Genomic DNA, 57,671 nt, shown 5'->3' on the forward strand with positions numbered 1-57,671 from the left:
AATAAGAAAATACATAAAAAGAATATATACAAGAATAATGACAAAAATGACAATCTCTATATTTAAATGAAATGGTTTTCGATACTTTACAATCTTTTTTGTTTCAGCCACAATCGTTCCGCCTTTATAAAGAATAAATAGAAATTGATGTATAATGTTATCCACTTTGCACCATACTACATAGTAAAGGAGGACTTTGGCTATGAGTTCAAAAGGATTAGATTATACATTACTAACACTTGTAATCATTGGAGCCATCAACTGGGGACTCATCGGATTCTTCCGATTTGACCTGGTGGCATTTCTGTTTGGTAATATGAGCTGGCTTTCCCGCATTATCTATGCACTTGTCGGAATCAGCGGTCTTTATCTGCTTTCTGCCTACGGACGAATCCGCTCTATCGAACAGGCTTAGTAAAAAAGGTGTCTTAAGCATTTTAAGGACTTAAGACACCGCTTTTACTGCCAATTCAGGCATTTTTAAAGTGCTACAACTACTTTTGCTTTTGCACATTCTGGAAGTTTTGAAGCATCCATAGAAATACTTAAAATAAATTTAACTTTATACTTCTCACTGATGACATCAAGTTTTTCAATAGCATGGGTAAATTCTTCGTCCTTCATACCGGAAATCGTAAGAAAACTATCCAGATACATCTCATGTAAATCATGATCAGATGAAACAATACCACATATAAAACCTAAAAACTCATCACAATTGGATATTGGAAAATCTGCAACATTGACAAGTCTGACTTTATTGTCCAGCTCATACATATGTTTCTGGCTCTTATCCAGATATACAATGCTGCCACCGACTGTTTTTACAGCTTCGTTTACCTTATCCAGTAATACTTTTGTCTTTCCTTTACCCTTTTCTCCTGCAATTATTTCAATCATCGCATTTCCTCCCAGACATTATTTTCTTCAATGAAGAACTATATAAGTTCATTATATAATATGTTGCTGCTTTATACAATGCCTAGTTACCACATCCGGCAAGTATTTCATTCATCATAAGATACAGATTGGATTTACAGTCTGCCTTTAATACAATGGATATCACCGGTTGTCCACCGGCATTATCCGTAAGTAACACAAGACAGAATCCTGCGTCCCCGGTGGTTCCTGTCTTACCGCCCACCAGTGTAAATCCATCCGGTAATTTGGATTCACCGGTTTTATACTGATTGGTACTGCTCCAGTCCTGGGTCTTAGCACTGCCATCTGCCGCTGTATAATTGGTGGTATAGGAACTGGTAGAAATCAGCTGGTAAAAGGTCTCGTCCTGTAATGCCTTTTGGAAAATCAGATACAAATCATAAACGGTTGTATAATGATTCTCATCCGGCAGTCCATTTGGATTCATAAAATGAGAACCGGTTGCACCAAGTTGCTGTGCTTCCTGATTCATCAAATCCACAAAAGCTTCTACGGAACCGGAAATATGTTCTGCAATTGCAATGGCTGCATCATTTCCGCTTCGCAGCATCAGACCATAAAGTAAATCCTGTAAAGTCATCTGGTCTCCCGCCTGCAATCCACATTTAGAAGAATCAGATGCCAGATTTACGGCATTGTCACTGATTGTTACCACATCACTGAGATTTCCATATTTGATAGCAAGATAAGCGGTCAGTATCTTTGTTGTACTAGCCGGATACATCCGCTCATATATATTCTGGGCATATGTAATTGTATTAGTTGCCGTGTTAAATACTCCGGCGGCCTCTGCCACACTGTTATGTTCTACGGATTCCTGCCCGATATTTTCAGTTCCGCCAACACATAAATTGGCACCAAAATAAGAGCTGACCGTATCCTCTGCACCGGATAGCACATTTACGCTGCTGCTTTCTCCATATACCGGATAGCCATTCTCTACAACGCTTTTGGCTTTCCCACAACCCGTTACAGATACGAACACACATACAACAAGCAGACCTGCCAGTACACGTTTATTTATACATTTCACGCCACTCAAGGTCTCCTCTGTCTAATGATTTAATCAAAAGCTCTGCAGTAGCAAGATTTGTTGCCAGCGGAATATTGTGTATATCGCATAAACGAACAACACTGTTTACATCCGGCTCATGTGACTTCTGTGATAATGGATCACGCAGGAAAATCACAAGGTCAATCTCGTTATGCTCAATCTGTGCACCAAGCTGCTGTGCACCGCCTAAATGACCTGCGAGATATTTGTGGACATTCAGATTTGCTACTTCCTCAATTAGTCTTCCGGTAGTTCCCGTTGCAAAAAGTTCATTTTTACAAAGAATTCCCCGGTATGCAATACAAAAATTCTGCATAAGCTTTTTCTTCGCGTCGTGTGCAATCAAACCGATATTCATTCGTTTAGTCCCCCTGTCCATATTTTCTAGGCTGAAGCCCTACATTCATTACCAGACCAATTCCCGCAAACAGCGTGACTAACGATGTTAATCCATAGCTTACAAAAGGAAGTGGAAGTCCAGTATTTGGCATCAAGCCTGTGACAACGCATATATTTACAAAACTCTGGAAACCAATCAATGCAGCAATTCCGCTGGCAATCAACCGGCCTGCCATGTCTTTTGCACGTCTTGCAACCAACAGACATTCTATGGTAATAAGAAACAGTAATACGATAATAATAACACTGCCGATAAAGCCCATCTCTTCACCTACTATAGAAAAAATAAAGTCTGTCTGTGGTTCTGATATAAAGTTACCGTTTTTAACAGAAACAATATTCGTATTATTAAGTCCCTTGCCCCAGAGTTGTCCGGAGCCCACTGCCATAATCGAGTTCTGCTGCTGATATGCAATGTTAGGATATTTATCGGGTTCCAGCCAGCCTAAAATACGAAGTGCCTGATTTCCTGTCAAAAGTTTCTGTCCCGGCTGTAATACCAGCGTTAAGACCACAACCAGTGACGGAACTGCCACTGCCAGCACACCCATTACTATTTTATAACTTAATCCGGCAATAAACAAGAGGGATGCAAAAATTAATGCTGTAACAATTGTGGTAGAAAGATCCGGCTCCTTAAAAATCAGAAGAAGCGGTACTGCTGCCAATACCAGCGTACAAAACAGCGTCCGGATATTATTCAGTTTATCTTTATTTTTGCTTAGATAATAGGCAAAAAACAAAACTAACAGGATTTTGCCTAATTCGGAAGGCTGAAAGCGGATTCCAAGCTTCAGCCAGCGGCGCGCGCCTTTTGTCTTTTCTCCAATGACAAAGATAGCTGCCAATAAAGCCACATTAACAAAATAGAATATCCAACTGAATTTCAATATAAAATTGTAATCAATCAGCGATATACCAACCATTACAATCAGACCTAAGATTAATCCTGCAATCTGCTTATTCTGTACGGAAGGCTTTGCACTGCCAACTACCATAATTCCAATGATGGTCAGTGCCACCACATAAAATACCAGTCGGAAACGGTAGTCTCTTAAGCGGTATTGTTTTAACATAAATCACTACTTCCAATCTGAAGTCTATTATTTTCCGGAATGCTTCAAATCCTTAATCGGAATATTTGCAAACAATGCCGGAACAGCTCCGTTATTACCATCTGATTCGGTCTGGGTAATCTGAATATCAAGCCCTTCCGCATCAATTTCCATATACTTTGATATTACCTGGATAATATCGTTTTTGATATTTTCCATTACATCCGGTGAGCAGTCAGCACGGTCTGAAATCAACAATAATTTCAGACGGTCTTTCGCTACATTACCGGAATTCTTTTTCTTAAAAAAATCCATGAATCCCATAATTATTATCCCCCTAGTTTTTCTTAAATAAACTTACGAATTTAGACCATACGCCATTTTTAGACTCTAAGTCAAGAAGCGGTACTTCTTCTCCCATGATACGTTTACAGATATTTAAATATGCCTGTCCTGCAAGGCTGTCAGAGCCTACTAACGGCTCACCCTGGTTGGTTGAGATTACAATCTGTTCGTCATCCGGAACTGCACCGATTAAATCGATAGCAAGAATCTCATGAACATCTTCAATGGACATCATATCGCCACGTTTTACCATATCCATACGCAGTCGATTTACGATTAACTCGATTTTCTTAATCTCATTTGCCTCTAAAAGACCAATGATACGGTCTGCATCACGGATTGCAGATACCTCCGGTGTGGTAACAACCAGTGCACGGTCTGCTCCTGCAATTGCATTTTTAAATCCCTGCTCGATTCCAGCCGGGCAGTCTAATAATATGTAATCAAATTCTTCTCTTAATTCTTCTACTAATTTCTGCATCTGCTCCGGTGTAACAGAGGTTTTATCCCTGGTCTGGGCAGACGGCAATAAGAAAAGGTTCGGATATTTCTTATCTTTGATTAATGCCTGTTTGATTCTGCAGTTGCCTTCTACAACATCTACCAGATTGTATACAATACGGTTCTCAAGACCCATAACTACATCAAGGTTACGTAATCCGATATCGGTATCAATCAATACTACTTTTTTATTTAACTGTGCAAGACCGGTTCCTACATTTGCAGTAGTTGTTGTCTTACCAACACCGCCTTTTCCTGATGTAATAACAATTACTTCGCTCATGATTTATTCTTCCTCCTAAATCTTATATATTCATTAATAATCCACTTGTAATCGGTTCGATTAGTATGGAATCATCCATAACAACAGCTACCTGCGGTTCTAAAGTCTTCCGCCGGTTCTTAATGGCACTCAGTGGTCCGCGGTCAGAGCTTCTTCCAATTACATTACCTATTTTAATCTGTACCGGGTCCATATCAAGGGCAGCTACAAAGGTATGCTCATCTCCTGCCGCTCCAGCATAGGCATTGCCACGAAGCGAGCCTAATACCACAATATTTCCTTTTGCAATAATTTTTGCACCTGGGTTCACATCGCCAAGTACAACAATGCTTGTCTTACATTCAATGACCTGTCCACTTCGCAGTGTTCCCTTATAGAATTCACCGGTTCTTCCAGACTGGCTTTCATCAAATTCCTGAATCTTTCGGGCACAGATTTCATCCCGCAGGGAATTATTATTTAAAATACATACCACATCAATGCTGGTATTTCGACTGATCAAATCAACGATTGCAAGTTCTTCTTCCTGACTTAATTCCCTGCCCTCAAAAGACAAGGCAATTCTGGCATTTTTAAAGAATTTGTCGGATTCTTTAAATTTATGAAGTATCTCGTCTAATAGCTCCTGAAATGGAATTCTATCATCTAAAATCAGATTGATTCCATGGGGATTACTCTTTAAAACAACTGGTTGCGACATATACTTCCCTCCTGACATTTAATCATTAAAGGCATTGGCAGCAGCTCCAACATCTTCTGCCTGACCATCTAACAAGGTAGATGTATCCTCCAAATGGAAATAATATTTATATACTGATGCAGCAAGTTCTGCAGTATTGGCTGATGTATATCCGTATGCAATACGGGTTGCAATGGAAATCTCAGGATTATTATATGGTGCATATCCTACATATAACGCATGGTTTGGTCTGGTTGGTACCTGCTGTGCCGTACCTGTCTTACCGGCCGAATCCACACCAAGCCCCTCAAACTGTTCATGCGTTTCTACCACCATTTTCATACCGGAATGAATGGTATCCCAGGTACTCTCTGAAATATTGTCCATCGTGTTCTTTACGGTCGGTTCATAGGTTTCTAATACGTTACCATCGGAATCTGTAACCTGTTTTAACAGGGTATAATTATATACGGTTCCACTGTTTGCAACTGCGGTTACATAACGGGATAACTGTACCGTAGTAAAACTGTTGTTACTCTGTCCGATTGCAGAAGTAATCGGGAACTCTGTGGTCTGCTTCGGTTTACTTTCTGCAATTTCAATTCCGGTTTTAGAATCAAGACCATACATGGATGAGTATTTATTAATCATTTCCACACCATGGTCTTCATTATAAGTTCCATTTACCATACTTAAATCGTAACCAACTTTATAAAAGAAATAGTTACAGGAATCTCTTAATGCCTCTGAAACATTGATGGAACCGTGACTGCTTGGATAAATCCAACATTTTGGTCCATTTGCCACTTCTTCAAACTGTCCTTTATCCAAAATAGTTGTACCAGGTGAAATAATACCCTCAGTAAGTCCTGCTGTTGCAGTAACCATCTTAAAGGTAGAACCAGGTGCCGTCGTCTGCTGTGTTGCATTATTATAGAACGGATTTGATAAATCCTGATACAGCAAATTATAATAATTACTGTCTACTGTATTTGCCAGACGGTTGGTATCATAGCCCGGATAAGTAACACAGGCCAACAGTTCGCCGGTCTTTACATCTGTAATGACACAGGAGCCGGAACAAGGATCCAATGCAAGCTGTGCCGGTGTAATCTCAAGATTCTTCACCTTTTCTTTTATAAAATTAAAGGCACTGATGCTGCCGGACTGTAACCCACTTACTGCCGTGTCATCATAGTTTAACACTTTTTGGTCAAAAAGTGCAAGACAAAGCTGCGTTCCATTAATCAGGTCATCGTGAATCATGTACTTATACATAATTTTTGAAAATCCCTTATCTGATGCCAGTTCTTCTACAATATAGCTGACCAGTGCATCATAGATTTCGGAAGAATCAGAATACTTCTCGTCTACGGAAAACTTCGTGATATCAATCCATTTCTGGCTGATAGCATAATTTAAATATTCATTTACACTGATTTTATTACCTGCATAATTTTTATAAGTTTCATCCGATTTGTCAATGGAATCTGTAAGCAAAATTTTATTATTGACCAGCATTTTCGGAATATAGGTCATATAATCCTGCATTTCCTCAGGCAACTCATCCACTGGAGTTGCTGCTGAACTGCTAAGGCTGCTTTCCACCTGGGCTAATACTGTTTGCTGTTTACTTCCAAAGGCACTGAAAATCTGTTTTTCCACATCGGAAGCATCTTCAGTACTAAAGTGGTTTAAATCCAATACATTATTATTAATCAATGCAAAATACACATCATCAATTGGAATCAGAATATCGGACGCTGTTCCGGCTGCGGTATTATATTCTTTGATATTCACAATTTTAGAATATAAAATTCCGGCAATTTCCTGTTCCAAAAGATTATAAACCGCTTCCTGCAAATCTTTATCAATAGAAAGATAAACATCATTTCCAGCCTGTGGCTCAATCCGCTCGGTTGTCTCCATTACTTTTCCAAGGCTGTCTACATAAACGGTTTCACTGCCCTTTTTACCCTGCAGTGTTTCGTCCATAACCTGCTCAATTCCGGATTTTCCAATGACATCATTTAAAGAATACTCATCATTATCAGCAGATAATTCATCATATTCTTCCTGGGAAATCTTTCCGGTATATCCGATAATATGGGAAAAATACTCGCTGTCTACATATTTTCGGATGGTATCTTCCGAGATATCCACACCCTGCAATGCATTCATATTTTCTGTAATATATGCTACGGTTTCATCACTAACATTTTGGGCAATGGTTGTGGAAATATATTTCTGATAGCTGTTTTCTGCAATGGCACAACGCAATACCACAATCCGGTATAAGTCTTCTCTGGCATAATCATCTTCCGATAAATCATAGCCATTTTTGTCACTGGATCTGCAAAGATAATCCATTACCTGCTTTGGGGTTGCTTCTGCTTCGTTATATTTCAGATTCTTATTATAGACTAAATCATCTGCAGAAGAATGTCCATAAGTGTCAGCAAGGAAACGCTTTAATGTGGTTCCCTCTACCGTATAATAATAGTTCCCGTCATCATCCAGTCCGATTTCAAAATCATTTTCAATGACATCGCCGTTTTTATCCAGCTCTTTGATAATATTGTAAAGTTCTGTATTAAGAGCCTCATTCTTTTCTGAAGTCTTGTCATAAGAACCATTATCCTCAATGGTTACGCTGTTTGCCAGTTCGTTGTAGGCTAAAAGATTACCATTACGGTCATAAATATTGCCACGGGAACCATTTAAGATACGTGGTTTCTGGATTTTTAAACTGTAATTATCCTGATACTCTTCACCTTTGATAATCTGAAGGTAAAATAGTCTGCCTATCAGAGTCGATGACAAAAGAATCATGACAACGCAGAGTACAAATATTCTTGATTTTGCAACTTTATGAAGTATTTCTTTCAGTGTATCAAACAAATTTCGCTGCACTCCTTTTTTCAATACGCTCTAACCGCTGGTTAATTTTCAAAATAATGAAATATAAAACTACAGAAATCAAAAGCGTGTATACAAGTTCCGGTATGATAATGTGTAACATATAATATCCAATTGCAAACTGCTTGCGGAATAAAAACCGGAAAAAGTAGATAAACAGATTATAAGATAAATCACTTCCGGCAATCAAAAGCATTGGAAGCTTAATATCGTCCGGGTAAAACATCTTCTTAAAGCATCCGTTTAAGAAGCCTGCATACATATATAAAAGGGCATAAAATCCAATCATCTCCCCAAAAAAGATATCTATCAGCAGTCCACTGAAGAAACCGATAAATATCCCTTCTTTTCTTCCGCGCATAAATCCAAAAGATGCACAGACCACAATCAAAAGATTCGGAGAAATAGACGCAAAGGATAACGCCTTAAATAATGTGCTTTGCAATAAAAAGCATACAATAATAATTAATGTAACGGTGATTTTTCTTCTCATCAATCAGACCCCGTTTCCTTTTTGTCAAGTATAACCAAAACCTGCTGAAGATGTTCAAAGTCAACTGCCGGAGTAATGGTTCCTGATTTGGTCAGGTGGTTGGAATCTTCCGAAATACTGCTGACATATCCAACCAGAATGCCCTGCAGATATTTGTCACTGACATTGGAAGTTACAATCTGATCTCCTATCTGAACCTTGTTCTCACTGTCGTTTAATCCGGAGAACTCGATTACCTGGTCTTCATTCATACTCTGAAGATTACCATTTATGATACAGTTATCTGACGTATTTAATATCATGCCGTATACCTTGGCAGAATCATCAATCACAGAACGCACCTTTGCATAATGTGGTCCAACATCAATAACAATTCCTACCAGTCCGTTTCCGGCAATGACATTCATATCTACTTCAATTCCATCTTTGGAGCCTTTGTCAATGGTGAAGATGGAAAACCAGTTGCCCGGATCCTTTCCGATAACATTTGCTCCGGTTTTCTTGTAATCCGAATACTGCTGGTCTAAAGCTAACAGTTCCCTTAAATTATCCAGTTCATACTGTTCTAATTTAATGGTGTTTAATTCGTTGGTCAGTTCTTCTACCTGTCCCTTCAACTGTTCGTTTTCTTCCATGACGTCATTCAGATTTTTTAAATTATCTGCCTTGTCAGAAAGCCATGTACCAGCATAATTGATTCCCTTCTGCATTGGTTCAAAAATTGCACCGGCAATCGAATTCAACGGTCCACCACCAAGATTCAATGAAAAACTGACATACATTGCCAGAATACATAATGCGGTCATGGACAATAATATATACTTTGTTGGAATTTGATGTTTTGGTCTACGTCTCATTTTATGCCTCTATTTATATATTTTGGACTTCATACTGAATCCTAAATGTTTATATTTTTCATCTGAAACAATCTTATTCAATCCGCGAACTGCACATTCTTCCGGATTCTCGCAGGAATTTACCTTTATATTGGTAATCTCAGTAAATAATTTATCCAGATTATGTATTTTAGAACCGCCACCAGTAATATAAATACCGGAATGAATAATATCCTTTGCAAGTTCAGGCGGAGTCTTCTCCAAAATCATTTTAATAGAGTTACAGATAGAATTAAGATTATCCTTAATTGCAGCATAAATGACTTCTGCAGTAATCTCCATCTCAATCGGCAGACCACTGACTACGTCACGGCCAACTATAACCATACTCTTTTCCATGCCAGGTGTACCGGAACCAAGTTCTTCTTTTAAAGTCTTAGCAGTTTTGCGCCCGATCACAAGATTAAAGTTCTTTTTGATATAACTGCTGATGGAGTCATCAATGCGATTTCCACCAAAATGCAGTAAGTCACTTAATACAAGTCCACCCAGGGAAATTACTGAAATTTCTGTGGTATCTGCTCCGATATCTACAATCATGGCTCCGGTCGGCTCATTAACATCAAGTCCCAAACCAACAGCATCAGCCAATGGCTTCTCACATAAAAGGACAGACTTCGGTTTCATTTTGCTCTTATAAAAGATATCAAAGAAAGCTTTTTTCTCAACTTCCGTAATATCTGTTGGTACCGCAACGATAAATTCTGCACCACGGGTCTTGCCCTTTGCGTGTTTTTCTAAAAATTCCTGTATCATGGTCTGCATATTATTAAAATCTGCAATAACACCACAGATAATCGGAAAAGAAACCTGAATCTGCTCCGGTGCCTTCTCATACATTGCATACGCTGCATCACCATAAGCATACATCTGATTCTTATTTATGATGGCAATCGTATTTTTTTCATTTAGTATTTTCCCAGTTGCCTTGCAATATACCTTCATATTAGAGGTTCCAAGATCAATTCCATAAATGTTATTCGACATTTCTTTCTCCCTCCGGAAATCATAGCATTTCCTGTTCTTTAAAACTAAAATATTTTTTATCACCAATAATAATATGATCAGCAAGCTCAATTCCAAGAAGCCTGCCGCCTTCTACTATCTTTCTGGTAACTTCAATGTCCTGCCTGCTTGGTAGCGGATTTCCGCTGGGATGATTATGCACTAAAATCACATGTACTGCATGATATTCAAATGCTTTCAAGAAAATCTCCCTCGGGGAAATCAGTGAGGCATTTACTGTGCCAATTGAAAGAATGGAATCTGCAATCAAATGACACTTCGTATCAAACATGCAAAGCATCAGATGTTCTTTTTCTTCATGCCGAAGCTGTTCCATATAATAGTCTGCTACGGAAAAAGCATTCTGCATTACAACTGTCTGCTGGCGTCCGGTCTGTGCAATCCGTTTTGAAAGCTCTGCAATACACTTTAACTGGATTGCTTTTACTTTCCCGATACCCGGAACCTCCTGTAATTCCTTAAGACTCATCTGATAAAGCCCTAAAAGATTTCCGGTGCGTTTGCTCAATACATGCTTTGCTACTTCTGTTGAAGAACTTCCATTTGTGCCACAGCGGATAATTACCGCTAAAAGCTCTGCATCCGATAGGGATGCCGCCCCGGATTTCAAGCACTTTTCATAGGGCTGTTCGGAGACTGGCAGATTTTTTGCCGTCATATTATAACCTCTTTCTACTCTCACCGGTAACCCATTTCTTCCAAAAAGGCATATACTTTATATTAACACATCATATCTTCATTAACAAGTTTCTGTTCATAAAGTTTTTGTAAAGACATCAGGATTCCAAGTTTTGCATGATACCAGGTCAGTCCACCCTGAAAATATACGGCATACGGCTCTCTTAACGGACCATCGGCACTTAATTCAATGGAGGAACCCTGTACAAATGCCCCGGCAGCCATAATGACATCACTGTCATAGCCCGGCATTGCCCATGGCTCCGGTGTTACATAGCTGTCCACCGGCGCTGCAGCCTGAATTCCTTTGCAGAATGCAATCAGACCTTCCGGGCTGTTTAAGGTAACTGCCTGAATAATATCGTGACGGCTCTCTGTGCCATTCGGTACAACGGCAAAGCCCAGTCTTTCGTAGATATTTGCAGCAAAAATTGCACCCTTTAATGCACCTGCTGTAACTACCGGTGCCTGAAACAGTCCCTGATAGAAAGAAGAAATTACATTTAAGGAAGCACCCACTTCTTTGCCGAGTCCCGGAGAAGTAAGGCGGTATGCTGCATTTTCCACACATTCTTTTTTGCCGACAATATAGCCGCCGATTGGTGCCAGTCCGCCCCCCGGATTCTTAATCAAGGAACCTACAATCATGTCTGCTCCTACATCCAGCGGCTCTCTTTCTTCTACAAATTCACCGTAGCAGTTATCTACCATACAGATAACGTCCGGTTTTATGGATTTGATAAAGGAAATCAGTTCTCCAATCCGCTCTACGGATAAGGTAGGTCTTGTCTGGTATCCCTTGGAACGCTGAATGGTCACAAGATGTGTTTTCTCATTGATTGCTTTTTTGATATTCTCATAATCAAAGCTGCCATCGGAAAGTAAATCTACCTGGCGATAAGTAATGCCATATTCTGCCAGTGAGCCTTTGGATGGTCGGATACCGATAACTTCCTCTAAGGTATCGTACGGTTTTCCTACCGGTGATAATAATTCGTCCCCCGGTCTTAAATTTGACATCAATGCCAGGGCCAGTGCATGGGTTCCGCAGGTAATCTGCGGACGGACCAGAGCATCTTCTCCATGGAAACAGCTTGCGTATACTTTTTCCAGTGTATCTCTTCCCAGATCGTTATATCCATATCCATTGGACATGGCAAAGCATTCTGCGGAAACTCTGTTTTTCTGCATGGCATCAATTACTTTCATCTGATTATATTCTGCTGTTGCATCAATTGCTGCAAAACGTTCTTTTAATTCATCCTCTATCTTTTTCCAAAACGGTATACTTCTTTGCTGATACCCATTTCTTCATATTTCTTTTCAATCATTTCGTCTTTCATCATTTTCCTCGTCTTTCCGGCTGCAATTTCTTTCTAAATTACAGCAAGTCTATCATATAATGTTCTCTTTCTTTTTGTATGAATAAAAACTTAAGAAATAATAGCTTTTTCCTTAAGTATCTTTATCATGTATGCAAGAATTGCCTCATTTTTATAATCGAACTCATTTTTGTTAAGCCAGATGACATCCCGTTCCCGTTTAAACCATGTAATCTGCCGTTTGGCGAAATGTCTTGTTTCCCGCTTGATAATATAAACTGCTTCTTCCAAAGAATAACCGCCATCAAGATAGGATAACATTTCTTTATAGCCAATTCCCTGCATTGCCACCATATCTTTGGTGCAGCCCATTTCCTTTAAGCGGCGGACTTCTGCTTCCAGTCCATCTTCTATCATTTTATCTACTCTGGCATCGATTCTTTTGTATAAGTGGCTGCGCTCATCATTTAATACAAAATAGGCAAAATTATAAGGTGAAGTCCGCATCTGCTCTTTTGCATTATGCTCAGAAATCTTTCTACCGGTCTCCTGATAGAATTCCAACGCACGGATGACGCGTTTTCTGTTATTCGGATGGATGGCTTCGGCAGATTCCGGGTCCACTTCCCTTAACCGGTCATGAAGATACTGGTTGCCATGTTCTTCTGCCAGCGCTTCCAACTCTTTCCGGTATGCACTGTCACTTTCCTGTTCCGTAAAATCAATATCATTTAACAGAGCCTGAATATAAAATCCGGTGCCGCCGGCAATAATCGGAATCTTTCCGTGGGCATAAATTTCGTTTAAATATTTTTTCGCATATTCCTGAAATTTTACCACATGGAATTCCTCGAAAGGCTCCAATTCATCCACCAGATAATGACGTACACCATCCATTTCTTCCGGTGTGATTTTTGCAGAGCCCACATCCATATATTTATACACCTGCATGGAATCGGCGGAGATAATCTCTCCGCCAATGGCCTTTGCAAGCTGAATGGATAATTCTGTTTTTCCTACTGCAGTAGGACCTGTCAATACTACAATTGGTTTTTTCATCATATCATCCTACACAATCCGCTTGAACTTTTTCTCAATTTCATATTTTGACATGGCAATAATCGTTGGTCTTCCATGTGGACAGTTATATGGATTATCAAGCTTCATCAAATCCTTCATAAGCTGTTCCATTTCCGGCAGGCTCAGTCTCTGGCTTCCCTTTACTGCAGCTTTGCAGGACATGGATGCAATCTTATCTAAAATAACATCCGCAGTTGCCCGCTCGGATATGCCATCAGTAAGCTCATCTAACATTTCAATCAATACATCCCTGGTATTCAGCCGGTAAAGATTACCCGGCACTCCACAGATACTGTATTCTGCACCACCAAAGTGCTCAATTTCGAAACCAAGCTTCGTAAATTGTTCTTTGAATCGCTCCAGTACTTCTGCCTCACGCATGGATAATGTTATGACAATCGGCGGGCTGATAGCCTGAGAAGTAAACTCTTTCTTCTCAAACTGCTTTTTTAATTTTTCATACATGACTTTTTCATGGGCAGCATGCTGGTCTACAATGAAAAGTCTGTCATTATATTCTACCAGCCAGTAGGTATCAAAAAGCTGTCCGATAATCTTCTGCTTTGCCATCTCCTCTTCTTTTAAGAAAGAACCCTGTTCATAGCTTCCTTCCGGCTTTGCTCCATAGGTTTCTTCCTCACGGATGACATAGGCTTCCTTTGCCAGTTCTTTTTCCGTTTCTTTTTTCGATTGTTCCGGAAGCGGCTCTTTCTGAATCCGTTCTTCCGTCATATCTTCCGGTGGCATTGATTTTATCGTATCAAGAAGCTTTTCCTGTGCCGCAGAGCTGACTGACCCGGTTCCCATTGGTCTGCTGACAGGATATTTTATTTCGTAAGGACTGTCTTTTCGTACTGCCTTCCGGATTTCTTCCAAACGTTTCTGCTCAAATGGCTCCGGCATTACCTTCTCTATCTTAGGAACTTCCATCTCGTTTTTCTTTGGTGTATCCACCGGAACTTCCGGTATAATATCACGGTGCACTAGCGCTGCCGATAAAATACTCTGCACTTCCCGGTACAGCTCCTGCTGGTTGGAAAAGCGAAGTTCCATCTTAGTGGGATGCACATTTACATCCAAAAGACTGCTGTCAATCTCAAAATAAAGTACCGTAAAGGGATACTGATGCTGCATCAGAAACGGTTTAAAGGCATCCTCTATAGCTTTGGATAAAATCTGGCTCCGGATAAATCTGCCATTGACAAAATATAATTCGTAGCCCCGGTTTCCTCTGGAAATCATCGGCTTTCCAATAAATCCACTGACTTTAAAAAGCTCGCTTTCATGTGCAATCGGAAGCAGCGCTTTTGTAATATCCCTTCCGTATAAATGGTAGATAATATCCTTGATATTTCCATTTCCGGATGACTGCAGTTTTACCTGATTATTCATAATAAATTTGAAAGCTACGTCTGGATGGGATAAAATCATCCGCTGCATCAGTTCATGAATATAGGTGCCTTCTGTCTGGGCGGATTTTAAGAATTTCTTTCTTGCCGGTGTATTATAAAAAAGATTCCGTACAATAAAAGTGGTTCCATCCGGCGCACCGATTTCTTCTAAAGAGACTTCCTTTGAGCCTTCAATGAGATAACGGGATCCGGTAAAATCACCGTTCGTCTTTGTAATGAGTTCCACCTGACTTACTGCTGCGATACTTGATAATGCTTCACCTCGGAACCCTAAGGATGTAACGGTAAACAAATCTTCTACGGATTTAATCTTACTGGTGGAATGACGCAAAAATGCCAAAGGAATCTGTTCCCTTTCGATTCCGCAACCATTGTCCGAAATACGGATAAAGGATATTCCACCTTCTTTGATTTCAACCGTTACTGCACTGGAACCTGCATCTATCGCATTTTCCACTAACTCCTTTACCACCGAGCTTGGTCGTTCGATGACTTCTCCTGCCGCAATTTTATCAATTGTTTCCTGACTTAACAGTGCAATCTGTGGCATAACGCCATCCACCTCCTTTACCATCTGTTTTTCACTTTATTCTGTAATTCGTATAACTTATTCATTGCTTCGATTGGTGTCATCTGACCCAAATCCAGTTCTTTTAATTCGTTTAATATCGTATCGTTGTCCATGGTATCAAGCAGTGAAATCTGTTCTAAATCCACCTCGTCCAACTTCGGTTTGCTGCGTTTACTGCTTCCCTCCGCACTGATATTCTGAACGATTTCCGTAATATCATTATTACTTAATTCTTCTACAATTTCTTTGGCACGCTCAATGACATTATCCGGCACTCCCGCAAGCTTTGCTACCTGGATACCGTAACTCTTATCAGCTCCGCCTTTTACAATCTTGCGCAGGAAAACGATATCATCACCCTTTTCTTTTACTGCAATGCAGTAGTTATTTACGCTGTTTAATTTGCCTTCCAGCTCCGTCAGTTCATGATAATGGGTTGCAAATAATGTCTTTGCGCCAAGAAGCCTTGGATTACTGATATGCTCTACCACTGCCCAGGCAATACTCAATCCATCAAAGGTACTGGTTCCACGTCCGATTTCATCTAAAATCAAAAGACTGTTGGAAGTGGCATTCCGTAATATGTTTGCCACTTCTGACATTTCAACCATAAAGGTACTCTGTCCGCTGGCGAGGTCATCAGAAGCCCCTACTCTGGTAAAAATACGGTCTACAATTCCAATTTTGGCTGATTTTGCCGGAACAAAGCTTCCGATTTGAGCCATCAGTACAATCAACGCACTCTGTCGCATATAGGTGGACTTTCCTGCCATATTCGGACCGGTAATAATAGACACACGGTTGCTGCCATTATCAAGATAAGTATCATTTGCCACAAACATTTCATTCTGAATCATCCGTTCTACTACTGGATGTCTGCCATCTTTGATGTCGATAAGACCTTTTTCGTTTAATTTCGGACGGCAGTAATTATTCTGTTCCGCTACCGTTGCAAGAGATGCAAATACATCAATCTGCGCCACTGCTTTGGCGGTCTTCTGGATACGGACCACTTCATCCGCCACCTTCTGGCGGACTTCCCGGAACAGTTCATATTCTAAGACAATCAGCTTGTCTTCTGCACCTAGGATAACATCCTCTAATTCTTTTAATTCCGGTGTGATAAAACGCTCAGCATTTGCCAGAGTCTGCTTTCTGGTGAAATAGTCCGGCACCAGGTCTTTAAAGGAATTGGTTACTTCAAGATAATAGCCAAATACTTTGTTATATTTGATTTTCAGATTCTTGATTCCGGTTTTCTCACGCTCTTTTGCCTCCAAATCAGCAAGCCAGCTCTTTCCATCTGTCTTGGCTTTCCGCAGGCGGTCCACCTCTTCGTTATAGCCCTCTTTTAAGATGCCGCCGTCATGAAGGGTAAGTGGCGGTTCTTCCGCAATGGAGCATTCGATTAATTCGTATAATTCATCCAACGTATCCAGCTGCTCATATAAACGTTTTAAAAGTGGTGACTGAAAATCACTCATCAGTGTCTTAATCGGTGGCAGCATATGTATGGAATTGCGAAATGCAATCAAATCCCTTGGATTTGCGGTCTGATAAGTAACACGGGTAATCAACCGTTCCAGATCATAGACCGGATTTAAATATTCCCGGATTTCTTCTCTTGTGATGGCATTGGTATTAAATTCGTCAATGGCATCATAACGTTCTTCTATTTCCGTACGCTCAATTAATGGCTGTTCCACAAAGCTTCTTAAGGTTCTTGCTCCCATGGCTGTCCTGGTCTTATCCAATACCCAAAGGAGAGAACCACGCTTTTGCTTTTCCCGGAGGGTTTCAACCAGCTCTAAGTTTCGTCTGGTAGAACTGTCAATAATCATGAATTTTCCGGTGGTATACGGATGAATTGCCACCAGATTGGAAAGGGTTGTTTTCTGTGTCTCGTAAAGGTATTTTAATAATGCACCGGCTGCAACGACGCCGCTGTCATAATCTGCAAGACCAAGTCCTTCTAAATCCCTGACTTTAAAATGATCCTTTAAAGTCATCTGTGCTGTCTCATCAGAAAAATACCATGCATCCAGAGAATAAATTACGATTCCCATACGGTTTTTCATATCATCGATATCAATTCCGCTGATATAAAATGCTTCATTACAGATGATTTCTGTCGGCTGGTATTTATTGACTTCGTCCAATAATTTCCGCTCCGAATCCACTTCTGTCACATAGTAATCTCCGGTGGTAATATCTGCAGAAGAAATACCATAATGGTCACCGATATATGCGATACACATGATATAATTATTTTTCGTTTCATCCAGTGCCTGTGCATTTAAGGTAGTTCCCGGCGTTACAACTCTTGTTACTTCACGCTTTACCATTCCCTTGGCAAGCTTCGGGTCTTCCACCTGCTCACAGATAGCAACCTTATAACCTTTTTTCACCAGTCTGGTCAGATAAGTTTCTGCTGCATGATATGGGATTCCGCACATGGGTGCCCGTTCCTCTGCACCACAGCTCTTTCCGGTTAAGGTAAGCTCTAATTCTTTTGATACAACCTTTGCATCATTAAAAAACATTTCATAAAAGTCACCCAGACGGTAAAACAAAATACAGTCCTTGTATTCTTCATGCGTTTTTAAATAATGCTGCATCATTGGTGTATATTCCGTCAATGTTCTGTATCTCCTTTTCTGTTTCAAAACACCTGTTGTTTTAATCTATTTTAAGTCTTGCATATTTTCCTGCAATTGCTTCCGCTACTTTCAATCCGTCCATGGCTGCTGACATAATACCGCCGGCATAACCGGCACCTTCTCCGCAAGGGTAAATGCCTGCAATATTACTTTCAAAGGATTCATCCCTTGTAATCCGCACCGGAGAGGAAGTTCGGCTCTCCACACCGGATAAAATGGCATCCGCCCTGTTATAGTCCGGAATGTATTTCGGAAAGAGCTCCATTCCTGCCTGAAAAGATGCTGCTAATTCTTTTGGAAAAATTTCCCTGAGATTTGCAAATGTATGTGCACCCTTTGTGGTACTTTCAAAAGCCCCATATCCTGTAGATATGCGATTCTCTTTAAAATCTCCGTAAAGCTGCTGCGGAATTGCTCCGTTTCCAATGCGATAGGCATTTTTTTCCAATTTCCGCTGAAACTCAATTCCAGCTAACGGTCCATCCCCTTCAAAATCATCCGGTCGAACCGATATGATAATGGCACTGTTGGCATTCTGCCCGGCTCTTGCATGATAGCTCATGCCATTGACTGCCAGCATACCTTCCTCCGAAGAAGCATTTACGACATAACCACCCGGACACATACAGAAAGAATATACCCCGCGGTGATTCTCAAGATTTGCGGTCAGCTTATAGGATGCAGCAGGCAGCAGGGCATTTTTATGTCCGTTATACTGGCATGCATCAATCATCGCCTGCGGATGCTCTACACGAAATCCCACCGCAAATGCTTTGGCTTCCATCATAAGTCCCGCTTCCTGTAACATTGGGAAAGTATCTCTGGCGGAATGTCCGATTGCCAGCACCAGAACGTCTGTTGCTACTTCCTTTTCTCTGTTAATCCGGATGGCTTCTACTTTATCTTTCTTCCCATTCAGCGTAATGTCTGTAAGCTGGCTGAAAAAGCAGTAAGTTCCACCCATTCTTTCAATTTCCAGCCGGATGTTTTTTACGACTGTTTTTAAAATATCAGTTCCGATATGAGGCTTATTTATATATAAAATTTCTTCCGGAGCGCCCATTTTCACAAAGATTTCTAACACTTCCCGGTTTCTTCCTGCCACATCTTTTACCAGCGTATTTAATTTCCCATCGGAAAAAGTACCTGCTCCGCCTTCGCCAAACTGTACATTCGTCTTTGGATTTAAGATGCCGTCCTTCCAGAACCGTTCTACTTCAGCAGTCCTCTCTTCCACACTGCTTCCACGCTCCAAAATAATTGGACAATAGCCATGCTTTGCCAGTTCATAGGCACAGAACATTCCTGCTGGACCGCTTCCTACAATAACTGGTCTGTGGGACAGCTGTTTCTCTCCGGAATCCGGGAAATGATAATGTATATCCTTTGCTTTACTGATATTGGAATTTTTATTCTTATGTAAAATCATACCTTCCTGCTTCAATTCCACATCCACTGTGTATACAAAGGAAAGTTCATTTTTTCTTCTTGCATCAATGGATTGCTTTCGAATCTGATAACGGATCAGATCCTTTTCATTTTTTAGATGAAGTGTTTTGATAATCTGTCTTCTTAACATCTCTTCCGAATGTTCAATCGGAAGCTTTAACTGATTTACTCGTATCATGATAACTCCCTTGCCACATGTATCCCGGCTACTGCGCCGCTGCTCCATGCCCATTGCAAATTATAACCACCGCAGATTCCGTCAATATCCACCATTTCTCCGGCAAAATAAAGTCCCGGACAAAGCTTTGACTCCATGGTTTCTGCATCTATTTCATCAGTGTCTACGCCACCGGCAGTCACCTGTGCTGTATCAAAGGTATTCCAGTCAGTAATATCCACCCGGAGTCCCTGCACTGTATCTATAAATCTCTCTAATTCTTCTGTCTGCAGCCGGTTCGCATATTTTGCAGCTTTTATATGTGACTCTTCTAATAATACCGGAATTAATTTTTCCGGGAAAAAGCCGATTAAGGCTTCCCCGATGTGCTTTTCATCTGCTTTCTTAAATCTTTCCTTGAAATAGGTTAAGCACTGTTCTTTCTCCCAGAATGGCACAAAATTAAGTGTCGCATAGACTTCTTTCTGTTCTGATAACGCTCTTGCGGCAACTCTTGAAAGCTGAAATACCGGAATGCCGGATATTCCATAATTCGTAAGCTGCAATTCTCCCTGTTCGCTGCATACATGCGTGCTTTCTATGTATAAATCGACCTTTACATCTGCACGAATTCCTGCAATATCAGCAAAAAATGACTGTTTTCCCTTCAATCCGATAAGCCCCGGTACTAAATCTATGATATGATGTCCCAGACTTTCAAGATATAGGAAACCGCTTCCGTCACTGCCACTTTTCTTTAAGGTCTTACCACCGGTTGCCATTATGCATTTTGTTGCATAAAAATCACCGCCCTTGGTACGAAAAGTGAAGCCCTTTGCGGTCTTTTCTATGCCTCTTATGCCACAGCCACAGACCACTCCAACGTTCTGTTTCTTTAATTCCATCAGCAACACATCCCTGATTGCAGTTGCCTGCTCGCTCTGAGGATAATATCCGCCGTTACGCTCCTTTGGATATATGCCAAGTTCTTTAAAGAACTGCAGTGTCTCTTCCAGTCCAAACTGCTCAAATACAGGTGCAACAAAAGCAGGGTTCTGTCCGTAATATTTGTCCACACCCTGCACTTTATTTGTATAATTACATTTACCGTTTCCGGTTGCTAAAATCTTCTTACCAGGTACTTCGTTGTGCTCTAAAATAAGAACTTTTGCACCGTTTCGTGCCGCCATAATGGCTGCCACCAATCCGGCAGCACCTCCACCGACTACAACGACACCTATGCGTTCTGTATGCTTACTCATGCCAGTTATTTACTCTTCTCTCTATTTCTTTTGGACTGCTATGCAATCAGACCTATTCAGCCTTTTAGATTGTATCATAACAGTCTGAAACAATCAACTTTTTAACTGGAATAGCTTTCTAAGAAACGGTATAAATCTTCCAGTGTATCAAAGGTTTTTCCATTGCTGATTTCTTTTTTCAATTCTTCCGGCAGTCCCTGATACGCAATTCCAGTATACATGTATAAGGCATCCTCTTCGCCGAAATAGACATTCAGGTACCCGTCCTCTTCCCGGATAACAAATGCTTTTTTATTCTGAATGTTTGCACTTTCCACGCTATCCTCGAATTGCTCTGTCTCAGCTTCCTGAATCTTTATTATTTTTTCCTGTTCTTTTTCATTCAGTTTCAGATAATACTGTCTTCCACCAATCCATGCAGAGATAGATAATACCAGTGCTCCAAGGAAAAAAGTGCGCATACGTTTTGTGTTTTTCATATTCATCACCACAAACAGTATGCGCAGGTTTTTTCTTTTTATACAATTTTTTCAAGAATTCTATGTTTTGCCCTTTTATTGCATTTTTATAATAAATGTAATTTCTTGGCAATACGGACGAAAAGGTATCCCTTCGGGAATTTCTTTAATTCTTCCTCACTTAAGCCTTTTAATAATAAAAGCATTGCACCATATACAACAGCTCCGATTACAATCGCAAGTATAGCTGCAATGGCATTTACCTTAATAACAGCAAAAATACCTTTGTAAACGCCAAAGACTACGACACCCATAATGGCAGAAGCTGCCACCGGGATTAAGAAAGTTTTCACAACTTCCTGACGATAACCACTGTATTTCCGTAAAGACATTGCGTTAAAGAGGCACATAAAGAATGCAAATAAAGCATTGGAATATACCACTGCATAAATACCAAGATGTAAACCAAACATCATCACTAATAGTGCAATCAGATGCAGTCCCAATGCGATAGCCGCATTTTTAACAGGCTCTCTCATCCTGTTAATTCCCTGTAACAATCCATTAGATAATGTGGAAAGAGAATAGAACAAAATTGCAATAGCTCCCGTTGTCAACATGGTTGCTGCGGTAGTTCCTGTAATGCCATAAAGATGAAGCAGCTTTAATATCGGTCCTGACAGCACTGCAATTCCAATGGTACAAGGGAATGCAATTACCATAATAAAGCGGATTGCAATATTAATCTGGCTTCGTACGGACTCTCTGTCCTTTCTTGCATACGCACCGGTAAGATTTGGTACGCAGGAAGCCGCCATCGCAGAAGCAATGGAAATCGGAATATTGATAATGGTCTTATATTTTCCAGAAAAGATTCCCCACCAGACATCAATGTCATCCGGCTTATAGCCCTGTAGTTCCGCTACGTTCTTATAGATACCCTGATCTAAAATTGCACTGATATTATAAATTGTGGTACTTAAAAGTACCGGAACAATGGTCATAATCAGTACACGAAAGACATTCTGATAGGATTCTGTTTTGCTGCTGGTATCCCGGCGCATCTGTCGTTTAAAAATACGTTTGTATGCCAGAAACAACATTCCAAGGAATAAAAGTGCAAACACTGCTCCCATATTGGTACCCAGTGTTCCACCTGCAGCACCGTAAGCAGAGCCATACTTTTCCTTATTTCCAAGCACTGCTCCGATTCTTGCCCCATATCCATAGAGGATATAGGCAGCTGCAATACTGACAATCGCATTGACAATCTGTTCGATAATCTGTGAAATGGCACTCGGCATCATGGTACCAAGTCCCTGGAAAAATCCACGTAAGACTCCTAATACAGCAACTACCAATATCGTCGGTGCCAGAACCTTCAACGCAAAAATACTAAGGGGCGTATTCAGCATGTTTGTGAAAAATGACGCACCAAAGAAAAGAATCAAACTTGCAGTAAGTCCGGTACCAGTTGCTAAAAGCAGGGCACCTTTTACAATTCGATATGCATTTTTTCTTTGCCCCTTCGAGACACGGGCAGATACCAGCTTGGATACCGCCAATGGCAGGCTGTATGCAGAAATAATCAGCAGGATATTATAAATTTCAAAGGCTGCACTGTAATAACTGTTACCGGTATCTCCAATGATATTGGTCATCGGGATACGATAGAGCAGACCGATTATCCTGCTGACTATAGAGGCAATTGCAAGAATGGAACCCTGTACTAAAAAGTTGGAGTCACTCTTTTTTCCTGAACTCATAAATTTACCTCAAGTAATTTTCGAAATAATTATTTTGCGGAAGGTGGTGTAAACTCATCTTCTGTTGCATAGATATTTAATTTCTTCTCCATATCATTTAACAATACACATACCATGGTTTTACCCTGGTTTAATGTGATTTCATTTCCGGAAGCGTCATAGTATCTGGTTGGCTCGTTTTCGCTTGCTTTCTTCCATGTCACATCTATTACTTTACCGTTAGTAATATATTTTCCGGTTCCTTCACCGGTGCTCTCAACATCCAGATAACCGTGTGCATCATCTAACTTGGTATAATCGCAGTACTGAAGCAGAATGTTCTTAAAAGCAAGCTGTGTGCCTGTATTTTCATCCATATGCTCTTTTTTATACTGGAAACGATAGTATAAACCATCTTCACTGTTATATACAAACCAAGGATTGTTTACATAATATCCCGGCTGAACCACTGCTGCATCTGCTCCGTCTGTAAGTTCAATTTCTTTTTCATCATCTTCATTAAACTGATAATGTCCTTCATAATCGGAAGGCAGCTCGGTATCATAACCTTTTAATTCAATTCCGGCATCAATACCATCTGTGCTTACAAATGCATTGTGTGGAGCCTTTCTTGACTTGTCACGATAGAAAGTAGCAGAATCAATGGCACCCTCTAAACCGTTTAAGTCCTCAACTTTGCCACTCTCTAACAGCTCAGTTGCGTAAATTGCCTGTCCGTAATGAATATAAATTGCATCAAATTCCATTGCATAATATGCGTAGTAGTGACGGCAGCTTCTTACCGAACCAATCTTGTCTAATCCGGAATAATCCTGGAAAATTGGCATCAGACGGGTAATTCCGCCTTCAGCAGGAGCTTCGTAAAGTACGTCTGCCTGTGACAGCCCATACTGTGGCAATGCATCATTGGTATTTCCAATCATGATTGCAACCGGTTTCTTCTTTGCTAAATCTTTATCAATCCATTCACCGGTCAGGTAACTTCTTGCCATACCATCTTTGCCGGTTTCAGTTTCGCTTTCAGGTTCTGCTTCAGAAACGGCTTCTGTTGGTTCCGGAGCTTCCTCTTTTTTCTTACATCCAGCTAAAAGACTGGTTGCCATCAGTGTCATGCATAAAACAATACTTAATCTCTTTTTCATGATGTTCCTCCATTTTTATCTTAAAATATTTAAGCATTCTAAAATCTCGCGCTGCTTTCCTTCCATCACTGCAGCTTCCTGCTCTTCCATGTGGTCGTAACCAAACAGATGCAACATACTATGTACAATCAGAAATGCAAATTCTCTTTGCATACTGTGGCCATATTCCTCTGCCTGTTCCCTGACCTTGTCCACAGAAATAATAATATCCCCCAGCAGAATTTCCCCTGTATCCGGATTAAAGCAATCCTCCGTCTGATTCTCTATCTGGGAAAAATCTCCCGGTACATCATATTCTAACATTGGAAAGGATAAAACGTCCGTCGGGCGGTCTATCTCCCGGAACTCTTTATTAACCTTCCAGATACCTTCGTTATCTGTCAGTGTAAGACTGATTTCTGCTTCAAAAGGAAAATGCTCATGTTCCATTGTAAACGATATTACATCTTTTGCAAGTGTTTCATAATCAAAATCGAAGGTAACCTCCGCTTCTTTTTCTATCGCAAGGCTCAAAATAAATCCGCTCCTTTCGTTAAAAACTCTCTGATTTTAATAAACTGGTTCATGCCAAGATTCGCTTCATCATATAATCCGGCAGCCGATTTTTCGTTTAATGTCTGATAAATAATAATATCATGATTCCAGCTGTTCTTCACGGTTTCCTTGTCCAAAAGTTCAAATTTGGTAACAATACTGTCCACAATATGTACGATTGCGGACTCTATAGAACTAATAGCATTTAATTCACCATTGTATTCGCTTAGAATCTTAACCACGTTTTTCGGGAAACAGTTAATCTCAGCAAGACGAACTCCATTTTCTACAAACGGTTCTCCCTCCAGCTTGCCAATCCGGTAGTAAAATCCTGCCGCAGCTACCGTTTTATCATCTGCCCCAAGCTCCTTTGCACATTCTTCTGCCACACTCGAAACTTTACGGGCATGTGCATAATCAATTTCCGAATAGTTTTTAATCTCCTGTACCAGTGGAAAATTTTCTGCAATAATTTCAGCTAAAGTACGTTCTTTTTCATGCTTCGCATAATAATACAGCCTGTCTGCAAAAAAGTACGAAAAAACTGCAGTCAGTATCATGCTGCATCCTGCGGATAAGTACTGATGATAATTGATTTCAAAGCTGCTGATGTAATAGAAGATACTCGGAACAGCAAACGACAATGCAACAGTCATGATGCATCCATAAATTTTATATTTTTTCTGGCTGATTACCATAAGCAGAATTCCGGAAAGTACCGTCAGCATAGTATATGCCGCATATTCATAAAAACTGCCGCTGGAACACATGCAAAGCAGTGTATTAAAATAAATTCCACCTAAAATACCAATCAGCTCATTTCCGCCACAGGAAAGAATCATGACCGGAATCATGACCGGTGCCATATATGCCGGCATAAAAAGAAACCCACATAACAGGCTGCTGCTGCAAGAAAGCAAAGAAACAGCTGATGAAAATCACTTTTTTCATTCCGGTTCAGATGCCCTCTGATACGTTCCATTTCAATCACTGCAATCAGCAATGGCAGATATAAAGCATTTATAAAAACAAGCACCAGTACACGGTCTATGGTAAACTTGCAGATTATTGCCAGAAAAACAGAATAAATCGCAACGGAAATAAGGATTCCCAGCATACGAATCATTCTTTTGGGTGAAAATCTATCTTCCTTCATTTTTCGTTACTCTTTTCGTTCTTTTATTTGCTTTTGATTCATAATCGTCATAGGCTTTTACAATCTTCTGTACCAAAGGATGTCTTACTACGTCAGCGCTGGTCAATTTACAGACGGATATCTCATCTACATTGCGAAGTACACGTAATGCCACATCCAGTCCCGACTTCGTTCCAGGAGCCAGATCCTTCTGGGTAGCATCTCCGGTCACCACAACCTTGGAACCAAATCCAATACGTGTTAAAAACATCTTCATCTGTGCCGGTGTAGTATTCTGTGCCTCATCCAAGATAATAAATGCATTATCTAAGGTACGGCCTCTCATATAAGCCAATGGTGCGACCTCAATAAGCCCCTTTTCCATATTCCGCTGAAAGCTTTCTGCTCCCATAATCTGATACAGTGCATCATACAGCGGGCGAAGATACGGATCTACCTTGCTCTGTAAATCTCCCGGAAGAAATCCTAATTTCTCACCGGCTTCAATTGCAGGACGGGTTAAAATAATACGATTTACTTCTTCATTCTTAAATGCAGTAATTGCCATTGCCATGGCAAGATAAGTCTTTCCGGTTCCGGCAGGCCCGATTCCAAATACAATCATCTGCTTACGGATGGCATCCACATAAGCCTTCTGACCTAAAGTCTTTGGTTTCACCGGTTTGCCGTTTATCGTATGGCAGATGCAGTCCTTATCGATTTCTACCAACGAGCCTTCCTTATGTTCTCCCAAAAGAGAAAGTGTATATGCAACCTTCTGCTCATCAATCATGTTTCCTCTCTCTGCCAGTTGTAAAAGTTCTGCAAACACCTTGCATGCACCCTCTACATTTGCGGTATCTCCAATGACTTTGATTCCTTCATTGCGGGGCACTACCGTAACATTTAAGGTCCGTTCAATCAATTTTATATTATGGTCAAATTGTCCGAAAATATTGGAAACATGCTCTGCCGGTATATCAATTCTTGTTTCATTCAAGCTCATTTAATACTAGCCCTTCCTCTGTGTCTTCTGTATCAGGTGCTGTAAGCTGTTCCGTTTCGTGCCTTAAAGCAGCTTTTGTGCGCACTTTGATGATTCCTTCCATGATACAGTTTTTATCGTCCATATCTATAATAACATTTTTTTCTAAAATTTGAATATTTTTTTCTGCTAAATGTGACAAATAAATATTAAAATTTTCTGTAGCAACCGCTTCTGCCTGCTCTTTCGTATAAATTGCCTGTTCTGTCCGATACTCTTTTAAAGTACTATAATAGATTCCAAGTGGCAGATAAAAGTCCCCGTGGAGGCAAAGCTGTTTATAATCTGTTGTTTTGTCTGCACATTCAAATTCACCGCTTAATGCCGGAAGTGTTATTACTTTTCCAAAGAAATCAATGGAATACCGTTTCTTTTCTGCACCGGTCATTCTTTTTTCTTCATGGACAAGGGAAAATTTATCATGGTATGGATATTCCGTCAGTAGATATATATCCGCATCCGCATTGCAATATTCATAGGCATACTGTTCCCCGCTGTCATTGGTCAAATCAATCCTGCCACTTACTAATATATCTCCTGCCTTTACTGCATCGCCGTTCTTTACTAGTGGGGTTCCATTTCTTGTAACAATGGATTCCACTGTCGCATCCTCTTCTGCTATCAGGTCTGAAGCTTCATACGGCAATTCTTCCATTGCTTCCTGCTGTACCAGATTTTCCTTGATTAATACCGTCATTTTCGTTCCGTAAATCTGTACCGATGCCCAGATGATTTCCGGAAACTGTGCCCGCAGATCCCGTTCTAACTGTTCGCAGTCAATTGTACGAATCCGGTCTCCGTAACCACAATCCTCCTCATCAAGAAATGTTAAAACGGTTTCTGTCGTAACAGATGAATTACCATCTACCTCCACATTCCAGAGAAATCGTGATAAAAACCACACCAGACCAGCTGCAAGAATTACTCCCATCAGGAGGCATTTTCGTTTCCGGTAACGGTTCATCCAGAACGGAAATCCTATTTTGCGCAGAATCCGAATCCTGCATCCGGTCTTGCTTACGAACGGACGGATACTCCAAAATGCACGAATGCTGATAAAAAAGCGATAAACATCTTCCTCTTTTCGAAGATTCCAGATTAAAATATTGTGATTGCCACACAGATTTAAAAATCGTTCCGGGGCATAACCACTTAAGATTACCTCAAGGTAACCGCCTATATATTTAAACAGGGAAAGTGTTGTCATCGAAAACCTCTATTCATACTCAATACTTTGGATGATTCCTGTTATTTTCATCTCTTCATTCGTATAATAGGAAATGTTGAGATTTTTCCCACGAACAAGAATCCGGCAGCTTTTCGCCTGAATCCTGATATATTCTTTCTCGTATTCTAAGATTCCCTTATAATTTTCCAACAGCAGTTCCCTGTTACCCATAACGGTTACAATTGCTGCCCGGTAGACTAAGTCTTTCGGCAGTTCTAAGGATTCCACCATATGATTTTTAAAATCTTTTTTTAACTCTTTCTTATTGTTTTTCCTCATATATAACTATATGAGTTTTTTTCTTTTCTATGCGGTAATATATTTTAAAACTGTTTCCGGTGCATCCAGTGGCTCTTTACTGAAAAGAAATGCATTTTGAACCAGTTCCTTTGCATCGTTGCATTTTGCTGCATCATTACCATATAATTCGGCCAGACATTCTCCTTTTTTTACGCTGTCTCCTATTTTTTTCTTAAGGCGGATACCGGCAGTTAAATCAATCTGACTCTCCTTTGTCTCTCTGCCGCCGCCAAGGCTCATGCAGGCAGTTCCAATTGCCATAGCATTTAAAGCTTCTACATATCCATCTTCCGGTGCGGTGATGGTTTCTGTAATTGCTGCTTTTGCCAATAACTGCGGATGATAAACCTGTTCCTTTCTGCCACCCTGTGCTTCTACAAAGTCTGCAAATTTATCCAGTGCTTTTCCGCTTGCAATGACTTTCTCCATCATTGTTCTTGCTTCGTTTTCATCTTCTGCTACACCGGCAGCCTTTAACATAAGATACCCTAATGCATAGACAACATCCATCAGATCCTTTGGCCCTTTTCCATTCAATGCTTCAATGGCTTCCTGCACTTCCACAATATTGCCTACTGTATTGCCAAGGGGCTGTGACATATCTGTAATAACCGCATAAGTTTTCTTTCCAGCACCATTTCCGATGGCCACCATAATCCGGGCAAGTTCCTCTGCCTTTTCCACAGTCTGCATGAATGCACCGTTTCCGGTCTTTACGTCAAGGACAATAGCATCCGATCCGCTGGCTAATTTCTTACTCATAATGCTGCTGGCAATTAAGGATTTCTCCGCTACCGTAGCAGTGACATCCCGGAGTGCATACAGCTTCTTATCTGCTGGTGCAAGATTAGCAGTCTGTCCCGCAATTGCAACGCCAACCTCTGATACCTGCTTTAAAAAGGCTCCTTCTGATATGGATGTGCTGAATCCTTCAAAGCATTCTAACTTATCAATGGTTCCGCCGGTATGACCCAATCCTCTTCCGGACATTTTTGCTACCGGAACACCAAGTGCAGCAATAATTGGTGTCAGAATCAGAGAGGTCTTATCTCCTACACCACCGGTGCTGTGTTTATCCACCTTTACGCCTTTAATACCGGATAAATCAAGCACATCTCCGCTATCCCGCATAGCAAGTGTTAATGCCAGTGTCTCATCGTGATTCATTCCCTGAAAACAGATTGCCATCAGCATGGCTGACATCTGATAATCCGGAATTTCACCGGTTGTAAATGCATTTATCATCCACTGGATTTCTTCTTTGCTTAAAGCAGCTCCTTCCTTTTTCTTTAAAATGAGGTCGTACATCCTCATAAAATCTCCTCCTTTTATCCGTTTCTTCTATTTATGATACGGTTGCTTATTTGTGATACGGTTCATGATTGATAATCCGATAGCTCCGGTATAACTGCTCCAATAAAATAACACGCATCAGCTGGTGCGGAAATGTCATCTTCGAAAAGCTTATTTTTTCATCTGCATGTTTTAATACTTCATCCGCAATTCCAAGGGAGCCTCCGATCACAAGAACGATATGGCTGTTGCCCTTTACCATCAAGTCACTGACTTTTTCCGATAAAGCAACAGAATCCAGCATTTTTCCGTTGATTGCAAGGGCAATGACGTAGCAGTTCTTTCCCTCTAAATATTTTAAAAGACGTTCCCCCTCTTTATGACGAATCTGCTGTTCCTCTGCCTCGGATGCTCCATCCGGTGTTTTCTCATCTGCCACTTCCACAATTTCAAGCTTACAGTATCTGCCCAGTCTTTTTTCGTACTCGGCAATGGCATCCCTGAAATATTTTTCTTTGATTTTTCCTACGCATAATATTGTTATCTTCATACTTGCAGTATACCTTATTTCAGAAATACAGACAAGGTTATTGTATCGTCGGATAAAATCACTTATAATAGTATTATTATAACGAAAGGTCAGGTACATAACATGGTATACAAGGAGAAAGATGCCCAGCTGGAAGATAATCGTTCTACCGCTTATACATTCCTTGGAGTTGGAATTGCCGGTCTGATTTTTGTCATTCTTTTTGCTCTGGACATCATCAAATTACCAATGGCTGATTATATGCGTGTTATTATGATTGTTGTAATGTCTGTTCTGTTTGTTATTTTTCTTGGAATCGGAATTACACATTTCCGTAAAATCAACCAGATGTCTGCGGATGCAGATATGGAAAGCAGACGCACCAGCGAAATTATGGAATGGTTCTCTTCAAACTATACTGCGGAAGAAATCGACCATGTCAGTGGTGCTGACAGCGAGCCTTCCATGGAGCAGCGTTACTTTATCCGTTCCGACAAAATTGCCGCACTTCTTCATGCTAAATTTGCCGGTCTGCCGGAGGATTATGAAGAACATATCTTAGAAAAGATTTATGCCGCTTACTATTCAGACAACAATGAATAAACAGCAGATTTCTGCTTAAATATAATACAATCAAAGGAGTAACAAAATGAAATTATTAGAAGACAAAATTCTTGCAGAAGGAATCGCAGAAAGCGAAAACATTTTAAAGGTTGACAGCTTTATTAATCATCAGGTGGATCCTGAATTAATGAAGAAAATGGGCAAAGATATTGCAGAACATTATAAAGGAAAAGGTATCACACGTATTGCTACCATCGAAAGCTCCGGTATTGCTCCGGCTCTTATGGCTGCAGAAGCATTAGGCGTTCCACTTGTTATTTTAAAGAAACAGCCTTCTAAAATTTTAAATCATGATTTATATCAGACTGTTGTAACTTCTTACACCAAAGGAACCAGCTATGAATTAACCATTTCTGCAAAATACATCAGCGAAAATGACCACATTCTTATCGTGGATGATTTCCTTGCCAACGGCGAAGCTGCTACCGGTGCTATCCGCCTAATCCGTAAAGCACATGCCACCATCGCAGGTGTCAGCGTCTTAATCGAAAAAGCATTCCAGCCTGGTCGTGAAAAATTAGAGGAACAGGGCATCGATGTTTATTCTTTAGCAAGAGTATCCAGACTTGACAAGGGTGTCATTGAATTTGTAAAAGAAGACTAATTTTTAAAATCCCCGGAACAAAGGCAGATAAGAAACATTCTTATCTGCCTTTGTTCATCTGCCATAGCTTATTCCGGCAGATAAATGTAATTATATCTTACCACCGGGCTTGCCAGTCCATGGTCATCTACCACAAGAACAGACAACACATTATTGCCCTGTGGCATTTCAAGTGGTTCACTGTATACATCAGAATCCTGTGTTGGTGTTGAACCATCCCAGGTATAGTAAGCGGTGGAACCGGCGGGAACCTGTATACTGATGCTCTGTGCATCATAATATGTTCCGGCAGCAGGTGTCACATTAGCAGAATCCGGAGCTTCAAAAGTAATTTCATAATCTGCTTCTGCAATCTCACTATAAAAGCCTCTTGCGTCCTTTGCTACTGCTTTGATGGTATATTCTTTCTCATCCTCTAAAGAAATCGGTTCTGTATATTCCATTCCCTTTTCAATCGGAGAATCACCATTTAACGTATAATAAATGGTACAGTCTGAGTCTGCCATCAGTTCAATTTCAATCGTATCATTGTATTCCCCGGCTTCTTCCGAAAACTCCGGAGCCTTTACTTCATAATTATCAAACAGAGCTTTTATTTTATCAGAGTCTGATTGTTCATATAAATCCTGTAGTTTATCATATTCCTTTTGCTTATCATATAAGGCAATCAGCATCTGATACGCTTCTTCATTGTTCTTATCAAGGGTAAGTATCTGTAACAAATACGCTTCTTCTGATGTTTCATCTTTTCGGATTCGGTACAAATCAGCCATCCGGAGTAATACATCCACATTATCCGGCTGCAATTTTTCTGCCTGTTCAAAATAGGTCAATGCCTTGGTATAATTTTTCTCTTCCGTGTAACTGATTCCCTTCTGATACTGATAATCAAAAGATTTCTTATGGCTGTTCTGCACCAGCAGAACAATAACCACACCAATGATTGCAATAGTAATCAGAACTGATACTGTAATCAGAAGTCTTTTCTGTTTCTTTTTCTTCTGGCTGTTTTTCAAAGATTTTTTCTTCTTTTCATTGGAAGAGACATTCTTATCCGGCTTATCGTCTTCTTCTAATAATTCCTTTAAAATATCCTCTTCTACATTATAATCCGGAACAATCTGCGCTTCTTTTCCACATACAGAACAGTATACACAGCCTAATTTTATTTCTGCTCCACAATTTGCACACTTCATAGCCTTCTCCTATTCATGTCTCATAGCTTCCACACAATTGTTCATTAACATTGCAATGGTCATTGGTCCGACTCCACCCGGAACCGGTGTAATCGCACTACAAAGCTGCTCTACTTCATCAAATTTTACATCACCGGAAAGTTTATTGTTCTCATCGCGATGAATTCCTACATCAATGACAACTGCACCATCTTTTACATAGGATGCATCAATAAATTCTTTTTTCCCAATTGCAACAATCAGAATATCTGCCTCTTTACAGATTTCCTTTAAATTACGGGTTTTTGAATGCGTTACTGTAACAGTTGCATTCTCACGCAGCATTAAGATTGCCATCGGTTTTCCAACAATATTGCTTCTTCCAACGATAACACAGTGTTTTCCCTCAATATCAATGTCAGAACGCTTCAGAAGCTGGATGATTCCGGCAGGTGTGCAGGAAATATATCCTTTCTGTCCAATCATCAATGCGCCGACATTTTCCGGATGGAAACCATCTACATCCTTCTTCGGAGAAATGGCACGGATTACCGCATCCTCATCAATGTCCTCTGGCAATGGAAGCTGTACCAAAATGCCTTTTACATGTTCTTCTTTATTCAATTTATCGATTAAAGCCAGTAATTCATCCTGGGAAGTCTCTTCCGGAAGCTCATAAGAAAGAGAATCTATCCCAATATATTCGCAGGCACGCTTTTTGTTTCTGACATATACACTGGATGCAGGGTCATTTCCCACCTGGATTACAGCAAGTGCGCCTGTGATTCCCTGTTCCTTTAACTGTGCTACTTCTTCTTTTAATTCATCTTTTATTTCAGCAGAAATTCTTTTTCCATCAATTAATAATGCCATGATACCTCCTAAAATAATCCTGTAATTACGCCATCATTGGTTACATCAATATTATTTGCAGCCGGTACTTTCGGAAGTCCAGGCATGGTCATAATAGAGCCGGTAATAGCTACTACAAAGCCTGCTCCGGCAGATACATATACTTCACGGACATTTACGGTAAAGCCAGTCGGTCTGCCAAGTTTTGATGCATCATCAGAAAGAGAATACTGGGTCTTTGCCATACATACAGGGAAATTGCCCATTCCCATTTCTTCAATATGTTTTAATTCTTTTAATGCAGCCTTACTGTAAGTTACATCATCTGCTCCATAAATCTCAGTTGCAATCGTCTTAATCTTATCCATAAGAGACATCTCATCCTCATACAGAGGTTTGAAATGTGCTTCTTTATGATCTAAAGTATCCAGTACTTTCTTTGCAAGTTCGATTCCGCCTTCGCCACCTTTTTCCCATACTTCAGATAATGCGAATTCACAGTTTCTTTCCTTACAGAAGTTCTCTACAAATGCAATTTCTTCTTTGGTATCGGTTACAAAGGAGTTTAAGGTAACTACTACCGGTACACCAAATTTTTGAAGGTTCTCGATATGTTTCTCTAAGTTTACAATTCCCTTCTTTAAGCTTTCCAAATCTTCTTTTGCAAGGTCTGCCTTTGGAACCCCACCGTTGTATTTTAATGCACGGATGGTTGCTACCAGTACCACTGCGTCCGGTTTAAGTCCAGCCTTACGGCACTTGATATCAAAGAATTTCTCAGCACCAAGGTCAGCACCAAAACCGGCCTCTGTAATTGCAATATCACCTAATTTTAAAGCTGTCTTTGTAGCGCGGACACTGTTGCATCCATGAGCAATATTTGCAAATGGTCCACCATGAACAATGGCCGGATTGTGCTCTAATGTCTGAATCAGATTTGGTTTGATGGCATCTTTTAGGAGTGCTGCCATAGAACCGGTTGCATGTAAATCATCTGCCGTAATCGGATTTCCGTCAAAGGAATAGGCAACTATGATTCTGCCCAGACGGCGTTTCAAATCTTCCATATTGTCCGCCAGACATAAAACAGCCATAATTTCAGATGCCACTGTAATGATGAAATGGTCTTCACGTACCATACCATCCATCTTGCTTCCAAGACCGATTACAATATTTCTAAGTGCACGGTCATTCATATCCATACAACGTTTCCATACTACCTGACGTGGGTCAATTCCAAGCTGGTTGCCCTGCTGGATATGATTATCTAATAATGCTGCCAACAGGTTATTTGCGGATGTGATTGCATGGAAATCTCCGGTAAAATGCAGATTTAAATCTTCCATCGGAACTACCTGCGCATATCCACCACCTGCAGCTCCACCTTTGATTCCAAAGCACGGTCCTAAAGACGGCTCACGAAGTGCAAGTACCGCTTTTTTACCAAGTAAAGCCATCGCCTCACCAAGTCCGATACTTGTTGTGGTCTTTCCTTCGCCGGCAGGTGTCGGGTTAATAGCTGTTACAAGAACCAGTTTGCCATCTTCCCTGTCTTTTACAGACTCCCATAATTCATCGGAAATCTTTGCTTTGTATTTTCCGTAAAATTCCAGCTCATCCTCGTTTATTCCGAGCTTCTCAGCCACTTCCTTAATATGTACCAGTTCTGCTTCCTGTGCAATTTCAATATCTGACTTCATCTTCATTTCCTCCTCATGGATTGTATTCTATAAATCTTTCTTAATTACCCTCTTCAATAAATGCTTCCAGCTGTTCCGGAGACATTAACACCTGTCGCGGCTTGGTCCCTTCATCCGGTCCTACTACACCAGCTTCTTCCAGCTGATCCATAATTCTTGCCGCCCGGTTAAAACCAACTTTAAAATAACGCTGAATCATTCCGATGGAACCTTTATCTTTATCAATCAAAAGCTTTGCAGCATCCAAGAAATAAGCATCTCTGTCATTTCCATCACCAGATGCCGCATCAGCACCAGTGCTTGCGGATACAGAAATATTGTTCATCCGCTCTTCAATATCACTACTGTAGCCTTCTCCCTCATTGTGTTCCTTTAAGAATTCAACCACATCTGATACCTCTTTATCGGATACAAACGCACCCTGTACACGAAGCGGTTTCTGTAAGCCCTGCGGATAATAAAGCATATCGCCTTTTCCTAAAAGCTTTTCCGCACCGTTCATATCAAGAATGGTTCTTGAATCCACACCGGACGTTACAGAAAATGCGATTCGGGATGGCATATTTGCTTTAATCAGTCCGGTAATGACATTTACGGAAGGACGCTGTGTTGCAATGACAAGATGGATTCCTGCGGCTCTTGCAAGCTGCGCCAACCGGCAGATAGCATCTTCCACATCCCCCGGTGCAACCATCATCAAATCCGCCAGCTCGTCCACAATAATTACAATCTGCGGCATCTTCTTTGGCTTATCCGGGTCATCAATATCTTTGATTCCTTCTATTTTCTGGTTATAGCCCTTCAGATCACGGACACCGTATTCTGCAAATTTCTGATAACGGTCTGTCATTTCAGCTACCGCCCAGTGCAATGCACCTGCCGCCTTCTTCGGATCTGTAACAACCGGAATAAACAGATGTGGGATTCCATTGTATACACTTAACTCAACCACCTTCGGGTCAATCATGATAAGCTTTACATCCTCCGGATCTGCCCGGTACAAAATACTCATAATAATTGTATTGATACAGACAGATTTACCGGAACCGGTAGCTCCTGCAATCAATAGATGCGGCATCTTTGCAATGTCCGCAATCATGACTTTTCCGGCAATATCTTTTCCGGCTGCAAAAGCAATCGGTGATTTATTGGCATGAAATTCCTCTGACTCTACCAAATCACGGAACATAACCGGAATACTTTCTTTATTCGGCACCTCGATACCAATGGCTGCTTTACCCGGAATCGGTGCTTCAATCCGGATATCCGCCGCCGCAAGATTCATCTTGATATCATCGGACAAATTTACGATTTTGCTGACCTTTACACCCATTTCCGGTTGGAATTCATATCTCGTTACTGCTGGTCCGCAGTTGATAGCCGTAATTGTAATATTAATTCCAAAATTCTTTAGAGTCTCTTTTAATTTTGCTGCTGTCTGATTCAGATAATCCCTGGTATCACCAGAAGCACCTGTATTTCCTTTTTTCAGCAAATCTACCGGCGGGAATACATATCTGCCACCGGAACTTTCCTGTTTTACGATGGATTCTTCTACTGCCGCTACTTCATCTTCAATTTCCATCTTATCCTGCTTTTTATTCTTCCTTGGCTTTTCTTCGTCCATTGCAGGTTGCACCGGTTCTTTTTGCATATAGCTTTCTGTCTTTTCTGCAACAGGTTCCGGCTCAAACGCAGGTTCAGATGCAGGCTGAATGATCGGTTCTACCGGTTTTACCTCTGCTCTGTGTATCGTTGCCACCGGCTCATTCAGTGTGTGAATTACCGGCTCCCGCCATACCGGCGGTTCCACTCCCTGGCTGCCGTTGGTTGCCGTAAGCTCAACTTTATTTTCTTCCTGTACCACCGGCATATCTTCGATATCACTCAAAGTAATTTCATTAATATCATCTGATTTGACTTTCTTTTTATCCGGGGATGGTAATTTGGTATCCAATGCTACACCACTTACCTTCTTCTCCATCCGTCGTCTTGCCTGCTCTTTTTCTCTTTCTTTCTCCCGCTCCTCCCGGCGTTCCTTTGCTGCATCCATTCGGCGGATTGCATCATCCTTGGCAGAATCGTAAATGACTTTTCCGCCTTTTTGCATGCCTTTCATAATAGAACGTTCCGTAATCAGCACCAGGGAAATTATCAAAACGATAATATCAATGACATAAGTACCCGGCACACCAAAATTCGGACACAGAAGCTGTTCTAATAATCCACCGATTATACCGCCACCGGCTTTATTGTCAAAGCCATATTGGAACGCAGATATTGCTCCTGCTTCCTTGCTGCTGTCTGTTACCATCTGCACAAACAGGCATAAAAAGGATACAAATAATACCGCCGCTACAATTTTGACTGCTGCTACTTTATTTTCCCGGTTAGACACTGCGAACACCACGGCTAAAAAGAAACAGATTGGGAATACATATGCCATTAATCCAAATATTCCAAAGAAAAAGGAACTGACTCCGCTTCCGATTTTTCCACCGATTCCAAAATTGGCAAGCAGCAAAACAATACAGACTGCCAGTGCAATCCAAAGAATCACTTCATTCCGGAAGGATTCCTGCTGTTCCCGCTGTTTTCTTGCCTTTGATGCTGTTGTTCCCGTTGTTTTTTTCTTCTGAGTTGTCTTTTTTCTAGTTCCAGTTGCCATTTCAATCTCCCGTTTACATATAGAAATATCCTCCAATTGATACCAGTCCCATTATGAGACAGTAGATGGAAAATATCGTGAATTTCTTTTTGCGCACTACTACCAGCATGGTCTTAATGCAGATATAACCGACTATCGCTGCCACCAGCGTTCCAACTATGTAATTTAAAATATCTGCAGACTGTAATGCTGCAAATTCAACATCCTTAATCTCTACTACCAATGCTCCAAGTATTGCCGGAATAGACATGATAAAAGAATATTTTACCGCAAATTTGCGGGTCATTCCGGTAGAAAGACATGCTGTGATTGTGGTTCCTGACCGCGATAAGCCCGGCATGGTTGCGATTCCCTGACTGATACCGATTAAAAATGCATTGGTATAAGTTACCTGCTTTGGTGTCTTGCCGCCATCCGGAATTCGGTCTGCAATAAATAAAAGTACTGCCGTAATAATAAGGCAGATTCCAGGAACCAGTAAAATCTGCTCTGCCGCAGACACCAGATCTTTCGCTGCAATTCCAATAATTCCGGTTGGAATCGTGGAAACAATGACAAGCATCACAAATTTCCGGTAACTATTATGCACGATTTTACGGTATGGTAAATCTTCTTTTGTTATCACACGTTTAAAAAAGGTTGCCACATTTACAAAAGAATCACCAATAATGGCAAAGCTTCTTTAATCATGCGGAATATATCCTTATAATATACAATAAATACAGCAATCAGTGTTCCGATGTGAAGCAGAATATCAAAAAACATTCCACCGGTTTCTATTTGAAAAAACTGTTTAAATATTGCCAGATGACCGGAACTGCTTACCGGCAGAAATTCGGTTAATCCCTGTATCAGACCTAATAAAACAGACTGTAATAATGACATAGCTGCCTCCTTGGTATCTCTCACTACAGTTACTTGTATAAAATTATCAACACTGTGCATTAGTATACCATATTTTGATGCGTTTGTCATTACAGGCATTCGTTTTTCTGTTCTCGTATAATCTCATGCAATTTATGAAGTGCCTGGTCGATTCCCCCCACTTCGTCAATCAGTCCTTCTTTTACTGCATCCGCTCCTACAAGAATGGTTCCCAGATCCTTTGCCAGCATAGTGGTATTCATCATGAGCTGCTCTAATCTTTTTTCATCCGCTCTGCTGTGAGATGCTATAAAATGAATAATCCGATTCTGCATCTGCTGGAAATAATCATAAGTTGGCGGTGCTCCGATTACTGTCCCGCTCATACGCACCGGATGGATGACCATGGTTCCCGATGGCACAATAAAAGAATAGTCCGTTGAAACCGCCAGCGGCACACCAATGGAATGACTTCCGCCTAAGACAAGGGACACTGTCGGTTTACTTAAGGAAGATAGCATTTCTGCAATGGCAAGTCCGGATTCCACATCACCGCCTACTGTATTCAAAAGCACAAGAACACCATCCACCTGGTCAGAATCTTCTATTTCTGCAAGCTTCGGCAGTACATGCTCATATTTCGTTGTCTTGGTATTGGAAGAAAGACATTCATGACCTTCAATCTCACCAATCACCGATAATAAATGAATCTTCTGATGCCATCGGCTGTCAGATAAGGAAATCTGCCCGGATTCCCTGATCAGTTCCTGATCGTCTAACTGTTCCTTTTTCGATTCATCTTTTTTCCGTTCTTTGTTTTCTGTTTTTTCTAGTTTTGATTCTGTATTTTGTAATTCTGCATTTTTCAATTCCACATTTGGGACTTTTTTCTTTGGCAGCACTTTGTTTTCTTTCTGCTCCATATCAGATGCTCCCTTCTTTCTGTCTGGATTATTTTTCGCTACTCGCAGAAAAAATAAGACAGGCAGTTTTACACTGTCTGTCTTATTATCTACATGATATTCTTTTTTATACCGGCCAGCCCTTTAAATAATTGTAAAGGTTCTCATAACGGCACTTAGAACTCTTCCAGGAGAAGTCTTTTGCCATGCCACGGTCAATAATCTGGTTCCACTGTTTCTTCTTGTCAAAGAAAATGTGTTTGGAATAATTAATGACAGAAAGCATTTCCTCCCCATTGTAATTACTGAATGAGAATCCATCTCCGGTATTCTCATATTCATTATATGGAACAACAGTATCTTTTAATCCACCAGTCTCGCGGACGATTGGCACTGTTCCGTAGCGGAATGAAATAAGCTGTGTCAGTCCACATGGCTCAAACCGGGATGGCATTAAGAAGGCATCGGCAGATGCATATAACTTATGCGCCAGGTCATCGGAGTAACAGATATTTGCAGACACACGATCCGGATATTTCCATGCATAATAACGGAACATATTCTCATACTGACCTTCACCGGTTCCGATTACTACAAGCTGTGTAAAGTCATCTACGATACGGTCGATAACGAAGTTAATCAAATCTAAGCCCTTCTGGTCAGTCAGACGGGAAATCAGACCAATCATATATTTCTTCTTATCTACGGTCAGTCCTAAGTCTTCCTGTAATTTCAGCTTGTTATTGACTTTCTTTTTACGGAATGACTCAGCATCATAGTTACAGTAAATCTTATTATCTGTTGCCGGGTTGTAAACCTGATAATCGATACCGTTTACAATTCCCTGCATATCATAATGACGGGCGGAAAGCAGACCATTTAAACCTTCCCCATAATATTCTGTCTGAATCTCATTGGCATAAGAATCACTGACTGTGGTAATGTAGTCTGCATAAACCAGACCACCCTTTAACATATTAGCATCTTTCTTATATTCCAGCTTATCCGGTGTGAAGAGTGATGCCGGAAGTCCGGTTAACCCCCGCATGGTCTTAATATCCCATACACCCTGGAATTTTAAGTTATGAATAGTCATAACAGATTTCATACCCCAGAAGAACATATCTCCCTGAAACTCGTTTTTCAGATATACCGGAATGAGACCTGTTTCCCAGTCATGACAATGGATAATATCCGGCTGGAAGCCGATAACAGGAAGCATAGATAATACTGCCTTATCAAAGAAACAGAATTTTTCGATATCATGTCTGATATTTCCATAAGGTGAAAAACAGTCAAAATACTCTTTATTATCAATAAAGTAATATGTAATTCCATCTAATTCATATTTTAATACGCCCACATATTTGCTTGGGATATAAGAACCTGTTCCCATGTAAAAATGTGTTACATATTCAAACTGGCTCCGGAAATGTTCCGGTATACAACTATAGTTTGGAATTACCACACGAATATCCCAATACTGAGGGTCAAATTCCTTTGGCAGTGCACCACACACGTCCGCAAGCCCTCCGGTTTTAATAAATGGTACACATTCTGATGCTGCAAATAGAATTTTCTTCATTTTGCTACCCCTTTCTGCTTATACATTCTCCAATGCCTGTTCCAGGTCTGCAATGATGTCTTTTACATTTTCTGTTCCAACGGAAAGCCGGATTAAATCCGGTGCTACACCTGCTTCAATTAACTGCTCATCTGTCATCTGACGATGTGTATGGCTGGCAGGATGCAGGACACAGGTTCTGGAATCTGCTACATGTGTTACAATTGCAGCTAATTTCAGATGATCCATAAAGGATACGGATACTTCCCTACCACCCTTTAAGCCAAATGCAATAACACCACAGGTACCATTTGGCATATATTTTTCTGCCAGTGCATGATATTTGTTATCCCTTAAGCCCGGATAATCTACCCATGCCACTTTATCATTTGCATTTAAATATTCTGCTACCTTCTGGGCATTTTCACAATGTCTTGGCACTCTTAAATGTAAAGTTTCCAGCCCGACATTCAGTAAGAAGGAATTCATTGGGGATGGAATGGAACCAAGGTCACGCATAAGCTGTGCTGTTGCTTTTTCGATATAAGCCAGCTTACCAAATTTCTGAGTGTATACAATTCCATGATAAGATTCATCCGGCTGTGTCAGTCCCGGATATTTATCCTTATATTTCTCCCAATCAAAATTACCACTGTCAACGATACATCCACCCACTGCCATGGCATGTCCGTCCATATACTTGGTAGTAGAATGAGTTACGATATCTGCTCCCCATTCAAAAGGTCTGCAGTTAATCGGTGTTGCAAATGTATTATCTACGATAAGTGGTACCCCATGTGCATGGGCAACATGTGCAAACTTCTCAATATCAAGTACTACAAGGGATGGATTAGATAAGGTCTCCGCAATCACCGCCTTGGTATTTGGTAAAAATGCCGCTGAAAGCTCTTCTTCCGATGCATCCGGATCCACAAAGGTACAGGAAATTCCCTGTTTCTTAAGTGTGGTTCCCAGCAGATTAAAGGTTCCACCATATAAGGAGCTGGATGCCACAATATGGTCTCCTGCTTCACAGATATTAAATACTGCAAAATAGTTGGCTGCCTGTCCGGATGAGGTCAGCATTGCTGCTATACCGCCCTCTAAATCTGCAATCTTTGCAGCTACTGCATCATTGGTCGGATTCTGAAGTCTCGTATAAAAATATCCGGCTTCCTCTAAATCAAATAACCGTCCCATCTGGTCACTGGTATCATACTTAAATGTAGTGCTCTGGTAAATCGGTAATACTCTCGGTTCCCCCTTGGTTGGTTTCCAGCCAGACTGAATACATTTTGTCTCAATCTGATAATTCTCTTCCATCTTTCCTTCTCCTTTATACCATATGTAATATATTATTAGAAAATACCTGCATCTATCTATCATTGTCTCTGATAAATGCAGGTATCAGTTTTATTCCTCCCAGTTGTGATATACTTCCTGTACATCATCATCTTCATCCAGAAGATCTAGGATTCTCTGGATATTGATAATATCTTTCTCGTCTGTTAAAGAAACATAAGTCTGAGGAATCATGGTAACCTCAGCACTTGCCATTGGAATATTTTCTGCTTCCAAAGCTTCACGTACTGCACTGAAATCATCCGGTGCTGTAATTACTTCAAAGCTGTCTTCCTCTTCTGAGAAATCCTCTGCTCCGGCGTCCAATGCCATCATCATCAAATCGTCTGCATCCATATCGCAGTCTTCCTTGGCAATGATAATCTGACCCTTCTGGTCAAAAAGGTAAGATACACAGCCCTGTGTTCCGATATTTCCCTGACCCTTTGTAAATGCATTCCTTACATTTGCAGCGGTACGGTTCTTGTTATCGGTTAATGCGTCTACAATAATTGCAGTTCCGCTTGGACCGTATCCTTCATAAGTAACCTGTACATAATTTACGGAATCACCGTCTCCGGCTGCTTTTTTAATACCACGCTCGATGGTATCGTTTGGCATATTATTCGCCTTTGCTTTTGCAATTACGTCTCTTAATTTACTGTTGTTAGCAGGGTCTGCTCCACCCTCTTTTACCGCAATTGCAATTTCACGTCCTATAATTGTAAATATTTTTCCTTTTGCCGCATCATTTTTCTCTTTCTTATGTTTGATATTGGCAAACTTGGAATGTCCTGACATAATAAATCCTCTTTTCTATCCGTATTTCGTGTATTATTCTACCATTTTTTCATCCTGCTGACAAGTCGCAGTGTCAGACTCGGCAGATTCTGACCTTTCCGGAACAACATGTACATATTTTATCATCTTATCTTCCACGGAAAGTACTTCGAAAATATAGCCTTTGTATTTTACTTCAAAGACTTCGTGCTCCGATGGAATTTTATCAATAAGCGAAATCAGAAGGCCATTTAAGGTGTCATAATCCTCATCTTCAAAATCAAGATTCAGTGCTTCACCTACTTCCTCTAACGGTGTCATTCCATTCATTACAAATGTTCCGTCCGGTTTCTTCTCTATATAGGTATCTTCCTCATCATGTTCATCTAAAATATTTCCGACGATTTCCTCTAAGATATCCTCCATGGTGACCAGTCCGGCTGTCTGACCATATTCATCCACAACAATTACCATATGCTCTTTTGCCGACTGCATCTCCTGAAACAATGCATTGATGTTGCGTGTCTCCGGTATGAAATCCACCGGGCGGATTAACCCGTCAATTTCCTTAATCGGCTTCTTTAAAAGCTCCGGTTGTCTGCTGTAGGATAAGGTCTCTTTGATATGTAATACTCCGATAATATTGTCTATGGTATCAGAGTATACCGGCATTCTCGAATAATGGCTGTCTATCACCAGAGTGATTACATCTTCAAAAATGTCATTTCCATCCAGTGCAGAAATGTTTTTACGGTGTGTCATAATATCACCGGCTTCTTTATCACCAAATTCAAAGATATTATGTATCATCTCCGCTTCATTTTCCCGAGGACTCCCTGCTCATGGCCTTCATTTACCATGGAAATAATTTCTTCCTCTGTTACATCCTCGGAATCTTTGAATGGAAGTTTATGAAAAATTTTTTAAAAAATCCTGTATTCGGACTCCCTCCGTCATCCATTTTTGAATACTCTCCTTTTTATACATATTTCTGAAAAATATAACATTTTAGGTCAAAATAGTCAAGTTATGTATATAATTCCAGACTAATCTTCAGTGCTTTGTCGATTTTCGACAGAATTTTTCCATCCAGATGACACACCTTATCTTTTAATCGTGTCTTGTCAATGGTACGAAGCTGTTCCAATAAAATAACCGAATCTTTTACAATGTCATATTCATGACAGGACAGCTCCACATGGGTCGGCAGCTTCGCTTTATTCATCTGTGATGTGATTGCGGCACAGATAACCGTAGGACTGTGCCGGTTTCCTACATCATTCTGTATAATCAGAACCGGTCTGATTCCGCCCTGTTCCGAGCCTACTACCGGTCTTAAATCCGCATAATAGATATCTCCTCGTCTGATAATCATAATATACACTCCATAGAATAGGTTTTACTGAAAGTATTACCAATTTTATCGAGTGTATACTGTTCTAATCCTGAAAATAATCTTTCTGTTCTACTTCTTTGTTGTTTTCGAAATAGATTCTTGGAATACGTTTGCCAAGACAGCAGACAAATTCATAATTGAATCTGCCGGATAAATCCCCGATTTCTTCCGCTGTAATGATTTCATCGCCGTCTCTGCCAAGAAGTGTTACCTCTGTTCCAACGACAACATCCGGCACATCAGTAACATCCACCATAAACTGATCCATGCAGACTCTGCCAAGAATCGGTACTCTTTTTCCCTGAATCAGTACAGAACCTTTGTTAGATAAAGTTCTCGGATAACCGTCTCCATAACCGACCGGAATCGTTGCCACCTTCGTCTCTCTGGTTGTGGTATAGGTTCCACCATAGCTGATTTCCCTTCCAGCCGGCAGTGTCTTTACGTAAGAAACATGACTCTTTAATTCCATTAACGGGTGCATTGGCAGTCTGTCTTTTTGCACTTCATCCGATGGCCAGAGTCCGTATAATGTAATTCCCGCTCTTACAATGTCCATATTTGCTTCCGGCAAATCAATAATTCCTGCACTGTTTGAACAGTGTGCATGATGGAAAATAACGCCTTCTTCTTTGCACATTGCAATCATTTTCTGAAACAGTTCAAGCTGCTTATGGGCACCCGTTTTGTCCTTTTCATCTGCCCTTGCAAAGTGGGTAAAAATCCCCTCCATTATTATATGTGGCAGCTTACTGATTTGCGCTATCTCTCCTGCATTTTCTTTTTCCACCTGATAACCAATCCGGCTCATTCCAGTATCCACTGCAATGTGAATTGCCACATCCTGATTTTTCTTTGTTGCAGCTTCAGAAAGTGCAACTGCCATATCATACGTAAATACGGCAGGCTCTAATTTCTGTTCTACAATAATCTCATATTCATCCGGGAATGCAAAACCAAGAATCAGAATCGGCTTCTTAATTCCATGATTTCTTAAAATTACGCCTTCTTCCACTGTGGCCACACAGAAGCCATGGAGATACGGAAGCGGCTCTAATACACGGGCAAGTTCCGTTGCACCATGTCCGTATCCATCTGTTTTAATTACCGCAAACATGCTGGTATCTTTCTTTAAAAGCCGGTGCATTGCCTCCATATTCTCAATGGCCGCATCCAGATTCACGCTGGCATATACCCTGCTATATCTTTTCATTTCATTCACCTCAAATTATTATTATGACAACACATCGGATAATCCGTTTATAATTTCGCCTGCAGTCAGTCCATGCATTGAAACTGTTTTGCTCCGTTCATCTGCTGCCGCCGCATGTACATATACCCCAAGCGGTGCCGCCTGCTCTGCAGATAAGCCCTGCGCCATCAGACTTCCAATAATTCCGCTCAGTACATCACCACTTCCCGCAGTAGCCATTCCGCTGTTACCGTTCCGGTTAATAAATGTTTTCCCATAAGGAATTGCCGTTACCGTTCTGCTGTCTTTCAAAACACAGATTACATTATATTCCCTTGCGAAATCTTCCGCAACCTGCTCAATATTTTCTTTGATATAGGAACGGCAAGCTGTTTTAACCGGGACATTTCCCCCAGATGTGGCGTTAATACCAGTTCTGTATGTGGGCGAAGAAGCTGTTCGGTCTGCTCTGCTATGATATTTAATGCATCGGCATCTACTACCATTGGTACTGCCGCATTCTTAAGTACCGTCTTTACAATACTGTGTGCCACATCACTTTTGCCAATTCCAGGTCCTAAAATAATAACATCTGCCCAGGACAGACATTCTATCAGTTGCTGTGTATCAGCCTTTTTTGCAGAATAGGTAGTAAGAATTGCCTCCGGCACTGCTGTCTGTAAGATAATACGGTTTTCTTCCGGTGTATATATTCTCACCAGACCACAGCCACTGCGATAAGCTGCCTTTGCTGCAAGAACCGCCGCACCTGCCATATTCACGCTTCCGGCAACCAGAAGGACTTTTCCAAAGGTTCCCTTGTTCGAATCAGCAGCACGATTATTTAAAAAATTTAAATCTTCCTTTGTGATTGCATAAGCTGCAGGTCTTTTATCTAACCAGCTTTCTTCTCCGATTCCGATATCCTTAACCGTAATATTTCCGCAGTATTCTGCACCAGGAAATAATACCATTCCGGTCTTGCAGTAAGCAAAGGTTACGGTATCATCTGCTTTGAATGCACCACCTAATACAGTTCCATTATCTGCCGAGACACCGGATGGTATATCCACCGCCAGCCGGTGGGCACTGCTCTGGTTTAGCCGTTCCATCAAGTGCACCAGTTCATCATCTAATTTTCGTGATAATCCTATGCCAAATAACGCATCAATAATCAGGCTGTAGGAATTTGCATCCTCCATTTCATCAATAAATGGTACACCATATGATGTCAGGATTTCATACTGTTCTTTTGCCTGCTTTGAAAAATGTGTTTTATTTCCATAGAGATATACTTCAACCGGAATGTGGGATAAGTATAACAATCTTGCAATTGCCATACCATCGCCGCCATTATTTCCGGTTCCACACACTACCAGCACGTGGTTACATGAAATTTCTTTTTCCTGTATTACTTCTATCACAGAAAGTGCTGCCCGCTCCATTAGAACCATGGATGGCACTTTAAAATGTTCGATTGTATTGGTATCACATGTTTTCATTTCCCGGGAATTTACAAGATATTCCATAAATTAATTCCTTTCGTCCGCATTTTCCACCGCTTTTTTCCCCTGCAGACGGTCTTCATCTTCCTGCCGCAGATCAAATATATTTAAAATATCCACACCAAAAATATCATGCATATAAGAATAAATCTGCCGGTTGTTGATTTCACGGTTCTGTTTTTTGATGATATTTTTCTTAAGTTCTACCCTTACCTTATCAATCCAGGCCGTAATTTCATCTGCTTCTTTGCTGTTCTGTCTTAGTCTCTCATAGCAGTAACGCATGCTTTCTAACATAAGTTCCTGATTTGCACTATTTATATTTCGTGGAAGTTCAATTAATTCATCCTCAATTTCTTCCATTTTGACATTGACTTCATCAATCAGTCTCTTGTCTTCATCTAATTTTCTGGAAGAAATATCCCCCTCATTTTCCTCATGAGTTCCTTCCATGTTGACAACAATGCTTTTCATCAACCGATTCTTTGTCTTTTTCAGTTCTTTCAAATCATTATTAAGCTTTCCCTGCTGTTCTAACAACTGATTTACCTTTTCTTCCAGCTGCTTGATTTCACTGGTTTTTCCGCTTAAAGCAAAAAGCCTGTGCCATTTCTGATCCAATACAAGTATTGGTACTTTTCTGCTTTCTAATGCTTCCAGAAATTCCTTGTCATCTTTCATGCAAAAACACCTCTATTCCAGCGTTTCCTTTTCCCTTTTGTTCTTTGTCATATTATAGGATAACTGCATCAGGCTGTCTGATAAATGTACATTTTCCACTACAACATTTTCATCCAACACTTCCAGATCCACATGGGCAAAATTCCAGATTGCATGTACACCAAGCTTACCAGCTGGTTTGCCACAGCATCTGCCTTTTCTTTCGGCATAGTCAGTGTAGCAATATCTACCTTATGTGTCTTTACAAATTCTTCCAGTTTATCAATCATTTCGATTTTATTGCCACGAATGGATTTTCCGCATAACTCCGGATTCACATCAAACAATCCTACTATGACGAAGCCGAGTTTTTCAAACTTCACATAATTGGCAAGTGCCTGTCCTAAGTTACCAGCTCCAATAATAATAATATTATGCTGTTCATTTAATCCCATAATCTTTCCGATTTCTTCATACAGAAATTGTACATTGTAACCATATCCCTGCTGTCCAAAACCACCAAAATTATTTAAATCCTGTCTGATCTGCGATGCGGTCACTTTCATTCTTGCACTCAGTTCATTCGATGAAATACGTTCTACCCCTTCATCTAAAAGTTCCCCCAGATATCGGTAATATCTTGGCATTCTACGAATTACTGCCTGTGATATTTCTTTGCTCATTCTGCCAGTTCCTCCTGCTCTCAATACCCTACAATAATTATAGTTTCTTGCCGAAAGGATGTCAATGTGTTACAACTTTAACAATCTTTCTGTAAACTTAATTCTTCCCATTTTGCATAGAGTTCTTCCAGAGCTGCCTCTTCCTGCATCTGCTCCTCATGGATTTTGTTTAATTCATAGGAATTTGATGCTACCTCCGGCTTTGACAGTTCATCATTTAATGCTTCTAACTTTGCCTCTCTCTTAGCAATTTCATCTTCTGTACGCTTTAATTCGTTTTCCAGCTTACGTTTTGCTGCCTGCTGTTTCTTCATTTCTTCCCAGCTTAACTTCTGTTTTCCTCCGCTGGATATCTGCTCTGTTCCATTATTTTCTCCAGTTCCATCGGAAACAATGACATTTCCTTTTGCTGCTGAATTGTCTGCACGATCCTGTGTAGCTGTGCCAAACGCCGCTAACTCCTGAACTTCCTTTTTCTCCAGATAATAATCGTAATTTCCAATATAATTTAGAATTGTTTCATTCTTTAAATCAAGAATTCTACTGGCAGTTTTATTAATAAAATAACGGTCATGGGATACATAAAGCACCGTTCCGGTATAGGAATTGATGGCTGACTCTAAAATTTCCTTTGACATAATATCAAGGTGGTTGGTCGGCTCGTCCAATATCAGGAAGTTTGCATTGGATAACATCAGTTTTGCCAGTGAAACACGCCCTCTTTCTCCACCACTGATATCACGAATCCGCTTAAACACATCATCATCCGTAAATAAAAATGCCGCTAACACATTTCGAATCTTCGTTGCCTTCAGATTCGGATAAGCATCTGCAATTTCATCAAATAACGTCTTATCCGGGTCTAAATTCTGATGCTCCTGATCGTAATATCCGATTTCCACATTGCTTCCAAGCTTTATCTCCCCGGCATCTGCGTCTACAATTCCATTGATTATCTTTAAAATGGTGGTTTTCCCGGTACCGTTATTTCCGATTAAAGCAACTTTTTCCCCTCGCTTAATCTGAAAATCAATGTTTGAAAACAGTTTATGCTCGTAAGATTTTGAAAGTCCTTTCACCGAAAGTACATCATTTCCACTGGTAATTTCCGGCTCCAATGTAATATGCATATCTGTTTTTTCATCGATTGGCTTCTCAATACGTTCTATTTTATCCAATGCCTTCTCACGGCTTTCTGCACGCTTAATGGACTTTTCCCGGTTAAAGGATTTTAACTTGGATATTACTTCTTCCTGGTGCTTGATTTCCCGCTGCTGGTTATAATACTGTCGCAAAAGACTTTCCCGCTGTATTTCCTTCTGCCTCGCATATGCGGTATAATTTCCCGGAAATACCGTTGCCGTATGGCGGGATATTTCCACTACCTTCGTAACAATCCGGTCTAAGAAATAACGGTCATGGGCTACGATAATTACGGCTCCTTTATAATTCAAAAGATAGTTTTCAAGCCATGCAATCGATGCCATATCAAGGTGGTTGGTCGGCTCGTCGAGCATGATAATGTCAGGCTTGGTTACCAGAAGTCTGCCTAATGCCACTCTGGTCTTCTGTCCTCCGGATAACTCTGACATTTTCTTTCCGAAATCATTTTCCGAAAAACCAAGTCCCTTTAACACACCGTTTATCTCACTGCGAAAAGTCAGTCCGCCCTCTAACTCAAAGGCATGGCTGAAACGGTTATACTGCTCCATATATTTCTCTAATTCATCTGCGCTTACATGCTGCATGTCTTCTTCCATTTTACGAAGCTTTTCTTCTTTTTCAATTAATGCATCGCAGGCATGAAGCACTTCATTATAAATGGTCTCGTTGCTGTCTTTATCCTGATACTGGGCAAGATAACCGATGGTTTTTCCTTTTGCAACGGTTACCTCGCCACTGTCCGGTGCCAGCTCTCCCACTATAATTTTCAATAACGTAGATTTGCCGGCACCATTGATGCCGACAATTGCTGTTTTCTCATTATCTTCTACATGAAAAGAAACATTCTGTATTATGGTGTCTGTCCCAAAGGATTTACTGATATTCTGACAGGCTAAAATCATGGAAGTCTCCTCACTTTTTCTCTTCACCCCATAAGTAAAGCATTCTTTACAAGGGCTTTTTATAGCTGAAAATTCCGGGACGGCACACTATTCTGCCCTCCCGGAGTATAAAATTTATAACATTTTCTCTAATGTAGCACGGATTGCCTTGATAAAGTCTTCACTGTTTAATACAGCCGGATTTTCAATTGTAGTAATCAGTGCAAGGTCTTTGGTCATCTTTCCGGATTCAATCGTATCTACACAGGCTTTTTCCAGTTTATCGGCAAATGTGCTTAACTCCTGGTTGCCATCTAATTCACCTCTCTTACGAAGTGCTCCGGTCCATGCAAAAATAGTTGCTACGGAGTTGGTGGATGTTTCTTCTCCCTTGAGGTGTTTATAATAGTGACGCTGAACTGTTCCGTGTGCAGCTTCATATTCATAATATCCTGCCGGTGATACCAGTACGGAAGTCATCATGGCAAGGGAACCAAATGCAGATGATACCATATCACTCATAACATCTCCATCATAGTTCTTACATGCCCAGATAAAGCCGCCCTCTGCTTTCATCACACGGGCTACCGCATCATCGATTAAGGTATAGAAGTAGGTAATTCCTGCTTCTTCGAATTTTTCTTTATATTCCGCATCAAAGATTTCCTGGAAAATATCTTTGAAAGTATGGTCATACTTTTTGGAAATGGTATCCTTGGTTGCAAACCATAAATCCTGTCTGGTAGAAAGTGCATAGCTAAAGCAGCTTCTTGCAAAGCTTTCGATAGAATCATTTAAGTTATGCTGTCCCTGGACAACACCTGCTCCGGTAAAGTTATGAATCAGCTCTCTTGTTTCCGTTCCGTCCTCTGCTGTATAAACCAGTTCACATTTTCCCGGTCCCGGAATCTTCATTTCAGAAGCCTTGTATACATCACCGTAAGCATGTCTTGCAATGGTAATCGGTTTCTTCCAGTTCTTAACACATGGCTCAATTCCCTTTACAACGATTGGTGCACGGAATACCGTTCCATCTAACATTGCACGGATAGTTCCATTCGGACTCTTCCACATTTCCTTTAAGTTGTACTCCGTCATACGTGCTGCATTTGGTGTAATGGTAGCACATTTTACTGCAACACCGTATTTCTTTGTTGCATTTGCAGAATCTACAGTTACCTGGTCATCCGTTTCATTACGATGTTCAAGACCCAGGTCATAATATTCTGTGTTCAAATCAATAAATGGTAATAACAGTTCATCCTTAATCATTTTCCAAAGGATTCTTGTCATTTCGTCTCCGTCCATTTCAACCAAAGGGGTAGTCATTTTAATTTTGTCCATCTTTCTATCCTCCATTTACTATTTCAGCAGATTGTCCCAGCCATAATTATCCATATTTTCAATAGTATTTAACATATGACTTGTCGCAAGCAGTTCTGCTTCTTTTGCATTGTGCTGCTTCAATGCTTCTACAATCTTTTTATGTTCATCATTTGATTTTACCACACGATCCGGCATTGACAAAGTGATTTTTCGAACTCTTTCCACATAATGATGAAATGCAGACAATTCATGCTTTAACATTTTGCTTCCGGAAGCTTCATAAAGCACCTCATGAAACTTATTATCCAGCTCCAATATCTGTGCATAATTTTCCTTCTTAGCATGAAATTCCACCAGAAAAATGTTTTCTTCCAGTTCCGCTATCTGCTCCTTGGTAATTCTGTCTGCCGCCCACTTTGTGCAAAGTCCCTCCAGCCGTGCACGGATTTCATAGATATCTTTTACGTCTTCTTTCGTAATTCCCTCTACGAATGCTCCGCGGTTTGGAATGATTCTGACGAGTCCTTCCAGTTCAAGCTGCCTTAAGGCTTCTCTTACCGGAGTACGGCTGACACCCAGTTCATCACCCAGGGTTTTTTCTTTTAATTCTTCATCGCACTTGTATTTTCCGGATAAGATATTTTCACGAATCGTATGAAATACTCTTCCGCTTAAAGAATATCCTTCTTCGCCCACGATAAAGCCTCCTTAATTTATAATACAATTCCGAGTTTTTTACAACAGTCAGTTATCTGTACTACAAGTTCGTTATCTGTAATTACAGTTACACGTCCCTCATCATACTGCTCGTCTACCCACTGTTTGATGGTCTTTACCAGTTCCGAATTCTTATCTACTTTACGGTCATCACTGAGACGGTAATAGGTATTAATCCAGTGTGCAATTCCAGCAAGTCCTGATGTATTGGAAACAGATACCAGTGCCGGACGATTTAAGAATTTTTCGGTATCAAAAATGTTATAAATTTCTTCATTTTTCAAAAGTCCGTCTGCATGGATACCTGCTCTTGTAACGTTAAAATTACTTCCGACAAATGGTGTACGGCTTGGAACCTTATAATTCAATTCCTTCTCATAATATTCTGCCAGTTCTGTGATAACTCTGGTATCCATTCCATCCAGGGTACCCTTTAACTGCGCATATTCAAATACCATTGCTTCCAGAGGTGTGTTACCGGTTCTCTCACCAATACCAAATAAGGAACAGTTTACGCCGGATGCACCGTAAAGCCATGCTGTGGTCGAGTTATTGACTGCTTTATAGAAATCGTTGTGTCCATGCCATTCAATCAATTCAGAAGGAACTCCTGCATGTGTGGTAAGTCCGTAAATGATACCCGGTACACTTCGCGGAATTACTGCTCCCGGGAAGTTTACACCATATCCCATGGTATCGCAGGCACGAATCTTAATCGGAATATTGTATTCTTTCATTAACTTCATCAGCTCTAAGCAGAACGGAATTACAAATCCGTAAATATCAGAACGTGTAATATCCTCCAAATGACATCTTGGACTGATTCCAGTCTCTAAGCATTCACGAATCACACTTAAGTAAAGATTCATAACTTCGCTTCTGGTCATTTTCATTTTATAGAAAATATGATAATCGGAGCAGCTTACCAAAATACCGGTTTCACGCAGTCCCAAATCTTTTACCAGCTGGAAATCCTGTTTGCTGGCACGGATCCAGCTGGTGACTTCCGGGAATTTATAACCACGCTCTAAGCATTTATATACGGCATCACGATCCTTCTTGCTATATAAGAAGAACTCGCTCTGACGAATTTTACCCTTTGGTCCGCCTAATTTATGTAAGTAATCATAGATGGTTACAATCTGTTCTGTAGTATATGGTGCTCTTGACTGCTGACCATCACGGAATGTTGTATCAGTAATCCAGATATCCTCCGGCATATTATGCGGAACGATTCTGTCATTAAATGCAATTTTCGGAATTTCCTCATATGGAAAAAGATTGCGGAATACATTTGGTTCCTCAACATCTACAAGCTGATAAAAATGCTCTTCCAACTGTAATAGATTAGTTTTTTCATTCATAACGACTTCTCTCATGGAACACACTCCTTTTGATTCACAAATATTCTTGAATAATTGTATACAATTATACTTGTATGTGTCAAGAGCTTTTTCAAGATTATTCCAAAAAAGTGAATATTTATTAGTATTATCCTTTTTTATCGGTAGATAATAGTATTGTAACCATTCGGTTATATACAAATGCTAAGGAGGAAATTTACTATGTCTAATCGTTCGAAAAAATCTTCTGTTCCAGAAGCACAAAGTGCATTAAACCGTTTCAAATTCGAAGTTGCAAGTGAGTTAGGTGTACCACTGTCTGAGGGATATAATGGGGATTTAACTTCCCGTCAGAATGGTTCCGTAGGCGGTTATATGGTAAAGAAAATGATTGAGGCGCAGGAAAAGCAGATGGCTGAACGTTAACGCATCTTTTTCATTGCACGCTTAGATGTCAGAAGAGGCTGTCCACCGGAATCGGTGAACAGCCCCTTTCTCAGGTTCCCCCTTTTCTTTCTATATCATTTTTCTATCATGACACATGCAGTAACACTTATTACAATACGAATTTTCCGACAACCTCTTTTAATTCTCCGGCAATCTTTTCCTGCTGGGAAGACATTTCAGACACTTCTCCAACAACTGCAGATACTGAATTTACAGACTTCATAATCTGTCCACTATTATCCACTGTATTCTGGGAAGATTCCGCCACACTGGACACTGCCTGGCTGACTTCATGAATGATTGTCTCGATGTTTACTGCCATCTGGGCAATATCATTGGAGAATTTTTCGATTGCCTGGGCATCATCTCCATACTGCTGTGCTACATTGACAAAAGTATCGTAGTCCGGTGCAACCGTATCTGTCACGAAGTTTAACATAGACTGTGACTGTTCCACAATTCCGCTAAAGGCATGTTCTACTTCGCCAATTGTTTCTTTAATCTTATTAACTGCAGCTGTAGTCTCACCTGCCAGATTGCCAATTTCTCCGGCAACAACTGCAAATCCCTTTCCCTGTTCTCCTGCCCGGGCGGCCTCAATGGAAGCATTTAAGGACAGTAAGTTAATCTGATCTGCGATTTCGGAAATCACTTCTGCCAATGCGCCAATGGATTTTACAACATCTGCATTCTTAATACTCTCCTCCAGACCAGCTCTGTTCTGCGCTGCAAGCTTATTGGCAAGTTCATAAGCATTGCGGCTGGTATCTTCAATTCCATTTGCACGCTTCTTAATTTCTCCTGCCAGCTCCAGACTCTTTTCTGTCTCAGAAGCCAGCATATTAACAGAGGAATTCACTTCCTCTACCGCAGCATTTACTTCTTCCGTCGCTGCGCTGGAGGAAGTCATATCAGAATTAACCTGATTCATCAGTGACTCTATCATCTCATAATCCTTCTTTAATTCCTCTACCGAACGCTTCAGTTCAATGCTGGAATCACTCAGAAGTTTTGCATGACCACTGATTTTTGAAATCATGTCCTTATTATTTCCATACATTTCATTTAAAGACTGTCCCATTGCTCCCAGTTCATCACTGCGTCTGCTCTCAAGCGACTGTACTTTAAAGTTACCCTCTGCCAGCTGTACAGCAAAGTTCTTAACTCTATTAATCTGTCTGGAAACTGATTTTACCTGTGATAAAATCACAAGTATCATAATAATAAGAATCACTGCCGCAATGATTGCCAGCTTAATACCAAGGCTGATAACCGGCGCATTCAGCTCTGAATTTTCAATCGCAATTCCAAGCTTCCAGTCCAGATCCGGAATTGTCTCATAATATACCGTATATCCGGTAATCCCTTCTGTAAAGCAGGCTTTTCCACTATCAGAATCTAACATTTTTGTTCCTACTTTAGCAAGAGAACTATTTTTAGAATCCGTTATTTTCTCATTCATGATTTTACCGGAATCCTGTGTATAAAGATAGGTTCCATCCGATGAAATCAGAAATGCTTTTCCTGTTTTTCCTACTGACATCTGGCTGACCAGATTCTGAATCTCATCCAGCGTAATATCAACAGTTACGCATCCCATATAAGTTCCATCTGCACTATACATCGGTGCAGAACAGTTTACCATATCACAGTCTAAAACCTCATCATGATATGCCTTTGTAAACTTCGGTTCTGTTTCGCCATCCGAAACAATCTTGTAGAAATCCCTGCTTACATAATCATAAGAGGACTGGCTCCTGTCATAAGTCAGAATCGGCGTATCTCCATCCTTGTATACATAAGGTCCTACAAAACGTTGTTTGGAGTCATACTTATTCGGTGCAAAATAAATTCCGGCACCATAAATAAAATCCTCCTCATAAATCATGGTATTTAAGAAATTAACATATGCCAGCAGTTCCTCATTTTCATAAGTAATCCCAACAATTCCAGCCATATGTTTTGCAAGGCTTGCCGCAGACTGCATCTGTGACTCTACCTCTGTCTTCTCGTTTTCCAGACTCAGCGTCATTTCCTTCCCAATCTCATCGTCAATAATCTGCTTACTGGAAAATACACTGACTGCCCCTAATACAGCCATACCAAGAATCAGTACCGGGAGCATTGCACTTAACATTTTCGTGCTAATTTTCTTCCCTTTTTTCTTCTTAGCCATAAAAATATATCCCCCGCCTTCACTAAATTGTAATTTTGTACTTATTGTATCAACATTTAGGCAATTTAGCAATAAAAACGAGGGATTTTGCGTTAATTTTCGTAAACTTTTCACAAATTATTCCTTAATTTTTCGAAACTTTCTAAATATTTGTGCTGTATTCTGTCATTTTGTACGCATTTTTCAGTGTTGTTTCAAGTCTCATGTCTTTTTCGCAATCGTTTAAGTTACACTTTTCGACATATTCTTTTGCTTCTTCGGATGCAATAGAAAGCATATCGGCATCCGAAAAAACATCTGCAATTTTAAATTCCATTAAACCACTCTGACGTACCCCGAAGAAATCTCCTGGTCCACGCATTTTCAAATCTTCACTGGCAATATAGAATCCATCATTAGAGCTCGCCAGAATATTCAATCTCTCTTTGGCATTCTTTCCATTGGAAGAATTCATAAGAATACAATAGGATTGTGCATTTCCTCTTCCGACACGT

General features: G+C 40.5%; 54 protein-coding genes and 2 pseudogenes (1 of these 56 running past the window's edge). 4 read left to right on the forward strand and 52 right to left on the reverse strand.

The genetic code is table 11. The features are described 5' to 3' along the window. Window positions 1-202 precede the first annotated feature (202 nt). The gene (locus DW059_RS07670) at window positions 203-415 is read left to right on the forward strand and encodes a DUF378 domain-containing protein (RefSeq protein ID WP_022243817.1); all 213 of its coding nucleotides are present in this window, start codon (window positions 203-205) and stop codon (window positions 413-415) included. Window positions 416-480: 65 nt separating this feature from the next. On the opposite strand, the gene DW059_RS07675 is transcribed toward DW059_RS07670, so the two are convergent. The 29 genes and pseudogenes from DW059_RS07675 to rlmH all read right to left on the reverse strand — a co-directional run bounded on the left by DW059_RS07675 (window position 481) and on the right by rlmH (window position 30,634). Further along, window positions 481-900, reverse strand: a complete 420-nt coding sequence (locus DW059_RS07675) for a twitching motility protein PilT (RefSeq protein ID WP_117698372.1) — start codon at window positions 898-900, stop codon at window positions 481-483. Window positions 901-982: 82 nt separating this feature from the next. Further along, the gene (locus DW059_RS07680) at window positions 983-1,975 is read right to left on the reverse strand and encodes a D-alanyl-D-alanine carboxypeptidase family protein (protein ID WP_022243815.1); all 993 of its coding nucleotides are present in this window, start codon (window positions 1,973-1,975) and stop codon (window positions 983-985) included. Then, window positions 1,959-2,354, reverse strand: a complete 396-nt coding sequence (locus DW059_RS07685) for a methylglyoxal synthase (RefSeq protein WP_022243814.1) — start codon at window positions 2,352-2,354, stop codon at window positions 1,959-1,961. Before DW059_RS07685 ends, DW059_RS07680 begins: the two co-directional genes overlap by 17 nt. Before the next feature lie 4 nt (window positions 2,355-2,358). After that, complete coding sequence (locus DW059_RS07690; RefSeq protein ID WP_117698373.1) at window positions 2,359-3,471, reverse strand: FtsW/RodA/SpoVE family cell cycle protein; 1,113 nt, start codon at window positions 3,469-3,471, stop codon at window positions 2,359-2,361. 27 nt (window positions 3,472-3,498) lie between these two features. Then, window positions 3,499-3,774 carry a cell division topological specificity factor MinE gene (minE, locus tag DW059_RS07695; protein ID WP_117698374.1) on the reverse strand — a complete coding sequence of 92 codons (276 nt, stop codon included), beginning with the start codon at window positions 3,772-3,774 and terminating at the stop codon, window positions 3,499-3,501. A gap of 13 nt (window positions 3,775-3,787) precedes the next feature. Then, complete coding sequence (gene minD, locus DW059_RS07700; RefSeq protein ID WP_022243811.1) at window positions 3,788-4,579, reverse strand: septum site-determining protein MinD; 792 nt, start codon at window positions 4,577-4,579, stop codon at window positions 3,788-3,790. A 22-nt stretch (window positions 4,580-4,601) separates the two neighbouring features. Further along, complete coding sequence (gene minC / locus DW059_RS07705) at window positions 4,602-5,279, reverse strand: septum site-determining protein MinC (RefSeq protein WP_117698375.1); 678 nt, start codon at window positions 5,277-5,279, stop codon at window positions 4,602-4,604. A gap of 18 nt (window positions 5,280-5,297) precedes the next feature. Beyond that, window positions 5,298-8,159, reverse strand: coding sequence for a penicillin-binding transpeptidase domain-containing protein (locus DW059_RS07710; protein ID WP_117698376.1), 2,862 nt, complete (start codon window positions 8,157-8,159; stop codon window positions 5,298-5,300). After that, on the reverse strand, window positions 8,152-8,670 hold the full coding sequence (mreD, locus tag DW059_RS07715; RefSeq protein WP_022243808.1) for a rod shape-determining protein MreD: 519 nt from the start codon (window positions 8,668-8,670) through the stop codon (window positions 8,152-8,154). Before mreD ends, DW059_RS07710 begins: the two co-directional genes overlap by 8 nt. Next, the gene (gene mreC, locus DW059_RS07720) at window positions 8,670-9,527 is read right to left on the reverse strand and encodes a rod shape-determining protein MreC (RefSeq protein WP_117698377.1); all 858 of its coding nucleotides are present in this window, start codon (window positions 9,525-9,527) and stop codon (window positions 8,670-8,672) included. The genes mreD and mreC overlap by 1 nt, the downstream gene beginning before the upstream one ends. 9 nt (window positions 9,528-9,536) lie before the next feature. Further along, on the reverse strand, window positions 9,537-10,553 hold the full coding sequence (locus DW059_RS07725; RefSeq protein WP_022243806.1) for a rod shape-determining protein: 1,017 nt from the start codon (window positions 10,551-10,553) through the stop codon (window positions 9,537-9,539). Between the two features lie 19 nt (window positions 10,554-10,572). Further along, window positions 10,573-11,250, reverse strand: coding sequence for a RadC family protein (gene radC, locus DW059_RS07730; RefSeq protein ID WP_117698378.1), 678 nt, complete (start codon window positions 11,248-11,250; stop codon window positions 10,573-10,575). Between the two features lie 62 nt (window positions 11,251-11,312). Beyond that, window positions 11,313-12,601: pseudogene (locus DW059_RS07735) on the reverse strand (methionine gamma-lyase family protein). A gap of 102 nt (window positions 12,602-12,703) precedes the next feature. Beyond that, window positions 12,704-13,654 carry a tRNA (adenosine(37)-N6)-dimethylallyltransferase MiaA gene (gene miaA, locus DW059_RS07740; protein WP_117698379.1) on the reverse strand — a complete coding sequence of 317 codons (951 nt, stop codon included), beginning with the start codon at window positions 13,652-13,654 and terminating at the stop codon, window positions 12,704-12,706. Window positions 13,655-13,660: 6 nt separating this feature from the next. Further along, a complete protein-coding gene (gene mutL, locus DW059_RS07745; RefSeq protein ID WP_117698418.1) occupies window positions 13,661-15,634 on the reverse strand; it encodes a DNA mismatch repair endonuclease MutL in 1,974 nt (657 codons plus the stop codon). Window positions 15,635-15,651: 17 nt separating this feature from the next. Continuing rightward, window positions 15,652-18,276, reverse strand: a complete 2,625-nt coding sequence (gene mutS / locus DW059_RS07750) for a DNA mismatch repair protein MutS (RefSeq protein ID WP_117698419.1) — start codon at window positions 18,274-18,276, stop codon at window positions 15,652-15,654. Window positions 18,277-18,334: 58 nt separating this feature from the next. Beyond that, window positions 18,335-19,942 carry an NAD(P)/FAD-dependent oxidoreductase gene (locus DW059_RS07755; protein WP_117698380.1) on the reverse strand — a complete coding sequence of 536 codons (1,608 nt, stop codon included), beginning with the start codon at window positions 19,940-19,942 and terminating at the stop codon, window positions 18,335-18,337. Then, window positions 19,939-21,183: an NAD(P)/FAD-dependent oxidoreductase gene (locus tag DW059_RS07760; RefSeq protein ID WP_117698381.1), complete on the reverse strand. Its 1,245-nt coding sequence runs from the start codon at window positions 21,181-21,183 to the stop codon at window positions 19,939-19,941. The genes DW059_RS07755 and DW059_RS07760 overlap by 4 nt, the downstream gene beginning before the upstream one ends. Before the next feature lie 101 nt (window positions 21,184-21,284). Next, window positions 21,285-21,662 carry a hypothetical protein gene (locus tag DW059_RS07765; protein WP_117698382.1) on the reverse strand — a complete coding sequence of 126 codons (378 nt, stop codon included), beginning with the start codon at window positions 21,660-21,662 and terminating at the stop codon, window positions 21,285-21,287. Window positions 21,663-21,748: 86 nt separating this feature from the next. Next, complete coding sequence (locus DW059_RS07770) at window positions 21,749-23,407, reverse strand: putative polysaccharide biosynthesis protein (RefSeq protein ID WP_117698383.1); 1,659 nt, start codon at window positions 23,405-23,407, stop codon at window positions 21,749-21,751. Window positions 23,408-23,436: 29 nt separating this feature from the next. After that, on the reverse strand, window positions 23,437-24,549 hold the full coding sequence (locus tag DW059_RS07775) for a DUF3048 domain-containing protein (RefSeq protein ID WP_117698384.1): 1,113 nt from the start codon (window positions 24,547-24,549) through the stop codon (window positions 23,437-23,439). A gap of 15 nt (window positions 24,550-24,564) precedes the next feature. Further along, window positions 24,565-25,062, reverse strand: coding sequence for an rRNA maturation RNase YbeY (ybeY, locus tag DW059_RS07780; protein WP_022243795.1), 498 nt, complete (start codon window positions 25,060-25,062; stop codon window positions 24,565-24,567). Next, window positions 25,059-25,961, reverse strand: a complete 903-nt coding sequence (locus tag DW059_RS07785) for a hypothetical protein (protein ID WP_117698385.1) — start codon at window positions 25,959-25,961, stop codon at window positions 25,059-25,061. The genes ybeY and DW059_RS07785 overlap by 4 nt, the downstream gene beginning before the upstream one ends. Next, window positions 25,934-26,239 carry a hypothetical protein gene (locus DW059_RS07790; RefSeq protein ID WP_117698386.1) on the reverse strand — a complete coding sequence of 102 codons (306 nt, stop codon included), beginning with the start codon at window positions 26,237-26,239 and terminating at the stop codon, window positions 25,934-25,936. Before DW059_RS07790 ends, DW059_RS07785 begins: the two co-directional genes overlap by 28 nt. Beyond that, entirely contained in the window at window positions 26,226-27,224 is a 999-nt protein-coding gene (locus DW059_RS07795; protein ID WP_022243793.1) for a PhoH family protein, read from the reverse strand. The genes DW059_RS07790 and DW059_RS07795 overlap by 14 nt, the downstream gene beginning before the upstream one ends. Continuing rightward, complete coding sequence (locus DW059_RS07800; RefSeq protein ID WP_117698387.1) at window positions 27,211-28,470, reverse strand: sporulation protein YqfD; 1,260 nt, start codon at window positions 28,468-28,470, stop codon at window positions 27,211-27,213. Before DW059_RS07800 ends, DW059_RS07795 begins: the two co-directional genes overlap by 14 nt. Window positions 28,471-28,479: 9 nt before the next feature. Further along, window positions 28,480-28,770 carry a YabP/YqfC family sporulation protein gene (locus tag DW059_RS07805; protein ID WP_227700104.1) on the reverse strand — a complete coding sequence of 97 codons (291 nt, stop codon included), beginning with the start codon at window positions 28,768-28,770 and terminating at the stop codon, window positions 28,480-28,482. A gap of 27 nt (window positions 28,771-28,797) precedes the next feature. Next, entirely contained in the window at window positions 28,798-30,105 is a 1,308-nt protein-coding gene (locus DW059_RS07810) for a pyrimidine-nucleoside phosphorylase (protein WP_199534324.1), read from the reverse strand. Between the two features lie 46 nt (window positions 30,106-30,151). Beyond that, the gene (gene rlmH / locus DW059_RS07815; protein ID WP_117698388.1) at window positions 30,152-30,634 is read right to left on the reverse strand and encodes a 23S rRNA (pseudouridine(1915)-N(3))-methyltransferase RlmH; all 483 of its coding nucleotides are present in this window, start codon (window positions 30,632-30,634) and stop codon (window positions 30,152-30,154) included. Between the two features lie 102 nt (window positions 30,635-30,736). On the opposite strand from rlmH, the gene DW059_RS07820 reads away from it, so the two are divergent. Continuing rightward, complete coding sequence (locus DW059_RS07820; RefSeq protein WP_022243788.1) at window positions 30,737-31,216, forward strand: hypothetical protein; 480 nt, start codon at window positions 30,737-30,739, stop codon at window positions 31,214-31,216. Window positions 31,217-31,262: 46 nt separating this feature from the next. Next, window positions 31,263-31,841 (forward strand): xanthine phosphoribosyltransferase, encoded by a 579-nt coding sequence (locus DW059_RS07825; RefSeq protein ID WP_117698389.1) that lies wholly within the window; start codon window positions 31,263-31,265, stop codon window positions 31,839-31,841. A gap of 68 nt (window positions 31,842-31,909) precedes the next feature. Here DW059_RS07825 and DW059_RS07830 read toward each other — a convergent pair whose 3' ends face one another. From DW059_RS07830 to DW059_RS07920, 21 genes and pseudogenes are all read right to left on the reverse strand, one after another. Then, the gene (locus DW059_RS07830) at window positions 31,910-33,037 is read right to left on the reverse strand and encodes a chitobiase/beta-hexosaminidase C-terminal domain-containing protein (RefSeq protein ID WP_117698390.1); all 1,128 of its coding nucleotides are present in this window, start codon (window positions 33,035-33,037) and stop codon (window positions 31,910-31,912) included. Between the two features lie 9 nt (window positions 33,038-33,046). Next, complete coding sequence (gene folD, locus DW059_RS07835; protein ID WP_117698391.1) at window positions 33,047-33,889, reverse strand: bifunctional methylenetetrahydrofolate dehydrogenase/methenyltetrahydrofolate cyclohydrolase FolD; 843 nt, start codon at window positions 33,887-33,889, stop codon at window positions 33,047-33,049. 8 nt (window positions 33,890-33,897) lie between these two features. After that, on the reverse strand, window positions 33,898-35,568 hold the full coding sequence (locus tag DW059_RS07840; protein WP_117698392.1) for a formate--tetrahydrofolate ligase: 1,671 nt from the start codon (window positions 35,566-35,568) through the stop codon (window positions 33,898-33,900). A 40-nt stretch (window positions 35,569-35,608) separates the two neighbouring features. Next, window positions 35,609-38,236 carry a DNA translocase FtsK gene (locus DW059_RS07845; protein WP_117698393.1) on the reverse strand — a complete coding sequence of 876 codons (2,628 nt, stop codon included), beginning with the start codon at window positions 38,234-38,236 and terminating at the stop codon, window positions 35,609-35,611. A gap of 13 nt (window positions 38,237-38,249) precedes the next feature. After that, window positions 38,250-38,882: an undecaprenyl-diphosphate phosphatase gene (locus tag DW059_RS07850; RefSeq protein WP_330408326.1), complete on the reverse strand. Its 633-nt coding sequence runs from the start codon at window positions 38,880-38,882 to the stop codon at window positions 38,250-38,252. A gap of 2 nt (window positions 38,883-38,884) precedes the next feature. Beyond that, window positions 38,885-39,121, reverse strand: a complete 237-nt coding sequence (locus DW059_RS17165; RefSeq protein WP_330408327.1) for an undecaprenyl-diphosphate phosphatase — start codon at window positions 39,119-39,121, stop codon at window positions 38,885-38,887. Between the two features lie 89 nt (window positions 39,122-39,210). Continuing rightward, window positions 39,211-40,023 (reverse strand): ClpP family protease, encoded by an 813-nt coding sequence (locus DW059_RS07855; protein WP_117698394.1) that lies wholly within the window; start codon window positions 40,021-40,023, stop codon window positions 39,211-39,213. 106 nt (window positions 40,024-40,129) lie between these two features. Next, window positions 40,130-41,587 carry a glycogen synthase GlgA gene (gene glgA, locus DW059_RS07860; RefSeq protein ID WP_117698395.1) on the reverse strand — a complete coding sequence of 486 codons (1,458 nt, stop codon included), beginning with the start codon at window positions 41,585-41,587 and terminating at the stop codon, window positions 40,130-40,132. Window positions 41,588-41,605: 18 nt separating this feature from the next. Next, window positions 41,606-42,889 carry an O-acetylhomoserine aminocarboxypropyltransferase/cysteine synthase family protein gene (locus DW059_RS07865; RefSeq protein ID WP_022243779.1) on the reverse strand — a complete coding sequence of 428 codons (1,284 nt, stop codon included), beginning with the start codon at window positions 42,887-42,889 and terminating at the stop codon, window positions 41,606-41,608. Window positions 42,890-42,979: 90 nt separating this feature from the next. Continuing rightward, window positions 42,980-43,708: a YebC/PmpR family DNA-binding transcriptional regulator gene (locus tag DW059_RS07870; protein WP_117698396.1), complete on the reverse strand. Its 729-nt coding sequence runs from the start codon at window positions 43,706-43,708 to the stop codon at window positions 42,980-42,982. A gap of 33 nt (window positions 43,709-43,741) precedes the next feature. Continuing rightward, on the reverse strand, window positions 43,742-44,497 hold the full coding sequence (locus DW059_RS07875) for a hemolysin family protein (protein ID WP_242986171.1): 756 nt from the start codon (window positions 44,495-44,497) through the stop codon (window positions 43,742-43,744). A gap of 217 nt (window positions 44,498-44,714) precedes the next feature. Beyond that, complete coding sequence (locus tag DW059_RS07880) at window positions 44,715-45,062, reverse strand: type II toxin-antitoxin system PemK/MazF family toxin (protein ID WP_022243776.1); 348 nt, start codon at window positions 45,060-45,062, stop codon at window positions 44,715-44,717. Window positions 45,063-45,126: 64 nt separating this feature from the next. Continuing rightward, complete coding sequence (gene alr, locus DW059_RS07885; RefSeq protein ID WP_022243775.1) at window positions 45,127-46,296, reverse strand: alanine racemase; 1,170 nt, start codon at window positions 46,294-46,296, stop codon at window positions 45,127-45,129. Window positions 46,297-46,317: 21 nt separating this feature from the next. Then, complete coding sequence (locus DW059_RS16465) at window positions 46,318-46,587, reverse strand: ADP-dependent NAD(P)H-hydrate dehydratase (RefSeq protein WP_242986173.1); 270 nt, start codon at window positions 46,585-46,587, stop codon at window positions 46,318-46,320. 8 nt (window positions 46,588-46,595) lie between these two features. Beyond that, window positions 46,596-47,804 (reverse strand): NAD(P)H-hydrate epimerase, encoded by a 1,209-nt coding sequence (locus tag DW059_RS07890; RefSeq protein ID WP_242986174.1) that lies wholly within the window; start codon window positions 47,802-47,804, stop codon window positions 46,596-46,598. A gap of 3 nt (window positions 47,805-47,807) precedes the next feature. After that, window positions 47,808-48,461, reverse strand: coding sequence for a hypothetical protein (locus tag DW059_RS07895; RefSeq protein WP_022243773.1), 654 nt, complete (start codon window positions 48,459-48,461; stop codon window positions 47,808-47,810). A 12-nt stretch (window positions 48,462-48,473) separates the two neighbouring features. Then, a pseudogene (locus DW059_RS07900) lies at window positions 48,474-49,123 on the reverse strand (redox-sensing transcriptional repressor Rex). A gap of 77 nt (window positions 49,124-49,200) precedes the next feature. Beyond that, on the reverse strand, window positions 49,201-51,189 hold the full coding sequence (abc-f, locus tag DW059_RS07905) for a ribosomal protection-like ABC-F family protein (RefSeq protein ID WP_117698397.1): 1,989 nt from the start codon (window positions 51,187-51,189) through the stop codon (window positions 49,201-49,203). 114 nt (window positions 51,190-51,303) lie between these two features. Next, a complete protein-coding gene (locus DW059_RS07910; RefSeq protein ID WP_117698398.1) occupies window positions 51,304-52,512 on the reverse strand; it encodes an NADP-dependent isocitrate dehydrogenase in 1,209 nt (402 codons plus the stop codon). A gap of 18 nt (window positions 52,513-52,530) precedes the next feature. Next, window positions 52,531-53,190, reverse strand: coding sequence for a GntR family transcriptional regulator (locus DW059_RS07915; RefSeq protein WP_117698399.1), 660 nt, complete (start codon window positions 53,188-53,190; stop codon window positions 52,531-52,533). Between the two features lie 17 nt (window positions 53,191-53,207). After that, the gene (locus DW059_RS07920) at window positions 53,208-54,590 is read right to left on the reverse strand and encodes an isopropylmalate/homocitrate/citramalate synthase (RefSeq protein WP_022243768.1); all 1,383 of its coding nucleotides are present in this window, start codon (window positions 54,588-54,590) and stop codon (window positions 53,208-53,210) included. Window positions 54,591-54,776: 186 nt separating this feature from the next. Between DW059_RS07920 and DW059_RS07925 the strand changes: the two genes are divergently transcribed. Then, window positions 54,777-54,980, forward strand: coding sequence for an alpha/beta-type small acid-soluble spore protein (locus DW059_RS07925; RefSeq protein ID WP_022243767.1), 204 nt, complete (start codon window positions 54,777-54,779; stop codon window positions 54,978-54,980). A 130-nt stretch (window positions 54,981-55,110) separates the two neighbouring features. Here the strand turns inward: DW059_RS07925 and DW059_RS07930 are convergent, their stop codons facing one another. Both DW059_RS07930 and recG read right to left on the reverse strand, forming a co-directional pair. After that, entirely contained in the window at window positions 55,111-57,177 is a 2,067-nt protein-coding gene (locus DW059_RS07930) for a methyl-accepting chemotaxis protein (protein ID WP_117698400.1), read from the reverse strand. A 142-nt stretch (window positions 57,178-57,319) separates the two neighbouring features. Then, window positions 57,320-57,671, reverse strand: the 3' end of a protein-coding gene (recG, locus tag DW059_RS07935; RefSeq protein WP_117698401.1) for an ATP-dependent DNA helicase RecG. The gene runs 1,709 nt beyond the window's last position; only the last 352 of its 2,061 coding nucleotides appear in the window; its start codon lies beyond the right edge, outside the window; the stop codon is at window positions 57,320-57,322.

Origin of the sequence: Roseburia sp. AF42-8 (genome assembly GCF_003435965.1) — a bacterium.
Classification (GTDB): Bacteria; Bacillota; Clostridia; order Lachnospirales; family Lachnospiraceae; genus Roseburia_C; species Roseburia_C amylophila.

Excerpts from the sequence above, each read along its gene's own strand:
- DW059_RS07670 (WP_022243817.1), top strand. The coding sequence starts at position 203 with ATGAGTTCAAAAGGATTAGATTATACATTACTAACACTTGTAATCATT.
- DW059_RS07675 (WP_117698372.1), bottom strand. The coding sequence starts at position 900 with ATGATTGAAATAATTGCAGGAGAAAAGGGTAAAGGAAAGACAAAAGTA.
- DW059_RS07685 (WP_022243814.1), bottom strand. The coding sequence starts at position 2,354 with ATGAATATCGGTTTGATTGCACACGACGCGAAGAAAAAGCTTATGCAG.
- DW059_RS07690 (WP_117698373.1), bottom strand. The coding sequence starts at position 3,471 with ATGTTAAAACAATACCGCTTAAGAGACTACCGTTTCCGACTGGTATTT.
- minE (WP_117698374.1), bottom strand. The coding sequence starts at position 3,774 with ATGGGATTCATGGATTTTTTTAAGAAAAAGAATTCCGGTAATGTAGCG.
- minD (WP_022243811.1), bottom strand. The coding sequence starts at position 4,579 with ATGAGCGAAGTAATTGTTATTACATCAGGAAAAGGCGGTGTTGGTAAG.
- minC (WP_117698375.1), bottom strand. The coding sequence starts at position 5,279 with ATGTCGCAACCAGTTGTTTTAAAGAGTAATCCCCATGGAATCAATCTG.
- mreD (WP_022243808.1), bottom strand. The coding sequence starts at position 8,670 with ATGAGAAGAAAAATCACCGTTACATTAATTATTATTGTATGCTTTTTA.
- mreC (WP_117698377.1), bottom strand. The coding sequence starts at position 9,527 with ATGAGACGTAGACCAAAACATCAAATTCCAACAAAGTATATATTATTG.
- DW059_RS07725 (WP_022243806.1), bottom strand. The coding sequence starts at position 10,553 with ATGTCGAATAACATTTATGGAATTGATCTTGGAACCTCTAATATGAAG.
- radC (WP_117698378.1), bottom strand. The coding sequence starts at position 11,250 with ATGACGGCAAAAAATCTGCCAGTCTCCGAACAGCCCTATGAAAAGTGC.
- miaA (WP_117698379.1), bottom strand. The coding sequence starts at position 13,654 with ATGATGAAAAAACCAATTGTAGTATTGACAGGTCCTACTGCAGTAGGA.
- mutL (WP_117698418.1), bottom strand. The coding sequence starts at position 15,634 with ATGCCACAGATTGCACTGTTAAGTCAGGAAACAATTGATAAAATTGCG.
- mutS (WP_117698419.1), bottom strand. The coding sequence starts at position 18,276 with ATGATGCAGCATTATTTAAAAACGCATGAAGAATACAAGGACTGTATT.
- DW059_RS07755 (WP_117698380.1), bottom strand. The coding sequence starts at position 19,942 with ATGATACGAGTAAATCAGTTAAAGCTTCCGATTGAACATTCGGAAGAG.
- DW059_RS07760 (WP_117698381.1), bottom strand. The coding sequence starts at position 21,183 with ATGAGTAAGCATACAGAACGCATAGGTGTCGTTGTAGTCGGTGGAGGT.
- DW059_RS07765 (WP_117698382.1), bottom strand. The coding sequence starts at position 21,662 with ATGAAAAACACAAAACGTATGCGCACTTTTTTCCTTGGAGCACTGGTA.
- DW059_RS07770 (WP_117698383.1), bottom strand. The coding sequence starts at position 23,407 with ATGAGTTCAGGAAAAAAGAGTGACTCCAACTTTTTAGTACAGGGTTCC.
- DW059_RS07775 (WP_117698384.1), bottom strand. The coding sequence starts at position 24,549 with ATGAAAAAGAGATTAAGTATTGTTTTATGCATGACACTGATGGCAACC.
- DW059_RS07785 (WP_117698385.1), bottom strand. The coding sequence starts at position 25,961 with ATGCCGGCATATATGGCACCGGTCATGATTCCGGTCATGATTCTTTCC.
- DW059_RS07790 (WP_117698386.1), bottom strand. The coding sequence starts at position 26,239 with ATGAAGGAAGATAGATTTTCACCCAAAAGAATGATTCGTATGCTGGGA.
- DW059_RS07795 (WP_022243793.1), bottom strand. The coding sequence starts at position 27,224 with ATGAGCTTGAATGAAACAAGAATTGATATACCGGCAGAGCATGTTTCC.
- DW059_RS07800 (WP_117698387.1), bottom strand. The coding sequence starts at position 28,470 with ATGACAACACTTTCCCTGTTTAAATATATAGGCGGTTACCTTGAGGTA.
- DW059_RS07805 (WP_227700104.1), bottom strand. The coding sequence starts at position 28,770 with ATGAGGAAAAACAATAAGAAAGAGTTAAAAAAAGATTTTAAAAATCAT.
- DW059_RS07810 (WP_199534324.1), bottom strand. The coding sequence starts at position 30,105 with ATGAGGATGTACGACCTCATTTTAAAGAAAAAGGAAGGAGCTGCTTTA.
- rlmH (WP_117698388.1), bottom strand. The coding sequence starts at position 30,634 with ATGAAGATAACAATATTATGCGTAGGAAAAATCAAAGAAAAATATTTC.
- DW059_RS07820 (WP_022243788.1), top strand. The coding sequence starts at position 30,737 with ATGGTATACAAGGAGAAAGATGCCCAGCTGGAAGATAATCGTTCTACC.
- DW059_RS07825 (WP_117698389.1), top strand. The coding sequence starts at position 31,263 with ATGAAATTATTAGAAGACAAAATTCTTGCAGAAGGAATCGCAGAAAGC.
- DW059_RS07830 (WP_117698390.1), bottom strand. The coding sequence starts at position 33,037 with ATGAAGTGTGCAAATTGTGGAGCAGAAATAAAATTAGGCTGTGTATAC.
- folD (WP_117698391.1), bottom strand. The coding sequence starts at position 33,889 with ATGGCATTATTAATTGATGGAAAAAGAATTTCTGCTGAAATAAAAGAT.
- DW059_RS07840 (WP_117698392.1), bottom strand. The coding sequence starts at position 35,568 with ATGAAGTCAGATATTGAAATTGCACAGGAAGCAGAACTGGTACATATT.
- DW059_RS07845 (WP_117698393.1), bottom strand. The coding sequence starts at position 38,236 with ATGGCAACTGGAACTAGAAAAAAGACAACTCAGAAGAAAAAAACAACG.
- DW059_RS17165 (WP_330408327.1), bottom strand. The coding sequence starts at position 39,121 with ATGTCATTATTACAGTCTGTTTTATTAGGTCTGATACAGGGATTAACC.
- DW059_RS07855 (WP_117698394.1), bottom strand. The coding sequence starts at position 40,023 with ATGGAGCAGAAAGAAAACAAAGTGCTGCCAAAGAAAAAAGTCCCAAAT.
- glgA (WP_117698395.1), bottom strand. The coding sequence starts at position 41,587 with ATGAAGAAAATTCTATTTGCAGCATCAGAATGTGTACCATTTATTAAA.
- DW059_RS07865 (WP_022243779.1), bottom strand. The coding sequence starts at position 42,889 with ATGGAAGAGAATTATCAGATTGAGACAAAATGTATTCAGTCTGGCTGG.
- DW059_RS07870 (WP_117698396.1), bottom strand. The coding sequence starts at position 43,708 with ATGTCAGGACATTCCAAGTTTGCCAATATCAAACATAAGAAAGAGAAA.
- DW059_RS07875 (WP_242986171.1), bottom strand. The coding sequence starts at position 44,497 with ATGATACATAATATCTTTGAATTTGGTGATAAAGAAGCCGGTGATATT.
- DW059_RS07880 (WP_022243776.1), bottom strand. The coding sequence starts at position 45,062 with ATGATTATCAGACGAGGAGATATCTATTATGCGGATTTAAGACCGGTA.
- alr (WP_022243775.1), bottom strand. The coding sequence starts at position 46,296 with ATGAAAAGATATAGCAGGGTATATGCCAGCGTGAATCTGGATGCGGCC.
- DW059_RS07890 (WP_242986174.1), bottom strand. The coding sequence starts at position 47,804 with ATGGAATATCTTGTAAATTCCCGGGAAATGAAAACATGTGATACCAAT.
- DW059_RS07895 (WP_022243773.1), bottom strand. The coding sequence starts at position 48,461 with ATGAAAGATGACAAGGAATTTCTGGAAGCATTAGAAAGCAGAAAAGTA.
- abc-f (WP_117698397.1), bottom strand. The coding sequence starts at position 51,189 with ATGATTTTAGCCTGTCAGAATATCAGTAAATCCTTTGGGACAGACACC.
- DW059_RS07910 (WP_117698398.1), bottom strand. The coding sequence starts at position 52,512 with ATGGACAAAATTAAAATGACTACCCCTTTGGTTGAAATGGACGGAGAC.
- DW059_RS07920 (WP_022243768.1), bottom strand. The coding sequence starts at position 54,590 with ATGAGAGAAGTCGTTATGAATGAAAAAACTAATCTATTACAGTTGGAA.
- DW059_RS07925 (WP_022243767.1), top strand. The coding sequence starts at position 54,777 with ATGTCTAATCGTTCGAAAAAATCTTCTGTTCCAGAAGCACAAAGTGCA.
- DW059_RS07930 (WP_117698400.1), bottom strand. The coding sequence starts at position 57,177 with ATGGCTAAGAAGAAAAAAGGGAAGAAAATTAGCACGAAAATGTTAAGT.